The organism is Hydrogenivirga okinawensis (genome assembly GCF_055385515.1).
The window spans coordinates 1,421,341-1,476,784 of record NZ_AP042386.1 but is presented as its reverse complement, the minus strand read 5'-3'; the positions used below and the strand labels follow the sequence as shown (position 1 = coordinate 1,476,784).

General features: G+C 49.0%; 60 protein-coding genes and 1 pseudogene (2 of these 61 running past the window's edge). 46 read left to right on the top strand and 15 right to left on the bottom strand.

Annotated features, from left to right (window positions below):
- The 5 genes and pseudogenes from ACZ483_RS08450 to ACZ483_RS08430 all read left to right on the top strand — a co-directional run.
- Nucleotides 1-494, top strand: partial view of a pyridoxal-phosphate-dependent aminotransferase family protein gene (locus tag ACZ483_RS08450; RefSeq protein ID WP_464323735.1) — the 3' portion only. The gene continues 637 nt to the left of window position 1, outside the view; only the last 494 of its 1,131 coding nucleotides appear in the window; the start codon falls outside the window, past its left edge; the stop codon is at nucleotides 492-494.
- Complete coding sequence (locus tag ACZ483_RS08445; protein ID WP_464323734.1) at nucleotides 491-1,279, top strand: glycosyltransferase family 2 protein; 789 nt, start codon at nucleotides 491-493, stop codon at nucleotides 1,277-1,279. Before ACZ483_RS08450 ends, ACZ483_RS08445 begins: the two co-directional genes overlap by 4 nt.
- A 145-nt stretch (nucleotides 1,280-1,424) precedes the next feature.
- Nucleotides 1,425-2,262 (top strand): annotated as a pseudogene (locus ACZ483_RS08440) (IS5 family transposase).
- Between the two features lie 3 nt (nucleotides 2,263-2,265).
- Entirely contained in the window at nucleotides 2,266-2,895 is a 630-nt protein-coding gene (gene galE, locus ACZ483_RS08435; protein ID WP_464323733.1) for a UDP-glucose 4-epimerase GalE, read from the top strand.
- The gene (locus ACZ483_RS08430; RefSeq protein WP_464325144.1) at nucleotides 2,873-3,067 is read left to right on the top strand and encodes a GDP-mannose 4,6-dehydratase; all 195 of its coding nucleotides are present in this window, start codon (nucleotides 2,873-2,875) and stop codon (nucleotides 3,065-3,067) included. Before galE ends, ACZ483_RS08430 begins: the two co-directional genes overlap by 23 nt.
- On the opposite strand, the gene ACZ483_RS08425 is transcribed toward ACZ483_RS08430, so the two are convergent.
- Entirely contained in the window at nucleotides 3,056-4,165 is a 1,110-nt protein-coding gene (locus tag ACZ483_RS08425; RefSeq protein WP_464323732.1) for a glycosyltransferase family 4 protein, read from the bottom strand. The two genes, ACZ483_RS08430 and ACZ483_RS08425, sit on opposite strands and share 12 nt — an antisense overlap.
- Before the next feature lie 344 nt (nucleotides 4,166-4,509).
- Nucleotides 4,510-5,022 carry a DDE-type integrase/transposase/recombinase gene (locus tag ACZ483_RS08420; RefSeq protein WP_464323731.1) on the bottom strand — a complete coding sequence of 171 codons (513 nt, stop codon included), beginning with the start codon at nucleotides 5,020-5,022 and terminating at the stop codon, nucleotides 4,510-4,512.
- A gap of 239 nt (nucleotides 5,023-5,261) precedes the next feature.
- On the opposite strand from ACZ483_RS08420, the gene ACZ483_RS08415 reads away from it, so the two are divergent.
- From ACZ483_RS08415 to ACZ483_RS08295, 25 genes are all read left to right on the top strand, one after another.
- A complete protein-coding gene (locus ACZ483_RS08415) occupies nucleotides 5,262-6,653 on the top strand; it encodes a phosphoglucomutase/phosphomannomutase family protein (RefSeq protein ID WP_464323730.1) in 1,392 nt (463 codons plus the stop codon).
- A gap of 30 nt (nucleotides 6,654-6,683) precedes the next feature.
- Nucleotides 6,684-7,886 carry a methionine adenosyltransferase gene (locus tag ACZ483_RS08410; RefSeq protein WP_464323729.1) on the top strand — a complete coding sequence of 401 codons (1,203 nt, stop codon included), beginning with the start codon at nucleotides 6,684-6,686 and terminating at the stop codon, nucleotides 7,884-7,886.
- A gap of 51 nt (nucleotides 7,887-7,937) precedes the next feature.
- On the top strand, nucleotides 7,938-8,297 hold the full coding sequence (locus ACZ483_RS08405) for an NADH-quinone oxidoreductase subunit A (RefSeq protein WP_464323728.1): 360 nt from the start codon (nucleotides 7,938-7,940) through the stop codon (nucleotides 8,295-8,297).
- Between the two features lie 15 nt (nucleotides 8,298-8,312).
- Complete coding sequence (locus ACZ483_RS08400; protein WP_464323727.1) at nucleotides 8,313-8,852, top strand: NuoB/complex I 20 kDa subunit family protein; 540 nt, start codon at nucleotides 8,313-8,315, stop codon at nucleotides 8,850-8,852.
- Between the two features lie 11 nt (nucleotides 8,853-8,863).
- A complete protein-coding gene (gene nuoD / locus ACZ483_RS08395; protein WP_464323726.1) occupies nucleotides 8,864-10,624 on the top strand; it encodes an NADH dehydrogenase (quinone) subunit D in 1,761 nt (586 codons plus the stop codon).
- Entirely contained in the window at nucleotides 10,621-10,767 is a 147-nt protein-coding gene (locus ACZ483_RS08390) for a hypothetical protein (RefSeq protein WP_464323725.1), read from the top strand. The genes nuoD and ACZ483_RS08390 overlap by 4 nt, the downstream gene beginning before the upstream one ends.
- Nucleotides 10,760-11,779, top strand: a complete 1,020-nt coding sequence (gene nuoH / locus ACZ483_RS08385) for an NADH-quinone oxidoreductase subunit NuoH (protein WP_464323724.1) — start codon at nucleotides 10,760-10,762, stop codon at nucleotides 11,777-11,779. Before ACZ483_RS08390 ends, nuoH (ACZ483_RS08385) begins: the two co-directional genes overlap by 8 nt.
- Nucleotide 11,780: 1 nt before the next feature.
- Nucleotides 11,781-12,386: a NuoI/complex I 23 kDa subunit family protein gene (locus tag ACZ483_RS08380; RefSeq protein WP_464323723.1), complete on the top strand. Its 606-nt coding sequence runs from the start codon at nucleotides 11,781-11,783 to the stop codon at nucleotides 12,384-12,386.
- Complete coding sequence (locus tag ACZ483_RS08375; RefSeq protein ID WP_464323722.1) at nucleotides 12,374-12,862, top strand: NADH-quinone oxidoreductase subunit J family protein; 489 nt, start codon at nucleotides 12,374-12,376, stop codon at nucleotides 12,860-12,862. Before ACZ483_RS08380 ends, ACZ483_RS08375 begins: the two co-directional genes overlap by 13 nt.
- Nucleotides 12,859-13,161, top strand: a complete 303-nt coding sequence (gene nuoK, locus ACZ483_RS08370; RefSeq protein WP_464323721.1) for an NADH-quinone oxidoreductase subunit NuoK — start codon at nucleotides 12,859-12,861, stop codon at nucleotides 13,159-13,161. Before ACZ483_RS08375 ends, nuoK (ACZ483_RS08370) begins: the two co-directional genes overlap by 4 nt.
- 3 nt (nucleotides 13,162-13,164) lie before the next feature.
- On the top strand, nucleotides 13,165-15,093 hold the full coding sequence (gene nuoL / locus ACZ483_RS08365) for an NADH-quinone oxidoreductase subunit L (RefSeq protein ID WP_464323720.1): 1,929 nt from the start codon (nucleotides 13,165-13,167) through the stop codon (nucleotides 15,091-15,093).
- 4 nt (nucleotides 15,094-15,097) lie between these two features.
- Complete coding sequence (locus ACZ483_RS08360; protein WP_464323719.1) at nucleotides 15,098-16,600, top strand: complex I subunit 4 family protein; 1,503 nt, start codon at nucleotides 15,098-15,100, stop codon at nucleotides 16,598-16,600.
- A gap of 1 nt (nucleotide 16,601) precedes the next feature.
- Nucleotides 16,602-18,068 (top strand): NADH-quinone oxidoreductase subunit N, encoded by a 1,467-nt coding sequence (locus ACZ483_RS08355; RefSeq protein WP_464323718.1) that lies wholly within the window; start codon nucleotides 16,602-16,604, stop codon nucleotides 18,066-18,068.
- Between the two features lie 5 nt (nucleotides 18,069-18,073).
- On the top strand, nucleotides 18,074-18,445 hold the full coding sequence (locus tag ACZ483_RS08350; RefSeq protein ID WP_464323717.1) for an NADH-quinone oxidoreductase subunit A: 372 nt from the start codon (nucleotides 18,074-18,076) through the stop codon (nucleotides 18,443-18,445).
- Nucleotides 18,442-18,687, top strand: coding sequence for a hypothetical protein (locus tag ACZ483_RS08345; RefSeq protein ID WP_464323716.1), 246 nt, complete (start codon nucleotides 18,442-18,444; stop codon nucleotides 18,685-18,687). Before ACZ483_RS08350 ends, ACZ483_RS08345 begins: the two co-directional genes overlap by 4 nt.
- Nucleotides 18,688-18,797: 110 nt before the next feature.
- Nucleotides 18,798-20,582, top strand: coding sequence for an NADH-quinone oxidoreductase subunit D (locus ACZ483_RS08340; protein ID WP_464323715.1), 1,785 nt, complete (start codon nucleotides 18,798-18,800; stop codon nucleotides 20,580-20,582).
- Nucleotides 20,579-21,106: a Uma2 family endonuclease gene (locus tag ACZ483_RS08335; protein ID WP_464323714.1), complete on the top strand. Its 528-nt coding sequence runs from the start codon at nucleotides 20,579-20,581 to the stop codon at nucleotides 21,104-21,106. Before ACZ483_RS08340 ends, ACZ483_RS08335 begins: the two co-directional genes overlap by 4 nt.
- 10 nt (nucleotides 21,107-21,116) lie before the next feature.
- Entirely contained in the window at nucleotides 21,117-22,166 is a 1,050-nt protein-coding gene (gene nuoH / locus ACZ483_RS08330; RefSeq protein ID WP_464323713.1) for an NADH-quinone oxidoreductase subunit NuoH, read from the top strand.
- Between the two features lie 4 nt (nucleotides 22,167-22,170).
- Nucleotides 22,171-22,809 (top strand): NuoI/complex I 23 kDa subunit family protein, encoded by a 639-nt coding sequence (locus ACZ483_RS08325; RefSeq protein ID WP_464323712.1) that lies wholly within the window; start codon nucleotides 22,171-22,173, stop codon nucleotides 22,807-22,809.
- The gene (locus ACZ483_RS08320) at nucleotides 22,806-23,339 is read left to right on the top strand and encodes an NADH-quinone oxidoreductase subunit J family protein (RefSeq protein WP_464323711.1); all 534 of its coding nucleotides are present in this window, start codon (nucleotides 22,806-22,808) and stop codon (nucleotides 23,337-23,339) included. Before ACZ483_RS08325 ends, ACZ483_RS08320 begins: the two co-directional genes overlap by 4 nt.
- Nucleotides 23,320-23,628, top strand: a complete 309-nt coding sequence (nuoK, locus tag ACZ483_RS08315) for an NADH-quinone oxidoreductase subunit NuoK (protein WP_464323710.1) — start codon at nucleotides 23,320-23,322, stop codon at nucleotides 23,626-23,628. The genes ACZ483_RS08320 and nuoK (ACZ483_RS08315) overlap by 20 nt, the downstream gene beginning before the upstream one ends.
- Nucleotides 23,629-23,631: 3 nt before the next feature.
- Nucleotides 23,632-25,479: an NADH-quinone oxidoreductase subunit L gene (nuoL, locus tag ACZ483_RS08310; RefSeq protein ID WP_464323709.1), complete on the top strand. Its 1,848-nt coding sequence runs from the start codon at nucleotides 23,632-23,634 to the stop codon at nucleotides 25,477-25,479.
- The gene (locus tag ACZ483_RS08305) at nucleotides 25,479-26,954 is read left to right on the top strand and encodes a complex I subunit 4 family protein (protein WP_464323708.1); all 1,476 of its coding nucleotides are present in this window, start codon (nucleotides 25,479-25,481) and stop codon (nucleotides 26,952-26,954) included. The genes nuoL (ACZ483_RS08310) and ACZ483_RS08305 overlap by 1 nt, the downstream gene beginning before the upstream one ends.
- Before the next feature lie 3 nt (nucleotides 26,955-26,957).
- Nucleotides 26,958-28,349 (top strand): NADH-quinone oxidoreductase subunit N, encoded by a 1,392-nt coding sequence (locus ACZ483_RS08300; protein WP_464323707.1) that lies wholly within the window; start codon nucleotides 26,958-26,960, stop codon nucleotides 28,347-28,349.
- A gap of 4 nt (nucleotides 28,350-28,353) precedes the next feature.
- Complete coding sequence (locus ACZ483_RS08295) at nucleotides 28,354-29,733, top strand: S8 family peptidase (protein WP_464323706.1); 1,380 nt, start codon at nucleotides 28,354-28,356, stop codon at nucleotides 29,731-29,733.
- Here ACZ483_RS08295 and ACZ483_RS08290 read toward each other — a convergent pair.
- Nucleotides 29,710-29,907, bottom strand: a complete 198-nt coding sequence (locus ACZ483_RS08290) for a hypothetical protein (protein ID WP_464323705.1) — start codon at nucleotides 29,905-29,907, stop codon at nucleotides 29,710-29,712. The genes ACZ483_RS08295 and ACZ483_RS08290 overlap by 24 nt on opposite strands.
- 22 nt (nucleotides 29,908-29,929) lie before the next feature.
- Here ACZ483_RS08290 and dxr point away from each other — a divergent pair, with 22 nt between their 5' ends.
- Nucleotides 29,930-31,075, top strand: coding sequence for a 1-deoxy-D-xylulose-5-phosphate reductoisomerase (gene dxr, locus ACZ483_RS08285; protein ID WP_464323704.1), 1,146 nt, complete (start codon nucleotides 29,930-29,932; stop codon nucleotides 31,073-31,075).
- Here dxr and ACZ483_RS08280 read toward each other — a convergent pair.
- From ACZ483_RS08280 to ACZ483_RS08230, 11 genes are all read right to left on the bottom strand, one after another.
- Nucleotides 31,035-31,907, bottom strand: a complete 873-nt coding sequence (locus ACZ483_RS08280) for a flippase-like domain-containing protein (protein WP_464323703.1) — start codon at nucleotides 31,905-31,907, stop codon at nucleotides 31,035-31,037. The genes dxr and ACZ483_RS08280 overlap by 41 nt on opposite strands.
- Nucleotides 31,904-32,512, bottom strand: a complete 609-nt coding sequence (locus tag ACZ483_RS08275; protein ID WP_464323702.1) for an FAD-dependent oxidoreductase — start codon at nucleotides 32,510-32,512, stop codon at nucleotides 31,904-31,906. The genes ACZ483_RS08280 and ACZ483_RS08275 overlap by 4 nt, the downstream gene beginning before the upstream one ends.
- A 29-nt stretch (nucleotides 32,513-32,541) precedes the next feature.
- A complete protein-coding gene (sbcD, locus tag ACZ483_RS08270; RefSeq protein WP_464323701.1) occupies nucleotides 32,542-33,672 on the bottom strand; it encodes an exonuclease subunit SbcD in 1,131 nt (376 codons plus the stop codon).
- Nucleotides 33,650-34,408, bottom strand: a complete 759-nt coding sequence (locus ACZ483_RS08265; protein WP_464323700.1) for an LOG family protein — start codon at nucleotides 34,406-34,408, stop codon at nucleotides 33,650-33,652. The genes sbcD and ACZ483_RS08265 overlap by 23 nt, the downstream gene beginning before the upstream one ends.
- On the bottom strand, nucleotides 34,401-34,607 hold the full coding sequence (locus ACZ483_RS08260; protein ID WP_464323699.1) for a hypothetical protein: 207 nt from the start codon (nucleotides 34,605-34,607) through the stop codon (nucleotides 34,401-34,403). Before ACZ483_RS08260 ends, ACZ483_RS08265 begins: the two co-directional genes overlap by 8 nt.
- An 8-nt stretch (nucleotides 34,608-34,615) precedes the next feature.
- Nucleotides 34,616-35,707 carry a DNA polymerase III subunit beta gene (gene dnaN, locus ACZ483_RS08255; protein ID WP_464323698.1) on the bottom strand — a complete coding sequence of 364 codons (1,092 nt, stop codon included), beginning with the start codon at nucleotides 35,705-35,707 and terminating at the stop codon, nucleotides 34,616-34,618.
- A 65-nt stretch (nucleotides 35,708-35,772) separates the two neighbouring features.
- Nucleotides 35,773-36,777, bottom strand: coding sequence for a biotin synthase BioB (gene bioB, locus ACZ483_RS08250; RefSeq protein ID WP_464323697.1), 1,005 nt, complete (start codon nucleotides 36,775-36,777; stop codon nucleotides 35,773-35,775).
- Nucleotides 36,778-36,805: 28 nt separating this feature from the next.
- Entirely contained in the window at nucleotides 36,806-38,935 is a 2,130-nt protein-coding gene (locus ACZ483_RS08245) for a DEAD/DEAH box helicase family protein (RefSeq protein ID WP_464323696.1), read from the bottom strand.
- A gap of 2 nt (nucleotides 38,936-38,937) precedes the next feature.
- Nucleotides 38,938-39,774, bottom strand: coding sequence for a hypothetical protein (locus tag ACZ483_RS08240; protein ID WP_464323695.1), 837 nt, complete (start codon nucleotides 39,772-39,774; stop codon nucleotides 38,938-38,940).
- Nucleotides 39,771-42,386, bottom strand: a complete 2,616-nt coding sequence (locus ACZ483_RS08235; protein WP_464323694.1) for a DNA methyltransferase — start codon at nucleotides 42,384-42,386, stop codon at nucleotides 39,771-39,773. Before ACZ483_RS08235 ends, ACZ483_RS08240 begins: the two co-directional genes overlap by 4 nt.
- A 27-nt stretch (nucleotides 42,387-42,413) precedes the next feature.
- On the bottom strand, nucleotides 42,414-43,043 hold the full coding sequence (locus ACZ483_RS08230) for a TrmH family RNA methyltransferase (RefSeq protein ID WP_464323693.1): 630 nt from the start codon (nucleotides 43,041-43,043) through the stop codon (nucleotides 42,414-42,416).
- Nucleotides 43,044-43,064: 21 nt separating this feature from the next.
- Between ACZ483_RS08230 and trpD the strand changes: the two genes are divergently transcribed.
- The 5 genes from trpD (at nucleotide 43,065) to ACZ483_RS08205 (ending at nucleotide 47,814) form a co-directional block, all read left to right on the top strand.
- A complete protein-coding gene (gene trpD / locus ACZ483_RS08225; RefSeq protein ID WP_464325143.1) occupies nucleotides 43,065-44,078 on the top strand; it encodes an anthranilate phosphoribosyltransferase in 1,014 nt (337 codons plus the stop codon).
- Nucleotides 44,079-44,149: 71 nt separating this feature from the next.
- A complete protein-coding gene (locus tag ACZ483_RS08220; RefSeq protein ID WP_464323692.1) occupies nucleotides 44,150-44,851 on the top strand; it encodes a succinate dehydrogenase/fumarate reductase iron-sulfur subunit in 702 nt (233 codons plus the stop codon).
- 9 nt (nucleotides 44,852-44,860) lie between these two features.
- A complete protein-coding gene (gene fliG / locus ACZ483_RS08215) occupies nucleotides 44,861-45,868 on the top strand; it encodes a flagellar motor switch protein FliG (RefSeq protein ID WP_464323691.1) in 1,008 nt (335 codons plus the stop codon).
- A complete protein-coding gene (locus ACZ483_RS08210) occupies nucleotides 45,861-46,541 on the top strand; it encodes a FliH/SctL family protein (RefSeq protein WP_464323690.1) in 681 nt (226 codons plus the stop codon). Before fliG ends, ACZ483_RS08210 begins: the two co-directional genes overlap by 8 nt.
- Nucleotides 46,528-47,814: a FliI/YscN family ATPase gene (locus ACZ483_RS08205; protein WP_464323689.1), complete on the top strand. Its 1,287-nt coding sequence runs from the start codon at nucleotides 46,528-46,530 to the stop codon at nucleotides 47,812-47,814. Before ACZ483_RS08210 ends, ACZ483_RS08205 begins: the two co-directional genes overlap by 14 nt.
- On the opposite strand, the gene ACZ483_RS08200 is transcribed toward ACZ483_RS08205, so the two are convergent.
- Nucleotides 47,795-48,190: a PIN domain-containing protein gene (locus tag ACZ483_RS08200; RefSeq protein ID WP_464323688.1), complete on the bottom strand. Its 396-nt coding sequence runs from the start codon at nucleotides 48,188-48,190 to the stop codon at nucleotides 47,795-47,797. The genes ACZ483_RS08205 and ACZ483_RS08200 overlap by 20 nt on opposite strands.
- A 96-nt stretch (nucleotides 48,191-48,286) precedes the next feature.
- Here ACZ483_RS08200 and ACZ483_RS08195 point away from each other — a divergent pair, with 96 nt between their 5' ends.
- The 10 genes from ACZ483_RS08195 to ACZ483_RS08150 all read left to right on the top strand — a co-directional run.
- Nucleotides 48,287-48,538 (top strand): AbrB/MazE/SpoVT family DNA-binding domain-containing protein, encoded by a 252-nt coding sequence (locus tag ACZ483_RS08195; RefSeq protein WP_464323687.1) that lies wholly within the window; start codon nucleotides 48,287-48,289, stop codon nucleotides 48,536-48,538.
- A complete protein-coding gene (locus ACZ483_RS08190; RefSeq protein WP_464323686.1) occupies nucleotides 48,535-49,185 on the top strand; it encodes a flagellar hook assembly protein FlgD in 651 nt (216 codons plus the stop codon). Before ACZ483_RS08195 ends, ACZ483_RS08190 begins: the two co-directional genes overlap by 4 nt.
- A 3-nt stretch (nucleotides 49,186-49,188) precedes the next feature.
- A complete protein-coding gene (locus ACZ483_RS08185; RefSeq protein WP_464323685.1) occupies nucleotides 49,189-50,598 on the top strand; it encodes a flagellar hook protein FlgE in 1,410 nt (469 codons plus the stop codon).
- A gap of 8 nt (nucleotides 50,599-50,606) precedes the next feature.
- Complete coding sequence (locus ACZ483_RS08180) at nucleotides 50,607-51,113, top strand: flagellar basal body-associated FliL family protein (protein ID WP_464323684.1); 507 nt, start codon at nucleotides 50,607-50,609, stop codon at nucleotides 51,111-51,113.
- A complete protein-coding gene (locus ACZ483_RS08175) occupies nucleotides 51,113-51,454 on the top strand; it encodes a flagellar biosynthetic protein FliO (protein WP_464323683.1) in 342 nt (113 codons plus the stop codon). The genes ACZ483_RS08180 and ACZ483_RS08175 overlap by 1 nt, the downstream gene beginning before the upstream one ends.
- Complete coding sequence (gene fliP, locus ACZ483_RS08170) at nucleotides 51,363-52,100, top strand: flagellar type III secretion system pore protein FliP (protein ID WP_464323682.1); 738 nt, start codon at nucleotides 51,363-51,365, stop codon at nucleotides 52,098-52,100. Before ACZ483_RS08175 ends, fliP begins: the two co-directional genes overlap by 92 nt.
- A gap of 10 nt (nucleotides 52,101-52,110) precedes the next feature.
- Nucleotides 52,111-52,380 carry a flagellar biosynthesis protein FliQ gene (fliQ, locus tag ACZ483_RS08165; protein ID WP_464323681.1) on the top strand — a complete coding sequence of 90 codons (270 nt, stop codon included), beginning with the start codon at nucleotides 52,111-52,113 and terminating at the stop codon, nucleotides 52,378-52,380.
- Nucleotides 52,377-53,141, top strand: coding sequence for a flagellar biosynthetic protein FliR (gene fliR, locus ACZ483_RS08160; RefSeq protein WP_464323680.1), 765 nt, complete (start codon nucleotides 52,377-52,379; stop codon nucleotides 53,139-53,141). The genes fliQ and fliR overlap by 4 nt, the downstream gene beginning before the upstream one ends.
- 27 nt (nucleotides 53,142-53,168) lie before the next feature.
- The gene (gene flhB / locus ACZ483_RS08155) at nucleotides 53,169-54,224 is read left to right on the top strand and encodes a flagellar biosynthesis protein FlhB (RefSeq protein WP_464323679.1); all 1,056 of its coding nucleotides are present in this window, start codon (nucleotides 53,169-53,171) and stop codon (nucleotides 54,222-54,224) included.
- A gap of 113 nt (nucleotides 54,225-54,337) precedes the next feature.
- Nucleotides 54,338-55,444 carry the start of a ribonucleoside-diphosphate reductase subunit alpha gene (locus ACZ483_RS08150; RefSeq protein WP_464323678.1) on the top strand. 1,197 nt of this gene lie beyond the right edge of the window, so the window shows 1,107 of its 2,304 coding nt (coding positions 1-1,107); its start codon is at nucleotides 54,338-54,340; the stop codon falls past the right edge of the window.

Here is a 55,444-nt window from a genome sequence, read left to right as displayed (position 1 = left end):
TCACCGAGAGAGCCTACTACTTTAACATTAGAGAAGAGCTCAAGAAACAGGTTGAGGGTCAGACAGCTTGGACACCGGCAATCACTCTTACACTTGCACTGAGGGAATCCCTTAGTATGCTTCTTGAAGAGGGAATGGAAAATGTGGAGAAGAGGTACAGAAATATATCGGAAGGAATGAGAAAAGCTATGGAAGCCATCGGTTTGGAAGTTTTCCCTGAAAATCCTTCTATATCACTTACCGCGATACTTCCTCCAGAAGGCTTACCGGCAGATAATATCAGGAAGGGGATGCTCAGGCTCGGAGTTAGGGTGGCCGGCGGGCAGGGGAAATTAAAGGGAAAGATATTCAGAATCTCTCACATGGGAATGGATTTTCTCGATATGACGGTGGCTCTCTCAGCTCTCGAGCTGGCACTTGTAAAGCTAGGTTATAAAATCGATATAGGTAAGGGAATAGGAGAGTATATTAAGAGAGTATCTGAAGAAGTATGAAGGAGAAGCTCCCCCTATCGGTTGCCATAATCACTTACAACGAGGAAGACATCATTGGTAGAACCTTGGAGGCGGTTAAGGATATCGCTTCGGAGATAGTGGTTGTAGATTCGGGGTCAACGGACAGGACGAGGGAGATAGCCGAATCGTACGGGGCTAAGGTCTATGTCGAAGAGTGGAAGGGGCATGTTGCTCAGAAAAATTCTGCATTGCGTAAATGTACACAGGAATGGATATTATGTTTAGATGCGGATGAGGTCGTTTCCGAGGGATTGAAGGAATCTATCCGTAATGCAATTAACAAACCCTTTGCAGAAGGTTATTACATAAACAGAAAAACTTATTACTTAGGGAAACTACTAGAGTACGCGTGGCAACCTGAGTGGAGACTCAGGCTTGTAAAAAGGAGTGCAAGCCCTATATGGAAAGGCATAAACCCTCACGATTACCTAGACATAGAAGGGAGGAAGAAAAAGTTAAAAGGAGATTTATATCATTTTTCATTCAAAGGCTTAGAAGATCATATTAGAAAATCTCTCAAATACGCTAAAATAAGCTCAATTTCTATGTATAAAGACGGGAAACGAACAGGGTTTTTTGATATTGTAGCCAGACCAATTTGGGCTTTTATTAAAATATATCTAATAAAGAAAGGATTTCTTGATGGTTACAGAGGCTTTATAGTTTCAGTGATTGGCTCCTTTTACACATTTATGAAGTATGCCTTTTTATTAGAACTTGACCTGAAAAACACTTACGAAAGTAATATTTGGCTCAGGAAATAAGCTCAAGATAATCTATTATTCTGTTTTCTAAAGAGAAGTAATCGACCATGTCATGCCTTGTCCAAGAATGGGATTTTAGAGAGAATAAATACCTATGAATAAAGACTGAAGTCAGTATAACGAGGAGTTAGCAAAAAGAGGAGAAATCCTTATAGCACCACCGCTTATGAATACTGAAGAGGAAGAGAAAGGTAAGAAAAGAAAGGGCAGACCTCCCACTTACTCTTGGCAACTCATACGGCTACTTTTTTTCATCAAGTTCGCCCTCAAACTCCCCTACAGGCAAACGGAAGGACTTGCAAGAGAGATATTCGGTTCTTTAGGACTAAAGGTGCCTAACTTTGGAACTCTGCACTACAGATTCACAGCCTCTGACTTCAACTTTCCCAGATCCTGAAGAACTACCTGATGACTTTGTAATCATTCTTGACTCTTCTGGAATAAAGGTAACCAATAGAGGGGAATGGCTTAGGAAGAAGCATGGGAAGAAAGCAAGGAAGGGATGGATAAAGCTTCACGTAGCCTTAGACCTGCAGAGGAAAAAGGTAGTAGAGCTTAAGGTAACAGATGAGAGAGTTCATGACTCGCAGAAGGCTAAAGAGCTTATAGAGAAGTCAAAGAAGAAGGCAGAAGAGAAAGGGAAGAAGATCAGCAAGGTTATAGCAGATGCAGGATATGATACTCATGAGTTTTTCAGGTATTTGGGAGAGGAAGGTATAGAGCCTGCGGTGCTTGTAAGGAAGGAAGCCAAGATAAAGGGAAATCCTGCAAGGGATAATGTGATAAGGCAGATAAGGAAAGGGAAGAGGAAATGGAAGGAGATGGTAGAGTATGGTAAGAGGTGGCTTATTGAGAGTTTCTTTTCAGCCTTTAAGCGATGGTTTGGTGAGTATGTAGTGAGCAAGAGGTTTGATAACATAAGGAAGGAGCTTGTGTTTAAGGTTGGGATAATGAACACACTGATGATGGCTGGGATGGTGTAAGAGATGGATATGGTAGGGTTGATGAGGACATGGGGATACTCTGACCAAGGGAACTTTAGTGAATTTCTTGGACAGAGCAAATATTACGAGAACAACGTAATAGGGTCACTCAACTTGATAGAAACGATGTTGGAGTTTAATGTCAATAAAATAGTCTTTTCCTCTACCTGTGCAGTCTACGGAAATCCAGAATACGTCCCTATTGACGAAAAACATCCTACGAACCCCATAAACCCTTACGGAAGGAGCAAACTGGCAGTAGAACACATACTCGAAGATTTTGACCGTGCATATGGTATAAAGTTCGTTTCTCTAAGGTATTTCAACGCTGCAGGTGCGGATCCAGAGCTTGAGATTGGTGAGTGGCACGACCCAGAGCCACATCTTATACCCAACGTTCTTGCAGTGGCTGCCGGTAAGGAAGAATATGTCAGGGTTTACGGAACAGATTATGATACTCCCGACGGAACCTGTATAAGAGACTTCATACATGTCATGGACCTTGCCGAGGCTCACATTAAAGCTCTCAATTTCCTGTTTAATGAAGGTAGGTCTGAGGTATTTAACTTAGGAACTGGGAAGGGACACTCTGTTTTAGAAATTATAAAAGATAGTAGAAAAAGTTACGAGTAAGAAAGTAAACTATCAAGAGTTTCCAAGACGTCCCGGAGACCCTCCTGTTCTAATAGCTGATCCCTCAAAAGTAGAAAAGGTTCTGGGTTGGAAGGCAAGGTTTAATATAGAAGATATAGTGTCTACAGCCTGGGAATGGTATAAGTTTTTATCTTATTCCTTATTCTTCTAAAAGCCTCCTTAGTAAATCTACATACTTATCAACCGTTCGTTCTATAGAGTATTCCTTTGCGGTTAATATAGCTTTCTCCACCATAGCTTTACGCCTCTCCTCGCTCAAGTCTAAAGCTTTTTCTATCTTGGTGGCCATTTCTTCAGGGTTTCCTGCACTAGCCAGAAATCCGTTGTAACCATCTTTTAAGTATTCTGGTATCCCTCCTGCATTTGTGGATACAACTATTCTGCCCGTAGCCATGGCTTGGAGCACAGCTCCTGCGATACCTTCCGAGAAAGAACCGAATAAAAAAATATCTGCAGCCTGCAAAAGTTCATGGACGTCTTCTCTAAAGCCAAGTCCTGTACAGTAGTCTTCTAAGCCGAATTTTTTAAAAGTTTCCATAGCTTCTCTGCTGTCCGTTCCGAGACCAACAAAGAACATCCTAAAGCTTAGGGAAACCCTTTCCCTTAGAATGGAAAGTGCCTTGAGTATGACCTCCTGCCCTTTACGCCATGGCTGCCAATTGGCGACGTTCATGAACACAAGCGCATTCTCATCAACCCCCAATGCTTTTCTAACTTTTACCTTTATTTCAGGTTTCGGATAAAATCTTGAAAGATCTATGCCGCTTTCTATGACTTCTATCCTTTCTGGAAAAAAGGCTCTTTCTTTGAGTATTTCTGCCACATGTTTTGAAACCACCACTATTTTATCTGCTATTGAGTATTTGAATCTTCTTGAAAGCAGGCTCGGAATAAAACCTGACCTTCTTAGCGCTATTATTTTAGGTTTTGATTTTAGAAAGGGATATACTAATCTCACAAGATCAAGGGCATGAGAGGAATGAGCTATCACAACGTCAAATTTTCCTTCACTCATTATTTGCCTAAATCTTATCAAATTCTTTGGATTAAATCTGGATATGCCGCCTTTGTGTATGCCATAAAAGTGTAATTTTACTTTATCTTTCAACCTATTTATCATTTCTTGGTGATTCTCAGCCAAAGCAAGTTCGCTTTCTACTCCTCTTTCCTTAAGTAAGAGTGTTATAAGGTAAGTTTGCTCCTTAGTCCCACACCAACCGGTTCCATCTATTACATTCAGCACTCGCATTGAATATAATTTATCGCTAAATGTTTATACACAGAATGCTTTTGATAGCTTCAATATTAACAGGCTTTTCCTGGAGTATAACAGACAGCTTCACCCTAATTTCGAATATTCTAAACTTATTCCTTTTTATTTGCATACTTATTACAAGCAGGTTAAAGCTTCTCGGTATTGATAGGCGTATAGATATTCCCCTGTTAGGTTTAGTTTTATGGCGTATTATAGATAGCTTTATATTAAAAAAATTTAAATTTCAAGTTTTAACTAAAAATGTGAAGTTTCTTTTCGATATTTCACCGTTATTCATATTTAGAAGTGGTTTATGGAAACCTTATTATCCGAACATGTCAACTTTTAACCTCCAGTAAAGTGTAGAGAGCAATGAAGAAAGCAAGCCAACTCCAAACAGTTTCATACTTCGTGTTCCACGAAAACCTCTTGTAGAACCTCTTGAGCCTGTGCTTTATGGGAAAGAACCACCTCTCTACAACGTTCCTCTTCCCAAAGGTCTCATGAATCCACTCCATCGGAAGCTTTTTAACGGCACTAACATACCAGGGACCTTTATCAGTAGTACATACCTTTGCTCCTGTGCTACTAAGCACTACTTGGACTGTCCAGGAGTCTCTCTTAGCCGTGAGACTTGCATATACAGGATTCACCTTCTCGTCCACTGCAAGCCACAGGTAATAGAACTTCTCTCGTCTCTTTATCTTCGTCTCATCCACATAAATCCATAGTGCATAAGTGTATAGAGCTCTTAGCATCTTGCCTACTGAGTGGAACCACTCCCTAATGGCTTCTATGCTTACTTTGTATCCCTCGTCTGAAAGGTACTTCTGAACACCTCTTAAGGACATGCCTTTGAATTAGAGCAAAACCGCTTTTGCTTTCACACTTGCAGGGACTCTGTGCCAGTGGTAAACTTTATCAAGTTATTCTCTTACAAGTTTTAACGCACTCATATCTCAATTCTACCTTTTCTTCCCGGAGGGGTGCTTTCATACGAAAAAGTTGACATCCTCGTAAAAACTATTGTCATAGTTCCTACTTTTACCCTTGTCGGCATAGCGCTCTCAGCTGTAAAATACCAAGGCAGATGATAAAGAAAACTATAAAGTTCGGTACCGACGGGTGGAGGGCGGTAATAGGGGATACCTTTACTTACGAAAATGTAAGGAAGGTAGCCAAGGCGCACGCTGAAGCTCTCAAGAGGAAAGAACTTAAGAAGGTGGTCATCGGCTACGACTGGAGGTTCTCTTCAGAGTTGTTCGCACGGGAAGTCTATAAAGTTCTCAAAGCGGAAGGCCTGGAAGTAAATCTTGTCCGAGATGCCTGCACCACTCCTATGGTGTCCTTTGCGGTCAAGTATATGGGTTTTGACAACGGGGTTATGATAACAGCATCCCACAACCCTCCCCAGTATAACGGGTACAAGATAAAGGAGAGCTTCGGAGGATCGGCAACGCCGGAGTTTATTAAGAAGGTGGAGAGTTTTATAAGTGAAGCTCCTGTTAATGCCCTTAAAACTGAGGAATGGGAGGAGGTAGAGGTAAGGGGAGAGTATCTTAAAAAGGTAAAGGAGCAGATAGACTTAGAGCTTTTCAGGGAGAAATCCATAAAAGTAATCCATGACGCCATGTACGGGACCTCCTCGGGTCTGGTAGCTGAAGCTCTGAGAGATACGAAGGCGGAGGTTCTGAGTATAAGGAGTTACAGAGATCCCCTCTTCGGAGGGCACGCCCCCGAACCGGTTGAGAAGAATCTAAAGCCCCTTATAGATAAGGTGAGAGCGACGGGAGCGGACATCGGTATAGCGAACGACGGAGACGGAGACAGGGTGGCTCTTGTGGACGAGAGAGGAGAGTTTGTGAACGCTCAGCTTATCTACGTCCTATTGCTCCTCCACCTCATAAAGGACAAAGGGATCAGGGACGGCGTCGTTGTAAAGACCGTCTCGACTACCTACCTCGCTGACAGAATATGCAGGGCTGAGGGGATACCCATTAAAGAGGTTCCGGTAGGCTTTAAGAACATCAACGAGGTGATCCTGAAGGAAAAGGTCATATTTGGAGGGGAGGAGAGCGGAGGTTATGGAATACCCTCTTTCCTGCCGGAGAGAGACGGACTCATGTCTGCGTTGTTCATCTTGGAGATGGTGCTCCTGAGGGAAAAGAATCTCTCCGAACTTATAGAAGAGATATTCAGAGAATACGGGAGCGCTTACTACAAGAGGATAGACTTTCTCGCCGATGAAAGAAAGAAGAAACGCCTGAAGGAACTCGTTGAGAACCCTCCGGAGAGCTTGGGCAAAAGGAAGGTAAAGGAAGCGAAAACTATTGACGGACTCAAGCTTGTCTTTGAAGATGAGAGTTGGCTTCTTTTCAGACCTTCGGGAACTGAACCTCTCATAAGGGTTTACGGGGAGGCTCCCGATCGGGAAGGGCTTGAGAACCTCCTTAGAGATGGCGTTTCCCTGCTGAGTGTATAATTTTTATCCAATTCCTCCGGAGGTGGTAAGTTGGCAAACGTAGTTGTTACCCCCATGACCTTTGAACCCGTTTACTCTCAGGATGCGGAGATAGTGGAGAGGAAAGGGATAGGTCATCCTGATACCATATGCGACTCCATAGCGGAAGAGCTCTCCGTTGAACTTTCCAAGCTTTACCTCGAAGAGTTCGGTGCGATAATGCACCATAACGTTGATAAGGCTCTTCTGGTAGGTGGCGTTGCGGATCCGGTGTTCGGCGGAGGTGAGGTTATATCTCCTATTGAGATATATATCGTAGGAAGGGCTATAAACCAGAAGGGTGAAAAACCTCTGCCTGTGGAAGAGATCGCCATAGAAGTGGCAAGGCGATGGATAAGGGAGAACATAAGGAATTTGGATCCCGACAAGCACACGATAATAAAACCGAGGATAAAGCCGGGAAGTAAAGACCTTGTCGATCTCTTCATGAGGTTCCAGAAAGAAGGTAAGGTCCCCTTAGCCAACGATACATCCTTCGGTGTGGGTTTTGCTCCCTTAGACGATCTTGAGAGGATAGTCTTTGAGGCGGAGCAACTCCTCAACTCTCCAAGTTTTAAGAAGGAACATCCGGAGGTCGGAGAGGACATTAAGGTTATGGGAGTGAGGATAAAGGATGAGATAAGGATTACGATAGCCTGCGCCTTTGTCAGTAGATATGTCAGCAACTTGGAAGACTATCTTCAGAAGAAAAGTCAGATACTTGAGAAGGTGAGAGAGCTCGCCTCCTCGCTGACGGAGAGAAGGGTAGAGGTATTTCTGAACACCGCAGACGACCCAGAAGGTGGTTCGGTATACATCACTGTTACTGGAACCTCGGCGGAGCAAGGGGATGACGGACAGGTGGGAAGGGGAAACAGGGTGAACGGACTGATCACTCCCTACAGACCTATGAGTCTTGAGGCTGCCGCGGGCAAAAATCCCGTTTCCCACATAGGGAAGATATACAACGTGGTGGCGAACCTTATCGCCGACCGGGTTGTGAACGAGATAGAGGAGGTGGAGGAGGCTTACTGCTACATAGTCTCCCAGATAGGAAAACCGATAAACGAGCCTCAGGTCTGCGATGTGAAGGTGAGAACCAAGAGGGATATAAGGGGAATAGAAAAAGAGATAATGCGCATAGCTGAGGAAGAGTTAGAGGAGATGCCGAACACTTGGAAGAAGTTCCTGAACAGGGAGTTCTCCGTTGCTTGACACTCCTATCCTAACGCTGTTATATTTTTGACTACCTTTTTGGAGGACGAGATGGGAGAGTACGGGGCTCTTTTTGTCTTTGCTCTCATAGCGGTAACCGTAGGGCTCGTCTTCGCCTTTCTAAATGACATTATGGGAACAAAGAGAAAGGATCCTCTTGAGGACTACCCTTACGAGTGCGGTGTCCCTCTCTACGACCCGGAGGCAAGGGGAACCTTCAAGCAGGGATACTACCTTTTAGGGCTCTTGCTCATACTCTTTGACATAGAGGCTGCCTATCTTTTCCCTTGGGCGGTGGTCTTCAAGGAGATCGGACTTTACGGCTTGATAGAGGCTGTGCTCTTTATATTTATCCTTACCCTTGGCTTTGTTTATGCCTGGGCTAAGGGTGCGCTCAGGTGGCAGACCTGAAAGGAGGTAATAGCCATGGCTGCTATAAACTCTAACGGCTTTGTAACAACTACGGTGGACGAGCTCCTCAGATGGGGTCGGAGGAACGCTCTCTGGCCTGTCACCATAGGGCTCGCCTGCTGTGCTATAGAGATGATGCACACCGCCGCATCAAGGTTTGACCTCGACAGGCTCGGAGTTATATTCAGAGCCTCGCCCAGACAGGCGGACGTTCTGATAGTTGCAGGAACGGTGGTGAACAAGGTCGCTCCTATGCTAAAGCTCATCTGGGATCAGATGCCCGATCCCAAGTGGTGCATATCTATGGGCGGATGCGCGAGCGCGGGAGGACCCTTCCCTACCTACTCAACCCTTCAGGGTGTGGACAGGATCATCCCTGTGGATGTTTACGTTCCCGGATGTCCCCCAACGCCTCAGGGGCTTATCTACGGAATTCTTCAACTCCAGAGGAAGATAAAGGAGAAGGGAGTAACCAAGTACGACAGAGCCTTTGAGCAGTTCAGGAAGGACGTAGAGAAGGAGGGTCTCTTCGTTCCTCAGGAGATGACCGTATAAGGAGAAGGTCTATGCCTTGGATGAACAGAGCGACCGCGGAGAGGGTAAAGCAGGAGTTCAAGGAGGACGTTTCCGTAAACTTCGGAAAGGATAGCGTTAGCTTGGAGGTTTCCACTCTCAAGCTGAAGGATCTTTTAAAACATCTGAGGGATAAGGAAAGGTTCCTCCACTTCGTGGATATGACCTGTATTGACTTCCCTGAGGACCCGAGGAGGTTCTTGGGGGTTTACATACTCTACAACCCGGATGAGAACGAAAGGGTAATCGTAAAGAGCTGGGCTAACAACGGGAAACTCCCTACAGTTTCCGATCTTTGGGCGGGTGCCAAGTGGGCGGAGAGAGAAGCCTACGATATGTTCGGCGTGGAGTTTGAAGGGCACGAGAACCTCAGAAGGATGTTCATGTGGGAGGGATACGAGCACTTTCCCTTAAGGAAGGACTTTCCGATAGGGGGAATACCTGAGCAGGAGCTACCATCCCTCACAGAGGTTCTCCACGGAAGGACGGATCCACCCTCCCACGACTACGAGGTTCTTCACACAAAAGTTCCCACCTTGGAGGATCTTGAGAGAACGGAAAAAGCGAGGCTCAAGAAGAAGGCTCAACTCGTCCTCAACTGGGGACCTTTGCATCCCGGAACCCACGGGACTATATGGTTCCTCTTCGACCTTGAGGGTGAGTTCGTAACCCAGTGCGATGTGATCTTAGGGCAACTCCACAGGGGAATGGAGAAGATAGCGGAGAACGTCTACTACTTCCAGTTCCTGCCCTACACCGACAGGATGGATTACATCTCCGCCATCTGCAACGAACTCTCCTACGTTACCGCCGTGGAGAAGCTCCTCGGCATAGAGGTTCCCGAAAAGGCTAAGTACATAAGGACTATGTTCGCCGAACTCCAGAGGATAAACTCCCACCTCCTCTGGCTCGGGACGGGCGCCTTAGATCTGGGTGCTCTGACGGTCTTCCTCTACGCCTTCAGGGAGAGGGAGAAGATAATGGACATAATAGAGGGGAACGCGGGCTACAGGCTCACGACCGCCTTTCTCAGGATAGGAGGGGTTCACTACGACCTCGCGGAAGGAACCCTTGACGTTGTAAAAGCTTTTATAAAGGACTTCCCTAAGAGGCTCAAAGAGTACCACATGCTCTTGACAAGGAACAGGATATGGCTCAGAAGAACGAAGGATGTTGGAATAATAACGAGGGAGGACGTCCACAACTACGGGCTCTCAGGTCCCGTGGCGAGAGGATCGGGCGTTCCTTACGACCTGAGGAAGTTAGAACCTTACGCTGCCTACGATGAGGTGGAGTTTGACATTCCCGTGGGTGAAGTGGGGGACGTTTACGACAGGTACCTCGTACGTATGGAGGAGATGGCTCAGAGCGTGAGGATAATAGAGCAGTGCGTGGCAAAGCTTGAGAAAATGCCAAAGGACGCTCCCCACATAAACAAGGAACACCCCGCTGTGATACCTCCCAAGGAAGATGTCTTTATGGCTCTCGAGGATATGGTTCAGTCCTTCAGGATAGTGGTTCACGGAGAGAACGCTCCTCCGGGAGAGGTCTACTCTTCGGCGGAGAACCCGAGGGGAGAGCTGGGCTTCTACATATACTCCAAGGGCGGGAGCAAACCCTACAGGCTAAGGATAAGATCGGGAGCGCTCTACAACCTCTCCATATTCCCGAAGCTAATTGAGGGAAGAACCATAGCGGACGCGATAGCCCTCCTCGGTAGCTTAGATCCTGTAGTTGGGGAGACGGACAGATGAGCGTTGCGGAAAAGCTCCTGACTTACGAGGACATCAAGGATCTTCCCACGGAAGGTTCCTACGAGGATTTCGGTGAGGAGGTGGAGGTTCTCGGCGGTCTTAAGCTTAAACTGAGCGAAATTTTCGGAGGAGAAGATGGGTGAGTTTTTGGTCTCTCTTCTGATAACGCTGATCAAGATAGGTGTTCTGCTGGGTGTTGCTCTCGGTGTGGGGGCTTATCTGACGTGGTTTGAGAGGAAGCTCGCGGGACACATTCAGGCAAGGCTTGGACCCACGGTGGTGGGACCCTTCGGACTCCTGCAACCTCTTGCGGACGGACTGAAGCTCATGACTAAGGAGTCCATAATTCCGAGGGGTGCGGACGTTCCCGTCTATTACCTCGCCATAATGATGGCGGTCGCTCCCGCCATACTTTTGTTCTCCGTAATCCCCTTCGGACCGGAGTTTGAACTCTTCGGATACAAGATAAAGCCGATAATCTCCGACGTGAACATAGGACTATTGGTGGTCTTTGCTATGGGGTCTCTTGCGGTTTACGGGACGATCTTCTCAGGCTGGGCTTCCAACTCCAAGTACGCCTTTATAGGCTCTCTCAGGAAGGCGGCGGTGATAATCGCCTACGAGGTCGTTCTCGGCTTCTCGGTCTTGGGGGTGATACTACTTGCGGGAACCATGAGCACGACGGGTATAGTCGAGGCTCAGATGGAAAGGGGGACATGGTTCATCTTCTACCAACCCGTAGCTTTCATACTCTACCTCTTCTGTATGTTAGCTGAGTCAGGGAGGGTTCCCTTTGACATACAGGAGGCGGAGGCGGAGCTCGTTACTGGCTACAACGTGGAGTACGGAGGGATGAGGTTCGGAGCTTTGCCCTTGGCGGAGTGGTATCTCAATACGATGGCCCTCTCGGCGATAGCGGTGGTTCTCTTCTTCGGCGGGTGGTCGGGTCCCAACATCCTCGGACCTGTATCTCCCTACTTCTGGTTCCTGGCGAAGATGTTCGGGCTGGTCTTCTTCGTTCTCTGGCTCCACTGGACGCTTCCGAGATTTCAGGCTAAGGACGTTACCGAGATAGCGTGGAAGATAATGCTACCTTTAGCCTTAGCCAACGTTGTGATAACCGCCGTCGTCGTGTACATCTTTGGGGGTAAGTGATATGGGAATAAAGAAGCTGAGCAGGAAGGACTATCTGAACCTTGTGGAGGCGATATTCTTCATAGATTTCCTCAAGGGTCTCTCCGTGACGCTCAGAAATTTACTGAGGAAACCAATAACGACGGAGTATCCTACGGAGAAATTAACACCTCCCAAGAGGTTCAGGGGCGCTCACGGACACTTCGTATGGGACGGAACAGAGCCAGATTCGTTGAGAGCTATAGAGAAGTTCATGAGCTACGAGAAGGGTAAGAGCAGGTGCGTCGCCTGCTACATGTGCCAGACCGCTTGTCCGATGCCGACTCTCTTCAGAATAGAGGCTGTCCAGATGCCTGACGGGAGGAAGAAGGTCGTTCGCTTCGACATGAACTTGCTAAACTGCCTCTTCTGCGGTTTGTGCGTTGATGCCTGTCCCGTAGGATGCCTTACGATGACAGATCTATTTGAACTCGCTGGTTACTCAAGGAGGGACGAGGTGCTTAGGATGGACGATCTCGAGAAGTTCGCCGTGGACTTCAAGCAGAGAAGAGGAGAGGAACCTGACAGGATATGGCCGAAGGATGAGGAAAGGGAAAAACTCTGGGGGAAGATACAGTGGAGTGGATAGTGTTCGGAATTCTGGCTTTCTGGTTACTGGCTTCGGTTCTGGGCGCCGTTCTCGTTAAAAACCCTGTTCACTCTATCCTGTTCTTCCTCTCCTCAGTCCTTGCGATGGCGGGGATATTCCTCAGTCTCGGTGCGGAACTACTTGCCGGTCTTCAGATAATCATCTACGCCGTTGCGATCGTCGTTTTCTACGTTCTCGTTATAACAACGATACCGTGGGAGAAGGTGAAGCGCTTTGAGGGTGTGTATAAGAAGGAGCTTCTCTTCGGTCTTCCCGTAGTTCTGATAGTTTTCTTAGCCATGGGATACATGATACTTAAAGGAAATCTCGCCGAACCGGTCGGAGCGGTAGAGGACAACGTCAGAGAGGTGGGAAAACAGCTCTTCACCTCCTATCTCTTTCCCTTTGAGGTCGCTTCAGTTATACTTTTAGTCGCCATGATAGGGGCAATTCTCTTAGGGAGGAAGGAAGAGTGAGCATAGAGAAGGCTTACCTCTTACTCAGTCTGCTCGTTTTCCTCATAGGACTCTTGGGAATAATAGCGAGGAAGAACCTTATAACGATGCTCGTGAGCACCGAGATAATGCTAAACGGAGTGAACCTCACGCTCGTTACGGTGGACAGCTACTTAGGGAAGGTAGACGGACAGATATTCGCCTTCTTTGTGCTCACCGTAGCCGCCGCCGAGGTTGCTGTCGGTCTTGGTCTAATAGTCTCAATATTTAGACTCAGGGGATACGAGGGATCCTCTGAGATAGTTCATCTGAGGGATTGATAGATGGAAGGGATCTTCGTAATCCTGTTGCCGCTTTTTGCCTTCTTGATAACCGCTTTCTTCGGCAGGAGACTGGGAGATCTTACGAGCGGTATAATAGCTGTCCTCGGAGGAGCCTTCTCCTTCCTGTTCTCACTCTACATGGTCTTCAGGTCCCTCCACTCTCCCGTTCAGATAAAACTTTACGAGTTCCTTCCCTTGGAAGGCTACACACTATCTGTTGGCTTCTACTTCGACGCCCTCTCCTCCATCACAGCAGCAGTCGTCACCTTCGTCGCTACACTCATATTCATCTACTCCATAGGCTACATGCAAAGCGAGTTCGGTAAGTGGGTATACAAGTTCTACTCCTACCTCTCCCTCTTCCTCTTCGCCATGCTCCTTATAGTTTTGTCCGACAACCTCCTCGGTATCTTCTTCGGCTGGGAAGGTGTTGGTCTTGCTTCCTACCTTTTGATCGGCTACTACCATAACCAGAAAAAAGCTACAAACGCAGCCTTAGAAGCCTTCGTTATGAACAGAATCGGTGACTGGCTCTTTGTCTTCGGCATCATCGCCACCTTCCTGATCTTCAAAACTCTGGACATTGTCCAGATCTTCGAGCAGGTTCCCCACACTCAGAGCGCTATGATCGGTCTCGCTACTTTGCTCCTCTTCGGTGGTGCTGTGGGAAAGTCGGGTCAGCTACCTCTCCACACGTGGCTCCCCAACGCTATGGCTGGTCCTACTCCGGTCTCTGCTCTCCTTCACGCTGCCACTATGGTCGCCGCAGGTGTCTATATGGTCGCAAGGCTCTATCCTCTCTTCGAAGCGGCTCCCCAGACTCTGAAGGTCATAGCGGTTGTAGGAGGACTTACAGCTCTCTTTGCTGCACTTGCCGCCACCTCCCACACCGACATGAAGAAGATCATCGCCTTCTCCACCATGTCCCAGCTCGGTTATATGTTCCTCGCCCTCGGCGTGGGAGATAAAGGCGGTGCTATGTTCCACCTTACTACTCACGCCTTCTTCAAGGCTCTCCTCTTCTTGGCAGCTGGTAGCGTCATTACCGCCTTCCACCACAGGCTCTACGACATATACAACTTCGGTGGTCTTAAGAAGTACATGCCTGTTACCTATGCGAGCTTTGTGATAGGTGCTCTCGCTCTTGCGGGGATCTTTCCCTTCTCGGGTTTCTGGTCAAAGGACAGGATCATAGGTAGCTACTACGAGGCGAGCTTTGTCTGGGGACTTTTGGGGACTGTTGTGGCTTTCTTGACAGCCTACTACATCTTCAGGGAGGGATTCGTGGTTTTTCACGGTGAGGAGAGGTTCAGGAAGATAGATCCTCACGAGCCCAAGGAAGTGGGGTCTGTTATGACTGTTCCTATGGTAGTTCTTGGGGTTATGGCTATAGTTGCGGGATTCTTTGAGGGCTGGTATATGCACGCTGTGGGAGGGGAGCATAAGGAGATTCATCTGAATGTCGCTCTCACCTCCGTCGGTGTCGGCGTGGCGGGGATATTGATCGCGTATCTCGTGTTCGTCAGGGGGGTTCTCTCTCCGGAAGGAGCCTACTCCATCTTCAAGCCTATTCATACAACCTTCAGAGAGCAGTTCTTTACCGAGAGGTTATACCACAGGGGTCTCGCGAGGGGGTATATGCTATTTTCCAAGGCGGCTTACTACGCGGGAGACAAGTTCGTTATAGACGGATCGATAAATCTCGCCTACAAGACTTTCCTCAGATCTGCCAAGAACCTGTGGAAGCTCTTCGATATTAAGTCCATAGACATCTTTATACACTGGCTCGCCATAAGTATGTTCAGGAGCGGTAGGACTCTGAGGAACCTGCAGACAGGACTTTTAAACAACTACGTTCTCTTCCTTCTCTTAGGCATTATCGTTCTGCTGGGTATAATGCTCTATGCTCTTGACAGGGTAAAGGGGTAGGCGGATGGAAACGATAGCGACGGGTTTCCCTTTTATCGGTTTGTCCATAATCTTACCGGCTGTCTTTGCCCTGCTGGTGGTGCTGAGTCCCGAAAGGCACTCGAAAACTCTGTCTATACTTGGGGCAGGTCTAACCTTCCTTCTCTCTCTTCTGGTACTCTGCTTATTCGACTACTCCAGAGCTTCGGCAGTTCAGTTTTACGAAGAGTACTCGATTCTGAAAGAGTTCAATATAAAACTCTCCTTAGGTCTCGACGGTCTATCTCTGCTCATGTACCTCCTGACAACTCTCATTTCCCTCGTGGCAATTCTGTGGTCTGTCCGGGACAATCAGATAAATTTCAGGCTGAAGGAGTACTTCGTAGCCTTCCTGTTCTCAGAGAGCTTTCTGGTAGGAGTTTTCACGAGCTTCGATCTGATAGTTTTCTACGTCTTTTACGAGCTGACGCTTCTTCCGATGCTCTTCGCTATAGGAATATGGGGTTACAAGCTCAGACTTTACTCTGCCTATAAGTTCTTCATATACATCTTCGTTTCCTCCCTCTTTTTACTCCTCGGTATAGTCTCGGTCGCGGTTCAACACTATCTGAACACCGGTAAGTTCTCCTTCAGCTACTTCGACCTTATAAACAACACTTACACTCCCGGTCTCGAGATATTCCTTTTCCTCCTCTTCTTCATAGCCTTTGCGGTCAAGACACCCCTCGTTCCTTTCCATACATGGCTTCCCGACGCCCACGGAGAGGCTCCTACGGCAGGTTCCGTAGTTCTTGCGGCGATACTCCTCAAGATGGGAACCTACGCTCTCCTGAGGTTCAACGTGGGTCTCTTCCCCGAGGCTTCGGTTAAGCTGATGCCCTTACTTGTAGCCATAGGGATAATTACGATAATCTACGCCTCGTGGATGACGATAGTCCAGAACAACGTCAAGAGGTTCGTTGCCTATTCTTCGGTCTCTCACATGGGTTTCGTGGTTACCGCCATGTTTCTCTTAAACCATGAAGGTCTTAGGGCTTCTGTCATAGAGATGTTCGCCCACGGGATGACGAGCGCCTCTCTCTTCATGATAGCGGGGTTCATTTACAACAGGCTTCACACCTTCAACATGGAGAGCCTGAGGGGTTCGGTCAAGTTCATGCCAGTCTTCGCGGTGATAGTTGCCACAACCGCTTTCGCCGCTATGGGTCTTCCCGGAGGTTCCTCCTTCTGGGGTAAGTTCCTGACTATTCTCTCCGCAAAGGAATATTCCTACGAGCTCGCCCTTCTCGTTCTCGTGGGAGGATTCTTCAGCGCAGCTTACGTTCTCTATATGCTCAAGACGTTGTTCCTTGACGTAAGGGAAGAGAGTATCCTGATACACTTTACGGACATAAGAGGTTTCAAGCTCGCCGCCTTTGTGTTCATTGTAATACCTATACTTCTGATAGGTTTCTTCCCGCACCTTTTTTTCAACATGTTCGACGGCTCGCTGAACTTTATACTCAAGCATCTGGTGGGGTTGAAGTGAGATGAGCATAGAGCAACTGATAGGTACGATAGAGATACCGCGACTGATCCTCTTCCTTCCGGAGCTCGTGGTTCTAATAACCGCCTTCGTTCTCTTCTCCTTGGAGCTTGCCCTCTCCACACCTCTGAAGAAGAGGCTACTTCCAGCCCTCAGCGCGGTAGGTTACGTCATAGCTCTTATGTCGATTGGCATCTCCGCCCAGTTCTTCGGAGATACCTTCTACGGAAGCTTCACCAACGATGCCCTCTCCTCCTTAGTGAAGATCTTTGAGATCGTGATAACCTTAACGGTCTTAGCCTTCGCTTACCGGTACTTCAACGCAAAGAGATCCTTCTACGGAGAGTTCTACTACATGCTCGCCTTTACCCTCTTGGGAGCCATGATCTTGGCTTCCTCCTACAATCTCATCATCATCTACGTGTCCTTGGAACTCGTCTCTATAGGCTTCTACATCCTCACAGCGCTGCTGAGGGGATCCTTCATATCCAAGGAGGGAGCCTTTAAGTATCTGATCCTTGGAGGTCTGAGCATAGCCTTAGCCTCCTACGGGGCTGTCTTCATGTACATATACGCGGGTTCCTTAGATCTCAGGGAGATCTTCACCTATAAGGGAGAGGATTACCACTACCTTATCCTCGGAATAGTCTTCTTCCTTATAGGCTTTGCCATAAAGATAGGTGCGGTGCCCTTCCACTTCTGGCTTCCCGACGCCTATCAGGGTGCTCCGACCCCCGTTACTGCCCTCATGGCTTCGGTAGGTAAGCTCGCCTTCTTCGTTCCCGTGGTCAGGATAATGCCTCTAATACAGGAGAAGTTCTCCTTAGCTTGGATGCTCACGGTGGGAGTCATAGCGGCGGTAACTATGCTCTACGGTAACCTCGTCGCCCTCGTCCAGAGGGATATAAAGAGGCTCTTAGCTTACTCCTCAATAGCACATTCGGGCTATATCCTCGCCGCGGTTGCGGTTACAGAGGTTATCGGATTAAAGGCGGTTATATACTTCCTCGTGGTATATGCGATCATGGCGGCGGGTTCCTTCTTCGTAGTAGCCATGCTTGAGAGGTCGGAGAACTGGAACAACGAGATCTTTGAGTTCTCTGGACTAAGGTTCAACCTACCTTACCTTGCCTTCGCCTTCATGATTTACATGTTCGCTTTATTAGGTATTCCTCCCACGGTAGGCTTTGTAGGTAAGGCTCTCGTCTTCATGGCTCTTTCCTTTGATAAGCTTTGGTGGCTCGCCTTCATCATGATCCTCTCCACCGCCATATCAACGGGTTACTACGTGAGGCTCGTGGTTCTCATGTACATGAAGGATAAGGAGAAGGACGTTTCCGTTCCGAAGGTAGGATTTTCGGAGGTGGTCTCCCTCGTCTTCCTGACTATATTAACTCTTGCCTTAGCGGTCTTCCCGGAGGTTGTCTGGACGCTTATAAAGCCGGCCGCCGAAAATCTATTCGTGAGGTGAGGAGCATGGACTACATAGGGTTTCTCATCTTCTTCGTGATAATGCTCGGCATAGCCCTGGTGATGATCTCTCTAAACTGGCTCTTCGGTCCCAAGACTCCTCAAGAGTACGAGGACTATCCCTACGAGTGCGGAGTTCCCCTCTACGACGAGAACGCCCAGACCACCTTCCATCAGGGTTACTACCTCCTCGGACTGCTCCTCCTACTCTTTGACATAGAAGCCGCCTTCCTATTCCCGTGGACGGTGGTTTACAGGTGGCTCGGTATCTTCGGCTTCATAGAGATGTTCCTCTTCATACTCATACTCACCTACGGACTCCTCTACGCTTGGAGGAAGGGTGCCCTCAACTGGCAGTTTGAGATGGAGGAGGTATGAGTAGAGAGTTGGTATTGAAGAAGATAGACGTTGAGCAGGACAGGTTTAAGGTGGGAGTTTCCTTAGTGGTTCTTGTAGCCTCGGGACTGATAGGACTTGTATTGAAGGAAAAGCTAACGCCGGCGGACTACACGCTTATGGTGGGAGGAATCCTCTTTGATACCATCGGTGTTCTATACGTAGTGAAGACCTACATTAAAGTAAACAGACTTCTTTCAGAACTGGAGGAGGACCATGGTTGATTTTATAGTTGCCCTGCTCGTCTCTTTACTTCTGGTTTACATGATTTACAAGCTCTACACCGCCGAGGACGAGGTTACTACGAAGAAGGCTCAATGATGGAGGAGGTTTGATGCCCTGGGTTAAGAAGGAAGATCTTATAGACCTTAAGGACAGGTTCCCTGAACTTGAGATAGTTGAGCTTAAAAACTCCACCGCGGTTCACGTGAAGAAGGAAAATCTCATAGACCTCCTCAAGGCTCTAAAGAAGGAGAAGGGGTTTAAGCTCTTCTTGGACCACTCGGTCGTTGATCTTAAGGAGATCTTGGAGAAGGAGAAGGACTTCAAAAATGCGGTAAAGGAAAACCTCATAGCCTTCCCCGAAGACAGGCTCTCAAGGTTTCAAGCCTTCTACGTCCTCTACAACGTAGATGAGAGGAAGAGGGTGATCGTCAAGACGAGGACGGAAGGAAAGCTCCCCTCCATAGAGAAGCTCTGGTTTGCGGGGAAGTGGTCGGAGAGGGAATGTTATGACATGTTCGGAATAGAGTACGAGGGACACGAGAACCTCGTGAGAGCCTTTATGTGGGATACCTACCCCTACTTCCCACTGAGGAAGGACTTCCCCCTTGAGGGAATACCGGAGCAGGATCTCCCCTCTCTGAACGAGGTTCTTTACGGAGACAAGCTTGAGGGAACTATGAACTATCAGAGGAAGCACACCATAGTCCCCACCTTAGAGGATCTTGAGATAACGGAGAAGAACAGGCTAAAGAAGAAGGCTCAGATAGTTCTCAACTGGGGACCTCTACATCCAGGAACCCACGGGACTATGTGGTTTCTCTTTGACCTTGAAGGGGAGAGAATAGTTCAGACGGACGTGATCTTAGGTCAGCTTCACAGGGGAGTGGAGAAGCTTGCCGAGAACGAGATGTACAACCAGTTCCTCGTCTATACCGACAGGATGGATTACCTCTCCGCCCTGTGCTCCAATCAGGCTTGGGTCGTTGCAATTGAGAGGATGCTCGGAATTGAGGAGGACGTTCCCGAGAAAGCCAAATACATAAGGACCATGATGTCCGAACTCCAGAGGATAAACTCCCATCTCCTTTGGCTCGGAACCTACGCCCTTGACCTCGGAGCGCTCACCATATTCCTCTACGCCTTCAAGGAGAGGGAGAAGATAATGGACATCCTCGAAGGTATAACGGGGGCTCGGCTCACCATCTCCTACCCGAGGGTGGGCGGGGTGAGGATGGATCTTCCGGAGGGAGCCTTGGAGGTTATCAAGGCTTTCATCAAGAGGTTTCCCAAGGAACTGAGCGATTGGGAGAGAATCCTCACGAGGAACAGGATATGGCTCAGGAGAAACAAGGAGGTCGGTGTAATAGACCCTGAGGTTGCCTACTTTTACGGAGTAACCGGTCCGGTGATAAGGGGATCGGGGATACCTTACGACATAAGGAAGTTTGAGCCTTACGATGCTTATTCAGAGGTAGAGTTTGACATCCCCGTGGGAGAGATAGGGGACTGCTACGACAGGTATCTCGTGCGTGTGGAAGAGATGAGGCAGAGCGTGAGGATAATAGAGCAGTGCGTAGCGAAGCTTGAGAAGATGCCTAAAGATGCTCCCTTCTTTGCAGAGGTTCCCAAGGAGAAGAAGATAAAGCTGACCTTGGACGGCATAGGTCTGAAGGTTCCCACGGGAGAGATCTACTCTTCGGGAGAGAATCCGAGGGGTGAGCTCGGCTTTTACGTCTTCTCCATGGGAGGGGTGAAGCCTTACAGAGTAAAGGTGAGACCTCCCTCTTACTACAACCTTTGCATATACCCGTACCTTATGAAAGACAGAGTGATAGCGGACGCGGTTACCATACTCGCGAGCATAGATCCGGTCGTAGGAGAGACGGACAGATGAGAGCGGTAAGGTATCTACCCCACTACACCGTTGAAGACTACAAAAAGTGGCAGGGGGACTGGGAACTTATAGAGGGTGTCCCTGTGGCTTTAGCTTCTCCCAAGTATATACATCAGCGGATCGTAACACGTCTCGCCTCTATCATTGAACCTCAGCTCGAAGAGTGGGAAGATTGCAACCTCGTCGTAGAACTTGACTACATAATATCTCAGGATACCGTCTTCCGTCCCGATATATCCATCATCTGCGAGGAAGTAGAGGACTACATAAGGAAGGCTCCCCTGATGATAGTTGAGGTAGTTTTAGAATCCTCTGCCGAGAGGGACGAAGGCGTAAAGAGGGACATATACGAGCACGAGGGTGGGGATTACTACATGTTGGTCTATCCTGAACACAGGCTTGCGAAGGTCTATAAAAACTCTGAGAGGGGATACAGGAAGGTAAGGGACTTAAGGGATGAGGTCTTGAAGCTTGATCTAAAGGGATGCGTTTTAGAGATCGACTTTTCCAAGGTATGGCTTTAGGAGGAGGTAGATGGAGAGCGTAGTCGTAGACCTCATAGTGGTGATCGTGAAGATACTCGTGATATTAGGGATAGTCTTAGGAGTCGGTGCCTATCTGACGTGGGTTGAGAGGAAGGTAGCGGCGCACATACAGAGGAGACCGGGACCTATGGTCGTCGGCTGGCACGGACTCCTCCAGCCACTTGCAGACGGACTCAAACTAATAACCAAAGAGGATCTATTTCCGAGATACGGGAACAAGTTCCTCTACAACCTTGCCATCGTCCTCGCCCTCGTTCCCGCGACCCTCGTCTTTGCGGTCGTTCCCTTCGGACCCGAGTTTGAGCTCTTCGGATACAAGATAAAGCCTATCCTAACAGACGTTAACGTGGGTCTTCTCCTCGTCTTCGGTCTCGGATCCCTTGCGGTCTACGCGATAGCCATAGCTGGATGGGCTTCCAACTCCAAGTATCCCCTCATAGGCTCCATGAGGAAGGCGGGGATAATAGTCTCCTACGAGGTGGTGATAACCTTCGCGGTGATGGGTCCCATAATCCTCGCGGGGACACTCTCGACCTACGAGATAGTCCAGAGGCAGATAGATCAAAACCTATGGTACGTCTGGGTTCAGCCGGTTGCCTTCGTCGTCTACATGTTCGCCCTTCTTGCAGAGACGGGGAGGGTTCCCTTTGACATACAGGAGGCGGAGGCGGAGCTCGTTACGGGTTTCACCGTTGAGTACGGGGGTATGAAGTTCGGTCTCTTCCCCCTCGTGGAGTGGTATGTGGAAGTCCTCTCCCTCTCTGCTATAGCGGTGGTTCTATTCTTCGGAGGTTGGTCTCCCATAAACATCCCCTTCGTGGGTTTTGTAGATCCTCTCTTTTTCTTAGGTCCCCTCTCCCCCTACGCGTGGTTTTTGCTCAAGGTTACCGCCCTCTTCCTCTTCATACTCTGGCTACACTGGACCCTTCCCAGATACAGGATAGACCAGATCACGGAAACTGCATGGAAGGTTATGCTCCCGCTCACCTTGATAAACATAGTCTTTACCGCTATAATTGCTCCCGTGGTTTGGAGGTAAAATTATGATCAAGAGGGTAGCCCAGAAGCCCCTGAGCTGGATAGAGAGGATATTCTTCGTAGATTTCATAAAGGGACTTTCGGTAACTATCCGGCACGCCTTCAGCAAAACGATAACCACCCACTATCCTTACGAGAAGCTCACCCCTCCAAAGAGATTCAGGGGTTTCTTCGGACACAAAGTGGTGGACGGGAACGAACCACAGCCCGCCTACGATGAGTGGGTGGAGAGGTTCAAGATAGAGGTTGTACCGGGGAGGAGCAGGTGCGTAGTTTGTATGCTCTGCAAACGTGCCTGTCCAGTCCCCCAGCTCTTCGAGATAGAAGGTAAGAAGTTGGAAAACGGAAAAAGGGTCGTCTCCGTCTTCAACATGAACCTCATGCTCTGCACCTTCTGCGGTTTCTGCGTGGACGCCTGTCCTGTAGATTGCCTCTTCCAGAGCGACATACACGAAACAGCTTCCTACACAAGGAAGGATTCTATACTCGACCTCGAACTCCTGGAGAAGATAGGTAAGGACTGGCAGGCGAGGAGGGAGAACGAACCCGACAGGATATGGATAGACGACTCCCAGAGGGAGAAGCTCTGGTACGAGAACGATCTCGAACTCCCCGAACCCCAGTACAGGGGGAGGCATGAATGACGAAATTCGTTATCTTCTTGATATTCTCTGCCTGGGCTATCATCTCAGGTATAGGTGTGATAACCTTCACAAATCCTATATACGTCATCCTGTGGCTACTCTCGGCCCTCATAGCGGTTGCGGGCATATTCTTTACCGCCGGAGCTGAACTCGTAGGCGCTTTACAACTTCTGATCTACGCTGTCGCCATAGCGGTCTTCTATATCTTCGTTCTTACCGCCGTTCCTTGGGAGAAAGCTATAAAGAAGAGCTCCCATTACAGGATGGAAGGTGTTCTTTCCCTGCCCTTAGTTTTACTCCTCTACGTCGAGATGGTTCTCGTTTTCTTTCTGGGGATAAAGGCTTCTCCTGAAGGAAAGTTCAGAGCCTTTATAGAGAAGTTCGGTAATACAGAGGTGGTAGGTTCTATTCTCTTCTCTAAGTACTTCTTCGCCTTCGAAGTCGTTTCCCTCGTTCTCCTTATCGGTATGATAGGGGCTGTTCTAATAGGAAGGAAGGAGAGTCAGACCTATGAAGACGATACCGGTTGAGGCTTACTTTGTGGTCAGCATGATACTCTTCGGGCTCGGTGTCCTTGGGCTCATAGCTCGGAGGAATCTGGTTACAGTATTGATGAGCCTCGAACTCGCCTTGAACGCTGTGAACGTCGCCTTCGTGGGGGCGGACGCATACATGGGTCTCGTGGAGGGTCAGATATTTGCCCTCTTCATAATAGCCTTAGCCGCCGCGGAGGCAGCGGTGGGTTTGGGTATAATAATCGCCATCTTCAGATCCAGGTTCGTGGAGTCCACGGACGAGATCACCGACATGAGGGGGTAACGGATGGAAGGTCTCATTGTAATACTCGCACCTCTCTTAGCCTTCTTGATAACAGGTTTCTTCGGAAGACAGATAGGGGATAGGGCGAGCGGGATCGTTACGATCCTTGGAGGAGCGATATCCTTTCTCTTCTCGATAATCGTCAGCTTTGAAGCACTGCATTCTCCCGTTCAGATAAAACTCTACGAGTTCCTTCCCTTGGAAGGCTACACACTATCTGTTGGCTTCTACTTCGACGCCCTCTCCTCCATCACAGCAGCAGTCGTCACCTTCGTCGCTACACTCATATTCATCTACTCCATAGGCTACATGCAAAGCGAGTTCGGTAAGTGGGTATACAAGTTCTACTCCTACCTCTCCCTCTTCCTCTTCGCCATGCTCCTTATAGTTTTGTCCGACAACCTCCTCGGTATCTTCTTCGGCTGGGAAGGTGTTGGTCTTGCTTCCTACCTTTTGATCGGCTACTACCATAACCAGAAAAAAGCTACAAACGCAGCCTTAGAAGCCTTCGTTATGAACAGAATCGGTGACTGGCTCTTTGTCTTCGGCATCATCGCCACCTTCCTGATCTTCAAAACTCTGGACATTGTCCAGATCTTCGAGCAGGTTCCCCACACTCAGAGCGCTATGATCGGTCTCGCTACTTTGCTCCTCTTCGGTGGTGCTGTGGGAAAGTCGGGTCAGCTACCTCTCCACACGTGGCTCCCCAACGCTATGGCTGGTCCTACTCCGGTCTCTGCTCTCCTTCACGCTGCCACTATGGTCGCCGCAGGTGTCTATATGGTCGCAAGGCTCTATCCTCTCTTCGAAGCGGCTCCCCAGACTCTGAAGGTCATAGCGGTTGTAGGAGGACTTACAGCTCTCTTTGCTGCACTTGCCGCCACCTCCCACACCGACATGAAGAAGATCATCGCCTTCTCCACCATGTCCCAGCTCGGTTATATGTTCCTCGCCCTCGGCGTGGGAGATAAAGGCGGTGCTATGTTCCACCTTACTACTCACGCCTTCTTCAAGGCTCTCCTCTTCTTGGCAGCTGGTAGCGTCATTACCGCCTTCCACCACAGGCTCTACGACATATACAACTTCGGTGGTCTTAAGAAGTACATGCCTGTTACCTATGCGAGCTTTGTGATAGGTGCTCTCGCTCTTGCGGGGATCTTTCCCTTCTCGGGTTTCTGGTCAAAGGACAGGATCATAGGTAGCTACTACGAGGCGAGCTTTGTCTGGGGACTTTTGGGGACTGTTGTGGCTTTCTTGACAGCCTACTACATCTTCAGGGAGGGATTCGTGGTTTTTCACGGTGAGGAGAGGTTCAGGAAGATAGATCCTCACGAGCCCAAGGAAGTGGGGTCTGTTATGACTGTTCCTATGGTAGTTCTTGGGGTTATGGCTATAGTTGCGGGATTCTTTGAGGGCTGGTATATGCACGCTGTGGGAGGGGAGCATAAGGAGATTCATCTGAATGTCGCTCTCACCTCCGTCGGTGTCGGCGTGGCGGGAATTTTGATCGCTTACGCGGTCTTTGTCAAAAAGTTCTTAGATCCCGAAAGGACCTACGAGTCCCTGAAGGCACTGCACACCACCTTCAGAGAGCAGTTCTTTACCGAGAAGCTCTACCACGGGATCCTGGCTTTTGGATACCTTAGCTACTCCAGGGTTCTCTATGCGGTGGGGGAGAGGCAGTTCATAGACGGGGTGGTGAACGGGGTTGCCTTCGTAGTTCAGTCGGTAGGACAGGGGCTCAGGTTTCTACAGTCGGGTAAGATAAACTGGTACGCCCTTGGTCTGGGAACGGGATTTGCTATACTTGTTCTGCTTCTCTTAGGACTTATATACGGAGGAGGATACTGATGGAGCATCTCCTTAGCCTGATAATATTCCTGCCCCTCCTGACGGCGGGAGCGGTTGCGATAGTTAGAAAGGAGTCCTTTGCAAAGATATCCTCCATAGCAGTCTCGGGAATAGTCTTCCTGCTTTCACTTATTCTATTTCTGAACTTCGACTTTTCTAAGGGGGGCTTCCAGTTCGAGACTAAGATAAACTGGATCCCGACGCTGGGCATCTCCTACCACCTCGGCGTAGATGGGATGGCCATTTCCCTTATACTTATGACCGCCCTCCTTTTCTTCACCGTGTTCGTCTGGTCTATAAGGATAGAGGACCGTCCCGTCCTGTACACAGCCCTCTTTCTGATGCTTGAGACCGCTTGCTTAGGGGTCTTCTCAGCCCTCGACTTCTTCCTCTTTTACATATTCTGGGAGGGGATGCTCATACCGATGTACTTCATAATTGGCTTCTGGGGGCACGAGAGGAAGGTTTATGCGGCGAACAAGTTCTTCATTTACACCTTCTTCGGTAGCCTCTTCCTGCTCTTGGGTCTCGCCTCGGTTATAGTTTACGGATACTTCAGCACAGGACAGATAACCTTCGATTACATAGAGCACACGAAGATGGGTTATCCCCTATGGCTTCAACTGGCTGCTTTCTTACTCTTCGGTATAGGCTTTGCCGTCAAGATACCGATGTTCCCGGTTCACACGTGGCTACCGGACGCCCACGTTGAAGCACCTACTGCCGGATCGGTTATACTTGCCGGTGTTCTCCTGAAGATGGGAACCTACGGCTTCGTCAGGTATTCCCTTCCCCTATTCCCCGACGCCTCGAAGTACTACATACCGCTCATCTTTGGTCTGAGCGTTGTAGCGATCATCTACGCAGCCATGATGGCGATAGCCCAGACCCACATAAAGAGGCTCATCGCCTACTCCTCCATATCCCACATGGGTATAGTTACCCTCGGAACCTTCGCTTTAGACAAGGATGCCCTTAACGGTGCGGTTTACATGATGATAGCTCATGGACTCTCCTCGGCAGCCCTCTTCTTCGCTGCAGGCTTCATATACGACAGGATCCACTCCTACAACATGGACGATCTCGGTGGTCTCGCGAGATACATACCCAACTTCGCGATCTTTTTCATGATAGCTGGTCTTGCCTCCATAGGTCTCCCCGGTCTCGCGGGTTTCATAGCAGAGTTTCTCGTTCTCCTTGGAACCTTTAAGACCCATCCCGTATGGGCGGTTATAGCCGGAACGGGGATGATCTTGGGAGCGGCTTACTTCCTGTACATGTACAAGAGGGTAATGCTTGAGGAGGAGACTATATCGGATCACAGAAGGGAAAAGTGGAAGTCTTTGAAGGATGTAGAACCTCACCATGTTGTTCCTTTCGTTCTTATATTAGCGGTGGCCTTCTTGATGGGTCTCTATCCCGCTCCCTTTGTCAGGATAATGGAGCACACCGCGAGGCTTGTGTTTGGAGGTTAAGAGGTGAACTGGAACGCCCTGCTCCCGGAACTCGTATTAGGCATAGGGATACTTATCATTTTTTCCTTAGAACTCTTCCTTAAGGAGAGATATTACAAAACACTGACCCTTTTGGGGTTTGTCACCATAGTTCTCTCTGCCCTCTCCGTCTTCTTCGTAAACTATCCGGCTTCAACACTCTTTGACGGTTTTTCAGTCTCCGGTTTTAACCTGATTGCCAAGTTCCTACTCCTTGCAGTAACAGGGCTTGTCCTGATAGCCTCTTACGACTTTTTCTCTAAGAAAGGCTCAGTTTACAGCGAGCTCCCATATCTATACCTGATAGCCCTCCTCGGGCTCATGGTTATGATCTCCTCTGAGAACTTGGCAATAATCTTCGTTGGTCTTGAACTCGCCTCGATAACGATGTACATTCTTGTCGGGCTTTTTAGGAGAGAATACTTTTCCAAGGAAGGAGCTTTCAAATATCTCGTTATTGGAACTACGGGAACCTCGATGTACGCTCTCGGTTCAGGACTGGTCTACGGATCTACCGGGAATATCCAGATCGGTTTTCAGAGAGCTGAGGATCCGATCTTTGCCCTCGGTGTGCTTCTAATAATGTCAGCCTTAGCCCTAAAGGTCTCTGCAGTTCCTTTTCACTTCTGGACGCCCGATGCCTATGAAGGAGCACCCACCCCCACGACCTCATTCCTCGCCACCGTTCCCAAGATAGCGATGTACTTCCTTTTCGTAAAGCTCACCCTCTTTCTCTTCTCCGCCCTTCCGGTCTGGGAGTTCCTTATTGGAACCGTCGCGATAGCCTCGATGTTCTACGGAAACTTCATGGCTTACATACAGAGGAGCGTTAAGAGGCTTTTAGCTTACTCCTCAATAGCCCATGCGGGATACTTCACCTTGGCGCTGATTACCGTCGATAAGCTCCTGATGAGTTCCCTCCTCTTCTACGTTTTCGTTTATGCTCTTGCAACCCTGGGAGCTTTTACCGTTCTGTCGGTCTTGGAGAAGAAAGAGGGGTGGACTCATCACTTCCTCGACTTTAAGGGTGTGGCTAAGGAGCATCCCGTTTTAGCCTCGCTCCTTTCCCTCTTTCTCTTTGCCCTGATAGGGATACCGCCGATGGCTATCTTCGTGGGTAAGCTCGGTATATTCATGGGTCTCGTTAAAGGTGAGCTGTTCATCCCAGCGGTCCTCTTTGTTATAGCGAGCATAATATCGGCGGGTTACTACCTGAAGGTCATAGTCTATATGTTCCTTTATGAGAAGGAAAGGGATTGGGGAGAGACAAAGACCTCCGCGGGAGAGTCCTTTGCACTTCTCGTATCGACCTTAGCCGTCCTCTTTTTCGGTATCTTCCCAAACACGTTAATGGATCTGCTTCTTAAGTTTGTTTAAAGATATGACGGGGCTGATAGTTCTACTGCTCTACCTTTCTATCGCCTTTGGAGAGACCTTCATAGTAAAGTTTAAAGAAAGTCCAGACAGAGTAAATCTGGCAGGTGTTAAAGTAATAAAGAAGTTCAAGAATTACGCCTTGGTGGAGGTTCAGGATAACACTTCCCTCGTTAAAGCGCTCTCGGTAGATTCCAAGATAGAGTATATAGTGAGGAACATAAGACTCCGAGCCTTCGCAGTTCCAAACGATCCCAGATATTCTGACCAGTGGGGGTTGAGGATAATAGGGGCGGAGCAGGCATGGGACGTGAGCGCGGATTGCTCTCCTACGGTCGTAGCGATCATAGACAGCGGTGTAGATTACCTCCACGAGGATCTGGCTGGCAATATATGGATCAACGAGGCAGAGGTGAACGGTGTCCAGGGAGAAGACGATGACGGAAACGGTTATGTGGACGATCTTTACGGTTGGGACTTCGTCCAGTCTGACGGTGAGCCTTTGGACGAGAACGGTCATGGAACCCATGTCGCGGGAATAATCGGAGCATCGGGTAATAACTCCGTTGGCATAGCCGGAACCTGTTGGAAAGCAAAATTGATGCCTGTAAGGATCCTCGATGCTTCCGGTATAGGAGATGCATTTAGCTTTCTTGAAGCGGTTTATTATGCAGTCGATAACGGTGCTAAAGTAATAAACACAAGCTTAGGAACCTGCCCCATAGGACATCCAACCTGTGATATATCAGATACCAACGATTCGAGCCTGCAACCCCTCAAGGATGCCATAAAGTACTCTCTTAATCGTGGTGTAGTCATCGTGGCCGCTTCTGGTAACGATGGCGTAAACACAGATACGTACCCTGTCTTTCCAGCTTCTTACTCTAAGGATTATTCGAACGTTATAAGCGTCGCGTCAATCGATTCGGACGGTAAGCTTTCTTCCTTCTCAAACTACGGTGTCGATACGGTCGATGTGGCAGCTCCAGGAGGGAGCGATAGTAACGGCAAGGGGATATTGAGCACGTGGACAGGCAACTCTTACATTTACGCTCTCGGAACTTCCATGGCAACCTCTTTCGTTACAGCTGAGGTCGCTTACCTGCTTTCTTCAAACCCGAATATGACTCCTTCAGAGGTGAAGGAAACGGTTTTATTGGCCGTTCAGAGCAACCAGTATCTTCAGGAAAAAGTTAAAAGCGGAGGGTATGTGAGCTTGCCAACTGCTATATCTGTAGCTATCAACACTTCTCCTCAAATAAATGCAGAACAATCCTACTCCAGCGCTTCAGGGGGAGGTTGCTCTGCCCTTGAGGGAAGCTACGCTTTGTTGTTAGTGCTAATATCCCTCCTTCTAAGGAGATCACTCCTCCCAAAACTCTCTTAGCATCTCCTCCCTTCTCTTCTGTTCCTTCCTGTATTTGAAGTAGGCCATAACACCTATGATAAGCATTATGCCGAGGATAATGGGAAGAACTATGATACCCACGATCAGTGTAAGGGCTGCTATGAAACCGACCACAAAGCCTGCAAGGAACATAAAGAGGCACTGAAGGGTCATCGGAAATAAAATATAACAGGTTATGATAAGGCTTGCCGTTTTAGGTTCCACGGGGTCAATTGGAAGTCAGACCCTCGAGGTGGTAGAGAAGTTCTCCGATGATATAGATGTTGTATCCCTCGTTGCGAGGAGGGCATCCAAGGAGCTTCTCTTTCAGGCTAAGAGGTTCAAACCACAGGTGGTGGTAACTTACGAGGATCCTGCGCAGGAGTGGCTCTCTGAACTTCCCGAGGAAACCGAGCATGTGAAGGGAGATGAAGGCTTAGAAAAAGCCATAGAGATAGCTGACAGGGTCATGAACGCGGTATCTGGTGTTCATGGTATAAAGCCGGCCTACCTTACTCTGAGCAAGGGAAAGGTCCTTCTCGCTTCAAACAAAGAATCCATAATCTGTCTTGGGGAACTGGTCAGGGAGAAGAGGGAAAGGATCGTACCTGTCGATAGCGAGCACAACGCCCTCTTCCAGCTTCTTGAAAAGATAGACAGGGAGGATATAAGGTTTATCTACCTGACAGCCTCCGGAGGTCCTTTCAAGGATTGGACTTTGGAGGAGATGAAGGAAGCGACACCTGAGCAGGCTCTTAGGCACCCTCGGTGGAACATGGGGGCAAAGATAACGGTTGACTCGGCAACCCTTATGAACAAGGGCTTCGAGATGCTCGAGGCTAAAAACCTCTTTGATATAGAGCTCAGCAGAATAAAGGTGGTTATCCACCCCCAGAGTGTAGTTCACGGAGTGGTGGAGCTCAAAGACGGTTCCTTCTTCATGCATGCGAGCAGGACCGACATGAAGATACCCATAATGCACGCTCTCTTCTACCCCGAACGTAGGGAGTATCCATTCGAGAAGGTGTCTCTCCCCTCCTTGTCTCCCGTGAGCTTCGAGGATGTGGATACGGAGAAGTTCAGGGCCCTCTACCTCGCCCGATGGGCTGGTGAGATGGGAGGAGTCTACGTTCCGGTTCTCGTAGGAGCCGACGAGGAGGCTGTCTCTCTGTTCTTAGAGGGGAAGATAGGATTTCTCAATATTGTAGATCTTATAGAAAAAACTCTCTCCGAGGTAAACGTACCAGATCCTAAGAGCGTTGAGGAGATACTCGAGGCGATAGATTGGGCTCGCAGGAAGGTCAGGGAGATTTACGAGAGAGAGTATGCAGGAGCGCTATAGAGAGGACTCCCCAGACAGCGGAGGAAACTACAAGGAAGGTGTGGGCTACGAACCCAGCCTTGAGAGCTTCCTTTAGCTCAACACTGGACAACTTCAGGGGGAGGACGAAACCGGCTTCGTAGGTTCCGTACCCGAAGAAGCTGTGAACGGGCAGGATAGTGGTCAGTTCCCCAGCCGAGAAGGAGAAGCTAAACAGGAAAGGATCTATCTCGAGGAACCTTCTTACGAGAACGTAAACAGATAGAGCCTTCAGGGAGAAGCTCAGAAGGGAAAGGAGGAACAGCCCTAAGGAGAGGAGCGATCCCGTCTCCCTTCTCAGAAAATTTTTCAGCTCCTTCAGCTTTCCGAAACTTGGGATAAGCTCGCGGGAGAGAGGAAGCAGAAGGGCGAATGCCGGCAGGATCGTCAGAGAGAGTAAAAGCAGCTCCTTCCGGTAAACCAACGAGTAGCTGAGGATTAGAAGAGAAAACATACCCAAAAGGTCGTAAATTCTGCCAACGAGAAAGGACCACAGGGAGACCTTTAGCTCAACTCCGAGCCTCTTGGCGTAGTAGAACCAGCTGAGCTCTCCTGTCCTCGCCGGCAGGATGTTGTTAAAAAATATATTGGCGGAGTTTATGAGGAATATGTCTTTGAAAGACAGTCCACGGAGCAGGAGTTTCCAGCGAAGACTCCTTCCCACCTGGCTCAAGGTGTAGAGGAGGAAGGCGAGAGCCGCGTCCGACGGTTTCGTGCTCTTAAAGGTTTTCAGTATATCCTCAAAGCCAATTAGGTAGAAAAGGAGGGCAAGGAAAAGGAGGGTTATACCTGCCGGGAGTAAAGACCTCTTCACCCTTCAGGCGGAACGTCATGGATAACTATCGGTTTACCCGCCCACTCGGAGAGGATGTTTATAGCGACCTGGACACCTGTCCCTGCGGCTGCGGTAAACATAGAACTCGCACCGGCGAGAAGACCGGCAACGTAGAGACCATCCCTTATCCTGTAATCGCCGTCGTGCTTCACCATCACCCTGCCGGGCTTAGGAGACTTGGGGTTGTCCACCACCTCCACCCCCTCACACTCTATATCGAACCTGTGAAATCCACTTGCCAGGACTACGAACTCGGACTGATACTCCTTCCCGCTTTCCGTAAATATCTTGAAGTTTCCCCTTTCTCCCTCCACCCTAACAACCTTATCTTCAAGGAAGTCCACACCTCCGTAAGACTTTATCTGCTCCTTTATCTTATCTATAATTTCCCTTCCGAGGACTCCCTGTGGAACTCCCGGAACGTTGTTGAACAAAGCTCTGTTCATATCGGATCTGCCGGTGTCGAGAACGAGATACCTCCTGTCCTCCGCCCACTCCCAGCCTCTACCTCTGGCTGAAGCTAAGGTTAAGGCGCAGGAGAGTCCGGAAGCGCCTCCTCCAACGATTACAACGTCATACCTCATGGAGGATAATTATAGCCTACTTTTTCTCCTTACATACTCTCCTCTGCCCTTTTCAATAGTTCAAGAAAAGTCCTTTCTAAATCTGAAGGGATCTCCTTGCCGTAAGAGGTTCTGTAGTACTCCCTGTACAACTCTACGGGGTCGAGTTTTGTAGTTGACGGGAGTTCCGATCTCGGCATATCGTCGCTTACCTGCTCTATCTTCAAAAGCCTGTCTCCGAGCTCCTCCCTGAGTCTATCCACGGTCAGGGAGACGTTGCTCCTGTCCTCCACTTTCAGGAAGATCTTCAAGTAGCCACCCCCTCCCTTGAGCTCCGGGAGTTTCCTGTAAACTTCACTCTGTTTCAGATCGAAGACCTTGAGGGGATTCTTAAGGTCGAACTTTATCTTCTCTATCCTCGGGACGTTTCCTTCAAAGATAATGAAGTTGAAAAACTTGTCCTCGCCAGCTTCGGAGAAGTCGAGCTGGTAGGGTGTCCCTGTGTAGTAGGCATAGGTAGAGGCACTCTCTATCCTCTGGTATCTGTGGACGTGTCCGAGGGCAACGTAGTCGAAAAGGTCAGTCAGAGCTGCCGGATGGACGGCGTAGTGCTGGGTTATCGTCGCCTCCTTTTCCGTCCTCGTGTATTTCGAACCGGCTATGAAGAGGTGGGCGAGCAAAATCCTGTATTTAGCCTCCTTAACGTTCTCGGCAAGATAGGCGATAAACCTTGAAACGAGCTGGGCGTAGGTACTTTTAGAGTCTTCCTCGGCGGAGGTTATTACCCTTTCCGAAGGGTAGGGTAGGCAGGCTACCGCGAGGTCTCCTCTTCTGTAAAGAAAGTTTTCTTTACTTGGTCTGTCGAAGATGTGGACGTTTGCGAGTCGGGAGAGTCTGCTTATGCTCTTCATAAAGTCGTAGCTGTCGTGGTTCCCCGCGATAACCACCACCTCTATACCGAGATCCCTCATTTTAAGGAAGAGCTCGTTAAATACCAGCTCCTTAGATTCGTTGTCGGGGTTAGCTTTGTCGAAGACGTCGCCGGCTACAAGGAGCAGATCGGGGGAATTCTCTCTGCAGAAGTAGATAACCTGCTCGAGGGCGTAGTGAAGGTCGGGATTCCGGCTCACCTTACCGAGGGTCTTTCCGGCGTGAAGATCAGCTATGTGCAAGAGCCTCATGATTCTTTAAAATCCTCCTGAGCTTCTCCATAAAGCCCGTTTCCTCCCCGTAATACTCCTCTAAGTAGTGGTACTTCTCTTTGCTCCTCTCGTAAACGAGATCCACAACCTCCTGAGAGGAATCTACCAGACTCATTAGCTCAACGTCGCTCTCGTCTATCGTCCCAAACCTGACCATCACGTTCCTCATGTACTCTAAGAGAGGCTTCCAGTACTCACTTCCAAAGAGTATGAGAGGAAACCTGTAGCTCTTTCCAGTCTGTATCAGGGTGAGGGCTTCGAAGAGCTCATCGAAGGTACCGAAACCTCCGGGAAAAATCACGTAGGCTAAGGAGTACTTTATGAGCATGACCTTCCGGACGAAGAAGTAGTCGAACTTGAGGGAGAGAGTTTGATACCTGTTTGGATGCTGTTCCTTCGGTATTTCTATGTTCAGTCCGACGGAGGTCGTTCCGCTGTCGAAGGCTCCTCTGTTCGCCGCCTCCATTATCCCTGGTCCTCCCCCTGTTATTATCGTGTAACCGAGCTTTCCCAAGTTGAAGGCCGTCTCGTAGGCTAATCTGTAGTACTTGTCGTCCTCAGTACTCCTCGAACTGCCGAAGAAGGTAACGGCAGGTCCTACGTCGGCGAGCTCGTCAAAACCCCTCACGAACTCGCTCATTATCTTCAAAACGCGCCACGTATCACCCTGCTTTAGCTTAAGCTCCTCTATGATCTTAAGGCTGTCCTTATTCATAGATGTCCTTCAACATATCCTTGAGCTTCAACTTCTCTCCGCTCACCGAGGTGTTTACCCTGACCGGATAGCGGACGTATCTCTTCTTCTTTTTCTTGTAGGTTATGGATTTTTTGGACTTGGCAACATAAACCTTTTCCTTCCCCCACGCCGGGAACAGAAGAAGAAGAAAGATTATCAAAATACCGGCAACCTTCATCGTTCTTCCTACACGCGCATCGGCATAATTATACATCTGTAAGGATCCCTTTCGAAATCGTCGGACTCCAAGAGCGCCGCCGTATCAGGCGTAGTGAACTTAAACCACACCTTCTCCGAATCGAAGGCGTCTAGCGCCTCGAGTATGTACTTCCCGTTGAAGCCTATCTCGAAGGCTTCTCCCACGTAGTCAACGTCGAGTTCTTCCCTCCCCTCTCCGAACTCTGGATCCATAAACTCTAAGACAGCTAAGTTATCGCTCAGGGTTATCTTCACCGGAAACATCTTCCCTTCAGAAAGACCTGAGAGTCTCCTCAGGGCTCTCTTCGCCTCTTCAACATCGAAGAGGACCTCCGCGGAGAACTCGGTGGGGATGACGGCTAGGTAGTCTGGGTACTCACCTTCGAGGAGGCGGACTATGAGCTTCCAGTCCTCTGCAGTGAAGTAGGCAAAGCTCCCGTCCTCGCTCTTGGCAACCTTGACCTCCTCTATCCCTGTCAGCAACCTCTGGAGAACTTTCAGGCTCTTCCTCGGTATCAGAAGCTCGTGGGAGAAGGATCCTTCCGGTTCGAAGAGGGCGAGCCTGTGTCCGTCCGAACCCACAAAGTGAACTCTCCCGTCGTGTCCACGCATGTACATACCTTGAAGGGCTATCCTCGTCTCCTCCTTCGCTATCGCATACTCCGTCTTATCTATTCCTTGAAGTATCAGGTTCCCGCTCACGCTCTCCTCCCCCTCGATGACCTCGGGAAACTCAGGAAAGTCTTCGGGCGGAACGGTGGGGAGCTTGAACCTGCTCCTGCCTCCGGATATGACAAGCCTGTCCCCCTCGTTCTCTATGTAAACCACCGCGGAGTTCAGGTTCCTAACTATGTCGGACAAACTTCTCGAGCTCACACAGACGGAGCCCTTCTCATCGACGTCAGCCTTTACGCTCAGAACGAGGTAGTTCTCTAAATCGGTGGCTTTTAAAACTAGCTTTCCGTCCTCCGTAGTTAGTAAGAAGTTGGTAAGTATCGGTAGGGCAGACTTCTTTTCTGTAGCTTCCTTAGCCTTTTTGAGAGCCTCCTCGAACTCCTCCCTATCGATCTGGAGTTTCATATTCTTCCCTCCGTCGGATTTGAAGTATTTTAACCTATTATCCTAACGCTACTGTAAGTCTTAGGCTAACTCAAAATCTCTTCCTTACGCTTAGCCCTCAGATCCTCGAGGAGCTGGTAGTCCTTCCTTATATCCCTTCCCGCTCTCGTTAAGTAACCACCTACCATCATAGCGTTGGTCATCAGGACCGCCATTCCGTGGAAGTCCCTTAGATTCTGTTCTCTTCCTCCGCAGAGTCTGAGCTCCGCCTTAGGGTTCGTGAACCTGAACATGGCTATAATCTTGAGGGCTTCCAAAGGAGCCACTCCCGGGGCATTCTCCAAAGGCGTTCCCGGAATGGGCATCAGGAAGTTAAGGGGTATGGAGTCCACCTCGAGCTCCCTGTAGGTCAGGGCGAGATCCACCCTGTCCTCGTCCGGCTCTCCCATCCCAAAGATCCCTCCGCAGCAGGTGGAGAGTCCGACCCTCTTTATCCTCTTTATAGTCTCGTACCTGTCCTCCCACTTGTGAGTGGTAACTATCTTTGGGAAGAAGTTCCTGCTTGCCTCGAGATTATGGTTTATCCTCTTCACCCCCGCCTCTTTCAGCTTCCTCAAGCTCTCCTCGTCCATAGTCCCCGCGGAAACGCAGACGTTTATGGGGATCTTCTCAACCTCCTTCACCTCCCTCACAGCCTCCGCTATCCTGTCCACCTCCTCGGGGGTAGCCTGCTTCCCTGCAAGGACAACGCAGTACCTGTTAGCTCCGAACTCCACACCCCTTTCCGCCCCCTCGACTATCTCCTCCTTGGGAACGAGGTTGTAAACGTTTATGGGCGTCCTGTAGAACTTCGACTGGGCACAGAACTTGCAATCCTCTGAGCAGGCTCCGCTCTTAGCGTTTATGATCGAACAGAACTCCAGTTCGTTCTCGGGAAAGAACTGTTTCTTGAGCTTCTGGGCGAAGTGGGTTAAGAAGGCAACGTAATCGTCGGGAATGTGAAGCAGGGAGAGAGCCTCTTCCTTTGTAAGAGGTTCGTACTTAGAAGCCTTTTCGTAAAGATCTATGATCAAGCTCTCATACCTATCCATACTCACCACCTCCGAAATGACCTTAATTTTAACTTCTGCCCTCGGGATTGCAAGGTGAAGAGCCGGGAACTCTCCTCACATAGTCTAACAGCATCCCCAAGAGTCTGTCGAGATTTCTGAAATGTTTGTGATCGTCTATCTCTATGTGGTTGTCCTTACCTTTTAAAAGCTCCTTGATCCTTTCGAGCTCCGATGGAAGGCAGTTCCTCTCAAGCAAAAACCTTTCTACAGGGACCAGGTCTAAGTAAAGCTTCAGGAGCTGGTAGTTTCTCTCGCTCATCCTGAGCTTCGAGGCACGCTGGAATCTCGAGGTATCTTTGCTCTTCCGTGTAAAATTACCCACTCCTTCCTTCACGAACTCGAGCTCTTTTAGAACCGTTTCCATTGCTCTTCTGTTCGTAGCGAATATAAAGAGGCTCTCGAGGGCTTTCACTTCAGGTGTGCCCACATGGTTTATAAAACTTTTATCTGCCTTCAGCAGGAGGTCCAGCCTGAGCCTCTTATCCTTCAAGGGTTCTATTCTTACGCCCCTTCCAGTTGCCTGAAGCACGAACTTCCTCGCCTCGATCTGGGTGCCGAGATTCACAAAGGTTATCAGGTTGGGCCTGGGACTGTCCCAGCCTTCGTAGAAGGCTCTCGAACCTATGAGCAGGTTTATAGGGCTGTCCGCTTCGTTGAGCCTATCGAAGTACCTTGGATCTTCGTGAACCTTAGTCTCTCTGTAATTCCAGAGAAAGTTCTTCTGAATCTCAGAAACCCTGCCTATCTTTATGAGCGCGAAAGGAACTCCTCTCGAGGACGTAAGACTTAAGGCTACCTCCCTATCGTTCTCCTCCGAGTAAACGTACTCTATCTCACCCGGTCCGTAAGCGTTGAAGACCTCCCTGTAGAGATTTTCCGGCTGCAGGTCTTCCAATATATCCTTCATGAAGTCCAGCTTTCCCGAACCGATGGTGTACTCTGACCCATCGAACTCCTTCAGGAGTTCCACCTTCACTCTATGAAAGAGGTCGGTATCGATCCGTCTGCCCACGTTCAACAGCTCCTCAAAGAGGAGCCTCAGATCGGAGTCTTCCTTATTTACAGAGTTGACGAGGTATAGAGCCATTGGACTGTGGTAAAGTCCCGGCAGACGAGCCTTTGCCCTCTTAAGACCCGTCAGCAGGAGTAGGGTCTTCAGAATGAGCTTTCTCTTCTCCTCCGAGGTAAACTCCCTCTTCTCCCCCCTATCGAAGCCTCTCACCTCGGTACGGAACAGGAATATCTGCTTTCCGTATCCTTGTGAGATCAGTGTGTGCAGGTTAAAGTTGTAAACCGTCGTGGCTATATCTATCGGATCCGTAAAGGTTGCAGAGAAGTTGAAGAGAAAGCCATCCTTGGCAAGGGCACTGACGATGAACTGCCTTTTACTTTCGTTTTTGTCCCCCTTATGTGCTTCGTCTAAGATCACGTACCAGTTTCCGAGGATGTTCCCTTCCCTGTCTCTGTCCAAGAAAGCCCTGAAGTCTAAGGTTTTCTCCCCCCTCTCATCGGAGAGGAGATCGTATCGGTAGTAAAAGATCTTTCTGAACAGATCATCCCGAACCTTGTACCTTTCGTAGTCCCTCAGACTAAATGGGCGCATGCGCTCTTCAGAGTTGGCTTTGTTAAACTCTTCTAAATATTCCAAGAAGGCTCCTACGAGATCTTCCCGGGCGGTCAGGAAGAGAATGGGTTTCACGGGAAGGAGCGATTCCTCCATTAATCTGAAGAGTAGGTAGGCGAGCTTTACTATTATCAACGTCTTTCCGGAACCGGTTGCCATCCAGAAACCCATCCTGTTGGCTATTTCCTTGAAAGGCAGGACGCCCCTCTCGAGCTCGAAGAACTCCGAAAGCAACCCGGCGAGCTTAGAGTTTTTTATCCTCGGGCTTAGTTCGTTGTAGTAATCAGTGTACAGCCGGGCAAACTCCTCCTTACTGGCTCGACAGTCCCCGTAGTAGAGGTGTAGGATCTTAAGGGCATTTTCTAAGGCTTCGTACTGGTAGGGGAACAGAACTTTGTTCGGGGAAAATCTTCTATCGAGAATACGCCACGCCTCCGGCAGTTCAAGCTGGTTCGCTATCCCTTCGAGTACTGGTTTTACACCTCCTCTTTTAGCCTCCTCCTTACTTCCCATACTCATGTACCCCTGTAAATTTTGATCCTGTCGCTCTCAAGATTAAGCAGATCCTTCAGCTTCTCCTCGCTCACACGTATATCGTTCAGATATATACTCCCAGCCCCAGCTGGCGACCTTCCTCCACCGAAGTTTATTCTGTAAAGTCCGAGGTAGCGATAGAGCGCCCCGCTCTTCGGATTACGGATCCGTTTTCTCTCCCTGTTCTTCTCATCCCAAAAGTGGAAAAGGTTATCAATCCACTTGAGAAGGCTTTTATTTCCACCCACCTTGTTATCAGCTTCCTCCTTAACCAATATGTAGAACCCGGAGCAGTAGTTCAGAAATATCCAGAGTCCCTTTTCGACAGGCTTCAGCTCTATTCCCCTTATCCTTCCGATAATAGATCCCCTGTAATTGCTCCTCTCCCTCCTCGTTCCACTTCCCTTGGGGACTCCTTTACAATCCCAGAGGCGCTCTTCGAGCTTAGGATCTATTCCTGTGAACTTCCTCACGCTCAGTTGTTCACCTCGCCTGCAGTACCCTTTAGTCTTAGCCTTTCTCAGGGCACCCAAGAGATCGCTAAGTCTGACCTCCTCACTCGTTATCCTCACAAGAAAGGCACCGGCATACACCTTGTCCACGGCGTTTTTGCTGAGCCTCTCGAACATATCGAACACAACCTGTTGCACCGGTGCAAAACCCGCCTGTCTCGTCAGGTTCTTCTCTTCCAATACGAACAGCTCACCATCTATCGGAAGCATAAAATCTATATCCTGAGCGATAAGCCCAGCCCACGAGCTCTTAAGCTTACTCCTTATCCACCAAGAAAAGGTCCTTTCGAACCTTCCATCACTCATACCAGCAGCAGCGTCCTCAGGACGGAAGATCCTTCGGACTTGAGCTTCTCCTTTGCGGACCTGTAGCTCAAGCCGAGAGCGTTAACCAGGCTTTCCACGATGTCCACCTCCCTTTCCGGATACAGCTTGCCCAGATCTATGTTCCATCTGCCCTCATCGATCTCTACAGCCTTCGCGAGCTTTCTGTCGAAAAGGAAGGGACTAACACGGGAAAAGCTGAGCTCTTTATCGTTCTCGAGGAGCTTTTCGTAGAACTCCTTTGCCTCCACGTCCGTGTACTCCACGCTCCTGAGTATATCCTCGAACTGCTCAAGCTCGTAGTACTTGAAAAAGCCTCCCGCCCTCTTCTCGTTGTATATCTCCCTAACGTCCTTCTCCTTAGAAACCCCCGTCCCATCGTAGGCGAGAACCCTCTTCATCCTCGGAAGGATTACGGTGTGGAAGTGCTCCCCCATCTCTATGCCTATCCATCTCCTCCTCAGCTTATGGGCTACCGCGATCGTAGTTCCTGAACCGAGGAAGAAGTCCAGAACCCAGTCTCCCTCGTTAGAGGTGCTCTCTAAAACCCTCTTCAGCAGTATCTCCGAGTTCTCGGTTTTAAAGCCCCACTTGTCCGAGTAAGAGGGGATATCCTTCCAGTTGTCCGTTATCTTCTCCTCGTCCGAGGTCAGGTATTCCACTTTCCAGTTGTCCGCCCCACAGCTCAAACACCTGTCCAACCGCTTAACGCCGTAAACCTTGGTGTCTACGGACAGATCGAAGAACTTAAACCTCTCCTTAGACTTGAACACGTAATCCACAAAGCCTTCACCCCTCTCCTCCTCGTCCCAGTAGTAAATTGCTTTACACTCCCTGCATCTGAGTCTTATATAGTGCTCTCTCAGCAGTTTATCCACCTTGTCCTGAACGAGGGCGAAGTGCTGTCCCGGCGGTGGGAGGAGAACCTTACCAAAGAACACCCTCTCGGGAGGGTTCCTCTCCTCCTGCTTTAGAAAACCTGTCCACTTCAGATTAGCCACACTCCTACGCCTGTAAAGGTCCCGCCTGAAGAACCTCTCGCTTTGGGAGAAAAGGTACAGGTACTCGCTCTCCGTTTCGAACTTGCCGGGAGTGCCGATGGCCTGACGCTTTCTGTTTATAAGTATCTCGTTCCTGAAGTTCTCCTCTCCGAAGATCTCATTCATCAGCGCTCTAACTATCCAGTTTCCGTTGTAGTCGCATCTCACAAAGATGCTACCCTCTTCTTTTAAAAACTCCTTAGCCACGCTCAGTCTGTTTTCGAGCATAGTAGCCCAGGTGGCATCCTTGTAATCAACCTCGTAGAAGTAATCTGCACTCTCACCCTTGTTGAAAGGCGGATCTATGTAAACAGTCTGAACCTTTCCCCTAAACCTCGGGAGTAAGGTGTTGAGCGCCTGCCAGTTCTCACTCTTTATCAGAAGACCGTCGAGCTCCTCGTCGAGATCGAAGAGCTCTACTATCTCTGCCTCCATATCTTTAAAGTGCTTTGTATCTATGGGCAGGAACCGATACTTCGGGTTCAGCTCCTTTCCGTGCAAGGACTCTACGAGTATATCCTCCCTACCGATGTTCTCCTTCAATATCCCGAGATCTCTCCACTCCCTAAGCTGGTCCTGAAAGTTGGGATGGTCGATGATCCTCTCGATAAGCTCTATACCTCCCCTCTTTTCTGCTATCCTGTCGAGGCTTACCACGTAGTTGGAGTTGAATGTGAACCTTGGCTTTTCCCAGAGCCTCTTTATCTCTTCCTCGAAGCCCGCTACCATTTCTATGACCCTGTAAGCTATATCCTTCAGAGCCATAAGTTGATTTATCCTCTCCGGAGGTAGAGTTTCCTCTTCCCCAGCGATAAAGTACTGGAATAGCCACAGGTTGAACTGCTCCTTTAGAAACCTCTCTGGATCCTTGTGGATAAAGTAGTCCGCCTTTGTCTGCCTTTCGAAGGTTTTCATCGCTCTGTTCAGGTGTTCGCTACTGAAGTTCTCCGCTAAAGCCTTAAGCCCCCTCTCCTTAAAGCTTCTCTTTACTGCCTTTATTATGGTTTCCTCCTTAGTTTCTCTTCCCCTTTCCGAGTACTCGACCTTAAGGAGTATCCTACCCTTATCGTCTAAACCCTGGAAAGAGTAAATCAGCTTTCTCTTTTCGTTGCTCTTCTTGTGCTCTATCTCCGATGCGTCGAAGTAGAAGGTGTAATCCTCATCGAGCCTTATCTCCATCGACTTAACTATCAGATCGGACTTCAGGTAGTAAAGATCCTTGGTTTTCCAGAAGAGCTTTATATCTTCCTTACCGTAGATCCGCTCGTACTGTCTGTAGTAGACATAGGACTTGACAAAGAATACAGAACCAGTCTCCGAGAAGTAGGGCTCAAAGAAGGTGTAGAGTTTACGGTAAAGCTCCTCTTTAAACTCTGGAAACGGTGACAGCCTCTTATCTATGTACTCTCTGAGCTTGGGTTTTAGGAAGTTGGCAAAGAACCTCCTCTTCTGTCTTATCAGGTTCACATATCCGCTCTTTCCCTCGGGCTCCGCACCGGCGTATAGGTTTTCCAGCACTCTCCAGAACTTCTCTTCCGAGCTGGACTTCGTCATCTGGACTTAGTATACTAAACACCGGTTCTATCCCCTATCCCTTAGCCTGTCCCTTATCACATCCTTGTAAGCCCACTTCTCTATAATCTTCTCCATCTCCTCTTCGCTAAGGCTCGCTCTCTTGTACATCCCCCTATCCCACCTCTGCCTCTGGGCTTCGTACAGTATAATCGCGGTTGCCACCGAAACGTTCAGGCTCCTGACCATCCCCATCATAGGTATCTCCACCCTCACATCGGCGAGCCGAACAACCTCCTCCGATACGCCCTTGAGCTCATTTCCTACCACTAAAACCGTTGGTTTTGTATAGTCCACTTCCCTGAAGTCAACACTTCCCTCGCCGAGCCACGTCGCCACTATCTGAAAGCCTTCCTCCTTCAGCTCCCTTATCTTTTGGGGAGCACTTCCCACCCTTTCGATGAGGAGCCACCTGTGGGCGCCTATGGTTATCCCTTCGTTTATTGACACATCCTTCTTGCCTTCGTAGTAATAGTAAACTTTCAGGATGCCAACGGCGTCGCAGGTTCTCAGGATAGCGGAAAAGTTGTGCTCGTTCTTTACGTTGTCCACAAAGAGGATAAGATCCCTCTGCCTCCTCTCCAAAACCTCTCTAAACCTCTCCAATCTCCGGTCGAGAACGAGGTACTTCTTCATCATGATAAAATTTAGCCCATGGACATGAGGGAGATACTCCACAGGATCTCGGAAGGGGAAAACCTTTCGGCGGAAGAGGTTTACAAAGCCCTCGAGGAAATAGTGGACGGAGGAGCGACCGATGCCCAGATAGGTGCCTTCATAATGGGGACCAAAATGAAGGGCGAGACTGTGGAGGAGATAGAGGGTGCGGGAAGGTTCTTCAGGGAGAGGACGACCAAGGTGGAGGTTTCAAATCCCGAGGACCTCGTTGATACCTGTGGAACCGGCGGGGACAGATCTGGAACCTTCAACATATCGACGGTTACCGCATTCGTCCTTGCTGGAGCAGGTGTCAGGGTAGCAAAGCACGGGAACAGATCCGTATCCTCGAAGTGCGGTAGCGCGGACTTCTTGGAACAGGCGGGGGCGAAGATAGACCTTCCGGCGGACAAGGTGGCTAAGATGATAGAGGAGATAGGTATAGGCTTCATGTTTGCACCCCTCTTTCACCCCGCTATGAAGAGGGTCATAGGTCCGAGAAGGGAGGTAGGCGTTCGCTCGATTTTCAACCTTGTCGGACCCCTTTCGAACCCGGCGGGGGCTAAGAGGCAGCTCTTGGGAGTTTTCTCCGACAAGCTCGTGGACAGATTGGCTCACGTTCTAAACAGGCTCGGCATAATAAAGGCTTTTGTCGTCCACGGTAAGGACGGCATAGACGAGATCTCCCTGTCGGACACCACACTGATCGGGGAGGTCTCTGGTGGAGAGGTCAAGCTTTACGAGTTCATTCCCGAGGAACTCGGCTTCGAGAGGAGAAAGCTCGATCAGGTGTGTGCAGCCTCCCCCGAAGAGAGCTACCGTATGGGCTTCTCCGTTTTAGAGGGCGAGGAAGGTCCCCACAGGGACATAGTTCTCCTGAACGCCACCTTTGGAATACTTGTCTCAGGGAAGACCGAAGATAGAAAGGTAGCCCTCGAGATGGCGAGGGAGTCGATAGACAGCGGAAAGGCTAAGAAGAAGCTCGAGGAGTTTGTAGAGCTGTCGAACAAACTCTGACAGGAGCACGAATAATATCAAAAGTTCTCCGGAATGGAAACTAAGGTTCCTAAAGCGTATCTTTAATCTCCATGAGGGTGAAAGTACGCAGGTTTGTAGGAGGGGAGTACAAGCTGGAGGAGTTCGAGGTTCCCGCCGAGGACAACCCTACCGTCCTTGAACTTCTCTACCGAATCAGGGAGAACTTCGATCCGACGTTATCTTTCAGGGCCATGTGCAGAGCTTCGATATGTGGAACCTGCGCTGTAAAGGTGAACGGGGAGCACAGACTCGCCTGCAACACGAGGGTAAGCGGGGATGAGGTGTTAATAGAGCCCGTCGACAACTCAGCACCCGTGAAGGACCTCGTCGTATCCCACGATCCTCTCGTGGACAGGTTGAAAAGGGGAAGGGCGTGGCTAATTCCCAAGGAGAAAAGTACTGCTGTGAAACCCGGGGACGTCAGGAAGCTCTCTAAGGCATGGGACTGCATCCTCTGCGATATATGCAACAACGTTTGTCCTCCCCTTGCAGAGGGAAAGGACTTCGGTGGTCCCATGCTTCTGACAAGACTGTACAGGATAGTGGAGGACGTAAGGGACGGCGAAGGGGAAAAGAGGTTGGAAGAGATAAACAGTTTGAACCTACAGCTATGCGTTCACTGTAGCAACTGTAATATTTACTGCCCCAAAGGGTGCATACCCGAGAGATGGATAACGGTATTAGAGGGTAAGCTCGTCCAGAAGGGTTATATTCAAAAGAAGACCGAGGACTTTGGATTTTTGGGGTTTTAATAATAGAGTATGGCAGAGGCTACGGGGAAAGAGCTTTCTAAGGTAGAAAAGGCAGCGGTCTTACTGATGTCAATGCCTCCCGACGTTGCCGCGAAGATACTCAAAGAGCTTTCTGAAGAGGACATTCAGAAGATATTTCTAACCGCTTCAAGACTGAAAGACCTCAGTCCCAGCGATATAGAAGCGGCGGTGAGGGAGTTTCTTCAGGATTACAGCTACGTCGCTACCCAGTACTCTAACCTTGAAACGCTGCTTGAACAGCTTCAGAGTGTCCTCCCCCCGGAGGTATATGAGAGGATAAAGAACCTGCTGGGTACCGCCGGTGTAGCGGAGGGAATAGAACAGCTCGAGAAGATAGATACGAGGGTTCTCGTAGGCTTAATAAAGAACGAGCATCCTCAGACCATAGCCGTCCTGCTCTCCCAGCTCACTCCGAGGAAGGCGGCGGAGGTTATCCAGTGGCTCCCCGAAAACCTCAGGTTCGAGGTGGTAAAGAGGATAGCCACCCTCGAAAACATCTCTCCCCAGTTCCTCAGACAGCTTATAGAGACGATCACGGAGGAGATAAAGGCTCTCGGGATAACGGGAGGTCTGAAGAAGCAGGAGGGGGTAGCAATAGCCGCGGAACTCATGAACATGTTAGACAAGGAAACGGCGGAGAATCTTCTGAGGAGGATAGGGGAAGAGGACCCCACCCTGGAAGAGAGGATAAGAGAGAAAATGTTTACCTTCGAGGATATCCGGAAGCTCGACAACAGGGCGATAATAGAGGTGCTGAAGGCTGTGGACAAGAACACCCTGATAATAGCCCTAAAGGGTGCACCAGAAGACATAAAGGAAAAGTTCTTCTCCAATATGTCTAAGAGAGCGGCGAGGATAATGCAGGAGGACATGGAAGCCCTCGGTCCTGTCAAGAAGTCGGAGGTGGAAAAGGCTCAGAAGCAGGTCGTTGCGGTGATAAGGAAGCTCATAGACGAAGGGAAGATAGAGCTCGGAGGAGAAGAAGCCTATGTCTAAAGATTTCAAGCCCCTCTTCGGTACCGGTTTGGGGGAGAGCCTTAAGTTCAGGGACGAGGTTCAGAGACTAAGGGAGGAGAAGAGGATAGCGGAGGAGAGGCTGAGGGAGCTGGAGGAACAGTTAGAGAGACTCGAGAGGGAGAACAGGGAGCTTTTGGAAGAGGTAAAGAGGCTCAGACAGGAGGTGGAGGAGAGAGACAGGAAGCTCGAGGAGATATCCGAGAGGTTAAAAAACCTTGAGATAGAGAGGGAGATAGCGGAGAAAGTGGCCGAGAAGATAGAAGAGAGTCTTTCAAAGACAAAAGAAGAACTAAGGAACGGCTTCATAAATCTCTCAAAAGAGGTTCTCAGGGAGTTTCTCATGACGGACGTTCTTCCGAGGGAGGAGCTCCTACTCAAGATACTCGATGAGGTCTTCGAGAAGTTCGTCGATCTTAAAGGCAGCGTCAGGGTGGTTCTCAATCCAGCCGATATGGGAAGCGTTTTAGAGTTCATAGGAGGTATAAAAGAAAAGCTGGGAGAGAAGGTAGATATAGAGGTGGTCTCGAGCGAAGAGATAAAACCCGGAGAGGTCAGGATAGAAACACCCAAGTTCATCATCGAGAGAAAGCACGAAGAAGCCCTCGAGGAAGTCTTCAGGGAGGCGGTAAGGCGTGTCCTTGAAGGGAGTTAAGATTTACGGAAAGGTTGTAAAGGTAAGCGGGATTTACCTTGAGGCTTACAATCCGGGAAGCGCGACGGGAGATCTCGTGGAGATATACCCTTCGGGTGGGAAGAGGATATACGGCGAGGTTATAGGCTTCAACGAGGACAGATGTATCGTCATGCCCTATGGGAGGCTCTCCGGCATAAAGCCGGGGGACAGGGTCCTCATAAGGAGCGAGAGGGTCTCGACCCAAACTGGAGAACCCCTCTTAGGGAAGGTTGTAAACCCCTTCGGTGAGTCCTTGGACGGAAAAACTATTTATACCGCCGAGAGACTTCCGATAGAGCTCTCGAATATAAATCCCTTAGAGAGAGCAAGGATAGGCGAGATATTCGATACGGGGGTGAGATCGATAAACGCCCTCTTTACTCTTGGAAAGGGTCAGAAGGTCGGTATTTTCGCCGGTGCCGGCGTTGGGAAGAGTACACTGCTGGGGATGATAACCAACTACAGCGATGCGGACGTTGTTGTCCTTGCACTCATAGGAGAGAGGGGAAGGGAGGTAAGGGAGTTCATAGAGGACATCTTGGGCGAAGGTCTCAAAAAGAGCGTGGTCGTTGTATCAACCGCTGACGAGCCGCCCGTAGTCAAGGTTAAGGGAGCTCTAAGCGCGATAGTTCACGCAAGGCACTTCGCCTCCAGAGGAGCGGACGTCCTGCTTGTGATGGACTCGATCACGAGGTTCGCTATGGCTCAGAGGGAGATAGGCCTCGCGGCGGGGGAGCCTCCCACCCTCAAGGGCTACACCCCCTCCGTCTTCCACATGATGACCAACATAGTCGAGAGCTGCGGGAACTTCAGGAGCGGCGGGAGCATAACAGGTATATTCAGCGTCCTCGTGGAAGGTGACGACATCACTTTAGATCCCGTGGCGGACGCCTTGGTGGGGGTCTTCGACGGTCACATAGTCCTATCGAGGAAGAGGGCAAACGCCGGACTCTTCCCAGCAGTTGATCCCGTAAAGAGCCTCTCGAGGCTTATGCCGAAGCTCGTCTCCGAAGAGCACATGAGGATGGCGATGTATATAAGGGAGCTCCTCAGTTCCTTCGAATCGATGGAAGACCTCGTCAACCTTGGCCTTTACAAAAGAGGATCCAATCCAGCGGTGGACAAGGTCTTGGAGCACAAGGAGCTTATAGACTCCTTCTTCCGTCAGGATTACAGGAAGGGTGTCTCCTTTGAGGACAGTCTCAGATCTTTAAGTGAGCTTTACTCCGTGCTCAGGGGAGAAGAGGCTTGACGCCAGTTTTTTCAAACCTCTTGTTGAAGGTAATAACTTCTTTTATCTTTCTCCTCTTCGCCTTAGCCGCCTTCAGGCAGTCTATAAAGCCGAGCTTGGTTTTGGTGTAGATCTTGACCGCTTCGTGGATGGCTTCCCTGTTCTCAACGCTGAAGAGGCTGTCGAGCATGACGGTGTTGACCACATCCGCAACCACCTCCCTCTCCCATCCGTAGACCTGATCGAGGAAGTAAACGAGCTCCACTATCACCTCTTCGGTTACCAAGAGCTTCTCCTTCTGCCTCTCAAGCTCCCTGAAGAGCGTATCTATCCTGTCCACCTCCTCCTCGGAGCCGGAAAAGAACTCTAAGAGAACAGAAGTGTCCAAGAGCTTCATGAAAAGGGATTTTATCAAACCTTCCGTATCGTCATGACATTTTTGCTAATTTGACCCTAAAAAATTTTTGACAGGTTCCGATATCAATATACAGCCATGGATGAGATCGTTAAGGTTATGGCGAGAGGCTTGATAGCTCTGCCGAGCGATGTAAGGAAGAAGCTCGGAGTGAAGGAAGGAGACATCCTGAAGGTGGAGGTGAAGGACAAGGAGGTCGTTCTCAAAAAGGAAAAGAGGATTTACGATCTGAAGGGAGCCCTCGCAGGAAAGAAGCCTAAGACAGAAGCTAAGAGCTTCGGAGAGATATTGGCTCAGGAGCTTAAGAGAAAGCAGGGGGAAATGAAATGAGCGTGGACGGAATCAGCAGAACCAACCCCTACGAGGTAAAACCTAAAGAGCCGAAGATAGTTGGTCCCGATTACGTCCAGTCCTTCGACACCATGTCGGCTGAGGATTTCATGAAGATATACCTCGAGACCCTGAAGTTTCAGGATCCCTTCAATCAACAGGATCTTTCTAAATCCTTAGAAGATATGGTGAGGCTTAACCAGATCAGATTTTACACTGATATGAAGTTCTTTATGGAAAACTTCAAAGCGTGGATGAACCAGATAACCTTCATGCAGACAATAAACCTGATCGGCAAGGAGTTTGTCTTTGCTACAGATACTATTGATACGATAAAAGGCGGAGAGTACTACGTTCTTTCTGGTGAGAGAATTCAAAATGTAAAGGTAGAAATATACGACGGCGACGAATTAGTAAAGAGGATAGAGATGGATATAGAGAAGGGGTTAAACAGTATTGATATATCCGATCTTCCCAAAGGGCAATACACCGTCAAGTTCGTCAAAGGGGACTATGAAGTTCCCGGACTTCAACTTGGCTTCAAGGACTCGGTTAAATCGGCGGGTGTTATAAACGGGGACCTCATGTTGGATCTCCTCTCTGGGAGGCAGGCGTCTGCCTCTCAGATAATTTATACAGGAGGTTAAGAGATGATTAGGGGGTTTTTTAATGCAGTAACCGGAATGGATTCTTCCCGCTTTTGGATCGATGTAACCTCTGATAATTTGGCGAACGTTAATACTATAGGCTTCAAAGCTCAAAGACCCCTTTTTCAAGATGTGATTTCATCCGTGACCGTTGGTCTAAATACGGTAACCGGAACTCTTAAGTCAACCACCTACGGAGCTGGTTCAGTAGTTGATAGCACGCAGAAGATATGGACTATAGGTAACTTTAAACAAACGGGAATAAATACAGATCTTGCCATTCAGGGGAGAGGTTTGTTTATACTGGATGATCCTGTAACTCAAAACAGGTATTACACACGTGATGGTCAGTTCAGAATAAGCAGGGACGGCTTCATGGTCAACTCTGCAGGACTCAAACTACAGGGCTTTAGGGTGGACGAGCAAGGCAATACAATAGGGACAAGCCCTGAAGATATTAAAATTGAAACACAACTCCCACCGCAAGCTACTAACGAAATAAGATTCCTTCAGCCTACAAATCTGAATGCGGATGCACAAACCAAGACGGCATACACACCTGGAACTGATAGTAATAGTAACGGGATAGAAGATATATACGAAAATCCGGATATATATAATTACAGATATACCGTTACAATATATGACTCTCTTGGACAAGAATATGCAGGTGACTTCTTCTTTATAAAGACTAATACCAATGAATGGCAAATCCTCTTTCTTGCTGATATAGACGGGGATGGAGTTAGTGATATACAAGGTAATTGGACAGTAACTTTTGATCCTGCTGGGAGCCCTATAGATGATTCTGGAGATGATGTTCTTTCAGAAACGGTAGGTAACAAGCTTATGTTTTATTTGGATCCTAGCAAGCTAACACAACCATACAGCGGGGGAACAACTACCCCCGGTGGGGGAGAATTTCCTTCAGCTTCGGATTGGCGGATATACATAGGAGAGGCTGACACTAGCTTTGCTACAGATAACGGTGACCCTATAACTAATTCATATCTTAATCAATATTCCGGAGATTTCGTAGTTACTATGGAACAAAATGGTTACACCAAGGGCGATCTAATAGATGTGTTCGTATTATCTGAAGATGGAGCGGTCGTTGGAGTGTACTCTAACGGTAAATCAAAACCTTTATATAGAGTTGCTATTGCCCTATTCACAGATACAGAAGAGTTAATCAAGAAAGGAGCTAACTTATATACATCTATAACTACACCTACCATATTAGTCCCTGGAGGATCGGAAAAGATAAGATCGGGAATGCTCGAGATGTCCAACGTGGACATAGCGAAGGAGTTTATAAACCTAATAACTGCTCAGAGAGCCTACCAGGCGAACGCAAGGGTGATAACTACGGCAAATACCATACTTGACGAGACGGTCAATCTTGTTAGATAATCAGAGCCATGGCTGAAGAGGAGAGGGAGGCACAGCAGGCGGAGGAGAAGACCGGCGGAGGCAAGGGCAAGCTCCTCCTCGCGGTCCTCCTTCTCCTCATCCTTTTAATCGCAGGTGGAGGGGGAGCTTACTACTTTCTTTTTATGAAGAAAGAAGAGCAGAAAAAGGAGGAGGTTCCAAAGCCTCAGGTCTCTCCAGAGGCTGTCGGGGTGATGTATAAGTTGGAACCCGCCTTCATAGTCAACCTTGCCGATCCCGAACTTACGATGTACGCGAGGGTGTCTATAACCTTAGAACTTTCGTCCCCTGAAGTTGTCTTAGAGGTTCAGAAGAGGGAGCCAATAATAAGGGATGCAATAATAGAAATACTATCAAACAAAACTTCGAGGGAACTCCGATCTCCAGAAGGGAGGGAACAGCTCAAGCTGGAGATCATAAAGAGGATAAACACTATCCTTGTTCAAGGAGGGGTTAGGAACGTCTATTTCACCGAGTTCGTTGTTCAAGCTGAGTGATGGACTTTACGGAGTACCTGATAAAGGTTTTTCTTTCCCTGCTCGTTGTTCTGGCGCTTCTGGTTATTATCCTCCCTTATGTCCTAAGAAGGTTTGTAGGACTTAGAGGTTTTGGAGGGAAGGGAAGTTTTGAAATAAAGAAGGTCTCTCCTATAACTAAGAACGTCTTCATAGTAGAACTGGAGATAAAAGGGAAAACCTATGTGCTTGCTGTGGGAGAGAAGGGAGCTGAGGTAATATATAGGGAAGATGATAAGGATTCTGACACCTCTCCTGATACTCGCTTCTACAGCTCTGGCTCAGGAGAGAGTAATCCCCCCGATAGAGCTGAGAATAGGTGAGGGGAACTTAGACACCTCCATAAGGCTACTGATCTTACTGACAATTCTCGCCCTTGCTCCCTCCATACTTATAATGACCACGTCTTTTATAAGGATTGTGGTTGTTCTCTCTGTTCTAAGACAGGCTCTCGGGATACCGCAGGTTCCTCCCAATCAGGTAATAATCTCCCTCGCCCTTTTCCTTACCTTCTTCATAATGAAACCCGTATTCGAGGACATAAATACAAATGCCCTCCAGCCCTACGTAAAGGAGCAGATCAGTGATCAGGAGTTCTTCGACAGGGTTTCGGGCTCCATCAAAAATTTTATGATCAAGCAGACGAGGAAGGACACCGTGGAGGTCTTTCTCGAGGTAGCCGATCTCAAAAAGGAAGAGAGGGAGAATATGAGGTCTCCAGAGGATATACCCCTATCTATACTGATTCCAGCCTTCATGGTGAGTGAGCTAACGACCGCCTTCGAGATAGTGTTCCTTCTCTACATCCCCTTTCTGATAGTGGATCTCGTTGTGGCTTCTATTCTGATCTCGATGGGAATAATAATGATACCTCCTCAGATAATATCCCTCCCCTTTAAGATAATGCTCTTCGTTCTTGCCAATGGGTGGGAGCTTGTGGTTCTATCCCTTGTGAGGAGTTATCAGTAGGAGGTCGGTGATGAGCTCGGATTTGATTCTCTCCTTGGGTCAGAAGGCTTTGGAGATGGCTATCCTTTTGGCCATGCCGGTTCTCCTTGCTACCTTCCTCGTAGGTCTCGTGGTAAGCGTATTCCAGGCTGCCACTCAGATACAGGAGATGACCTTAGCTTACATTCCCAAGATAGTTGCCGCGATGCTAACCATATTCCTCCTCGGCGGTTGGATGATAGGTAAGCTCGTGGACTTTACGAAGGAGATTCTCGTGAATATACCTCTCTGGATAAGATGATAGTCTTGGATACTAACAGCTTACTAACCATTCTCCTCCTTTTCCTGAGGGTCTTCTCCTTCGTATTTATGGTTCCCCTCTTTGGGACCTTCTTCCTTCCTACATTCGTGAGAGCCTACCTCGCTTTCGCCTTGGCGGTCTCCCTCCTTTACTTCTCAGACATAAAGCCCTTAGAGATAGACTCCTCACTAACCCTACTCAGGCTCGCCCTGTCGGAAGTGATCTTCGGATTCCTCGCCGGTTTCTTCTTAAGGCTCCTGTTCGATGCTTTCTTTGTGGCGGGGGAGGTTATAGCGGTCAGCTCCGGTCTCGGGTTTCTGACCATGTTCCTCCCTCAACAACCGCAGACTACGGTCTTGGCGGGCCTCTCGACACTCCTTGCTTCTACCTTGTTCCTATCCCTCGGGGGAGCGGAAGCTATCTACATGGGTCTTGCTGGTAGCCTGAAGAGCGTTCCTATAGGTTCCTTCGACATTTACTCCTTAAACGGGAAGGTTATGTTAGAACTTTTCTACAAGAGCTTCGCCTTCGGTGTGAAGATGGCACTGCCGGTTCTGGTAGCGGCACTTCTGACCAACGTTATCCTCGCGGTGATAAACAGGTTTATCCCCCAGATAAACGTCTTCATGGTCGGGCTCCCCCTTCAGGTGGCAGTAGGGCTTATAGTTTTCATGCTCTCTATCCCCGTCCTCGGTATAGTTCTGGTAGCCCACATGAGGGAATATATGCTCGACTTCCTAAGGTTTGTTAGTTCAGGATAGGAGCATATATTTAAAGGCTCTGGGGAGATGGCACAGGAGAACAAGACGGAGAAGGCTACTCCTTACAGGAGGAGGAAGCTAAGGCAGGAGGGAAACGTAGCTAAAAGTGTAGAAATAGCCTCCTCCCTAACCGTTCTCATCTCCTCCTTGGTGATCTTCTTCAGCGGAGCACTCATTTTTCGTGAGATAGTCAGTTTCCTCCTCGCCATCTCTGGGATAAAGCCGGCGGAGTTCAACATACTCTCGGGGACTGTTATAAAGGAGTCCTTCACAAACGTGGTGAAGCTCCTCGTTCCCTTCTTCGTAATAACGGTAATCCTCGTCATTGGCGCCCATGTAGCCCAGTTCGGCTTTATCTTTACGCTAAAACCCTTGCAGTTCAAGTGGGAAAGGCTAAATCCCATCGAAGGTTTCAAGAGGATGCTCTCCCTCACCACTCTATTCGAGCTATCTAAAAACTCTCTTAAAGCTCTCCTGCTTTTCGGTATAGCCCTATTCGTTCTTAAGGGAAGTCTCGGACTTATCTTGGGCTCCTCCCAGATGCCCCTCGTGGAAGGACTTAGGTTTTTAATAGACCTCCTACTTAAGGTTGTTCTCATCCTCGGAGTCGTAGCTTTCTTCATAGCCCTTTTGGACTTTGCTTATAAGAAATGGGAGTACGAGAGGAAGATCAGGATGTCAAGGCAAGAGGTCAAGGAAGAGTTTAAACAGCTCGAAGGTCATCCGGAAATAAAAGCTAAGGTAAAGTCCCGCATGAGGGAGATGGCAAGAGGCAGGATGATGGCTGAAGTTCCGAAGGCAAGCGTCGTGATAACAAACCCGACCCACATAGCGATAGCCCTGAGGTACGATGCTGAAAAGGATAAAGCTCCGGTGGTCGTTGCCAAGGGCAAGGGTACAGTGGCGGAGAGAATCGTAAGAATAGCTGAGGAGAATGAGGTTCCAGTTGTAAGAAAGCCTGAGCTCGCAAGAGCCATGTACCCCGCCGTAGACATAGGGGACGAGATCCCTCAAGAGTTTTACAGGGCGGTGGCGGAGATAATAGCCTTCCTGATGTTCAGGAAAAGAAAGACCTATGTGTGATAGAATTATCAATCACTTTCGCTACTGGATAAATTTTTGAGCTGAGCCAACGATATAGGGTCATACGGAGGTTTCCTGCCGACCTCTAAAATACCCTCATGGAGGGGACAGTCATGGAAGTTGTAAAGAGAAGTGGAAGAAGGGAGAAGCTTGATATAAACAAGATCAGGATAGCCTTGGAGTTTGCCTTCAAGGGGCTTAACGTAGATCCCCTTGAGCTCGAGACGGACGCTCAGATCCAGTTCAGGGACGGGATAACAACCGAGGAGATACAGGCGGTTCTTATTAGAACAGCGGCGGAAAAGGTCTCTCCCGAAACTCCCGACTGGCAGTACGCGGCAGCGAGACTTCTGCTCTACGACCTTTACAAGAAGGTAGCCCACATAAGAGGGTACGAGGTCAGGGACGAGCTCTCGAAGGAGTATAAACCCTACGACATGGAAGGATTCTACGATTTTCTGAAGGAGTATGCGAAGAAGGGAATTTACGGGAAGTATCTGATAGAGGAGTACACCGAGGAGGAGATAAGAGAGCTGGCACGTTATATAAAGCCGGAGAGGGATCTTTACTTCAACTACACAGGGATAAAGATACTCGCCGACAGGTATTTGGCGAGGGACGAGGAAGGGAGGGTAATAGAGCTCCCTCAGGAGATGTATCTCCTCATAGCGATGACCCTCGCCCTTCCCGAGAAAAAGGAGGAGAGGGTAAGGTGGGCTAAGGAGTTCTACGATCTTCTTTCCGAACACCTCGTAACGGTTGCCACGCCCACTCTCATGAACGCAAGGCGTCCCATAACCCAGCTATCCTCCTGCTTTATCTTAACGGTGGACGATGATCTCTACGACATATTTGACAACGTCCAGAAGGCCGCCCAGATCTCAAAGCATGCGGGAGGACTGGGGATTTACATAGGAAAGCTTAGAGCTACGGGAGCCCCCATAAGGAAGTTCAAAGGCGCGAGCTCAGGAGTAATCCCCGTTGTGAAGGTGATAAACGATGTTATGACTTACGTAGATCAGCTCGGCATGAGAAAAGGTTCAGCCTCGATAACCCTCGATATATGGCACAAGGACATCCTCGATTTTCTGGAGGTTAAGACCAACGCAGGAGACGAGAGGAAGAAGGCCCACGACATACATCCTGCCGTCTCAATCCCCGACATATTTATGAGGAGGGTCAAGAACCGGGAGAAGTGGACCCTGATGGATCCTTACTAC

Excerpts from the sequence above, each read along its gene's own strand:
- ACZ483_RS08445 (WP_464323734.1), top strand. The coding sequence starts at position 491 with ATGAAGGAGAAGCTCCCCCTATCGGTTGCCATAATCACTTACAACGAG.
- galE (WP_464323733.1), top strand. The coding sequence starts at position 2,266 with ATGGATATGGTAGGGTTGATGAGGACATGGGGATACTCTGACCAAGGG.
- ACZ483_RS08425 (WP_464323732.1), bottom strand. The coding sequence starts at position 4,165 with ATGCGAGTGCTGAATGTAATAGATGGAACCGGTTGGTGTGGGACTAAG.
- ACZ483_RS08420 (WP_464323731.1), bottom strand. The coding sequence starts at position 5,022 with ATGTCCTTAAGAGGTGTTCAGAAGTACCTTTCAGACGAGGGATACAAA.
- ACZ483_RS08415 (WP_464323730.1), top strand. The coding sequence starts at position 5,262 with ATGATAAAGAAAACTATAAAGTTCGGTACCGACGGGTGGAGGGCGGTA.
- ACZ483_RS08405 (WP_464323728.1), top strand. The coding sequence starts at position 7,938 with ATGGGAGAGTACGGGGCTCTTTTTGTCTTTGCTCTCATAGCGGTAACC.
- ACZ483_RS08400 (WP_464323727.1), top strand. The coding sequence starts at position 8,313 with ATGGCTGCTATAAACTCTAACGGCTTTGTAACAACTACGGTGGACGAG.
- nuoD (WP_464323726.1), top strand. The coding sequence starts at position 8,864 with ATGCCTTGGATGAACAGAGCGACCGCGGAGAGGGTAAAGCAGGAGTTC.
- ACZ483_RS08390 (WP_464323725.1), top strand. The coding sequence starts at position 10,621 with ATGAGCGTTGCGGAAAAGCTCCTGACTTACGAGGACATCAAGGATCTT.
- nuoH (WP_464323724.1), top strand. The coding sequence starts at position 10,760 with ATGGGTGAGTTTTTGGTCTCTCTTCTGATAACGCTGATCAAGATAGGT.
- ACZ483_RS08380 (WP_464323723.1), top strand. The coding sequence starts at position 11,781 with ATGGGAATAAAGAAGCTGAGCAGGAAGGACTATCTGAACCTTGTGGAG.
- nuoL (WP_464323720.1), top strand. The coding sequence starts at position 13,165 with ATGGAAGGGATCTTCGTAATCCTGTTGCCGCTTTTTGCCTTCTTGATA.
- ACZ483_RS08360 (WP_464323719.1), top strand. The coding sequence starts at position 15,098 with ATGGAAACGATAGCGACGGGTTTCCCTTTTATCGGTTTGTCCATAATC.
- ACZ483_RS08355 (WP_464323718.1), top strand. The coding sequence starts at position 16,602 with ATGAGCATAGAGCAACTGATAGGTACGATAGAGATACCGCGACTGATC.
- ACZ483_RS08350 (WP_464323717.1), top strand. The coding sequence starts at position 18,074 with ATGGACTACATAGGGTTTCTCATCTTCTTCGTGATAATGCTCGGCATA.
- ACZ483_RS08345 (WP_464323716.1), top strand. The coding sequence starts at position 18,442 with ATGAGTAGAGAGTTGGTATTGAAGAAGATAGACGTTGAGCAGGACAGG.
- ACZ483_RS08340 (WP_464323715.1), top strand. The coding sequence starts at position 18,798 with ATGCCCTGGGTTAAGAAGGAAGATCTTATAGACCTTAAGGACAGGTTC.
- ACZ483_RS08335 (WP_464323714.1), top strand. The coding sequence starts at position 20,579 with ATGAGAGCGGTAAGGTATCTACCCCACTACACCGTTGAAGACTACAAA.
- nuoH (WP_464323713.1), top strand. The coding sequence starts at position 21,117 with ATGGAGAGCGTAGTCGTAGACCTCATAGTGGTGATCGTGAAGATACTC.
- ACZ483_RS08325 (WP_464323712.1), top strand. The coding sequence starts at position 22,171 with ATGATCAAGAGGGTAGCCCAGAAGCCCCTGAGCTGGATAGAGAGGATA.
- ACZ483_RS08320 (WP_464323711.1), top strand. The coding sequence starts at position 22,806 with ATGACGAAATTCGTTATCTTCTTGATATTCTCTGCCTGGGCTATCATC.
- nuoK (WP_464323710.1), top strand. The coding sequence starts at position 23,320 with ATGAAGACGATACCGGTTGAGGCTTACTTTGTGGTCAGCATGATACTC.
- nuoL (WP_464323709.1), top strand. The coding sequence starts at position 23,632 with ATGGAAGGTCTCATTGTAATACTCGCACCTCTCTTAGCCTTCTTGATA.
- ACZ483_RS08305 (WP_464323708.1), top strand. The coding sequence starts at position 25,479 with ATGGAGCATCTCCTTAGCCTGATAATATTCCTGCCCCTCCTGACGGCG.
- ACZ483_RS08295 (WP_464323706.1), top strand. The coding sequence starts at position 28,354 with ATGACGGGGCTGATAGTTCTACTGCTCTACCTTTCTATCGCCTTTGGA.
- ACZ483_RS08290 (WP_464323705.1), bottom strand. The coding sequence starts at position 29,907 with ATGACCCTTCAGTGCCTCTTTATGTTCCTTGCAGGCTTTGTGGTCGGT.
- dxr (WP_464323704.1), top strand. The coding sequence starts at position 29,930 with ATGATAAGGCTTGCCGTTTTAGGTTCCACGGGGTCAATTGGAAGTCAG.
- ACZ483_RS08275 (WP_464323702.1), bottom strand. The coding sequence starts at position 32,512 with ATGAGGTATGACGTTGTAATCGTTGGAGGAGGCGCTTCCGGACTCTCC.
- sbcD (WP_464323701.1), bottom strand. The coding sequence starts at position 33,672 with ATGAGGCTCTTGCACATAGCTGATCTTCACGCCGGAAAGACCCTCGGT.
- ACZ483_RS08265 (WP_464323700.1), bottom strand. The coding sequence starts at position 34,408 with ATGAATAAGGACAGCCTTAAGATCATAGAGGAGCTTAAGCTAAAGCAG.
- ACZ483_RS08260 (WP_464323699.1), bottom strand. The coding sequence starts at position 34,607 with ATGAAGGTTGCCGGTATTTTGATAATCTTTCTTCTTCTTCTGTTCCCG.
- dnaN (WP_464323698.1), bottom strand. The coding sequence starts at position 35,707 with ATGAAACTCCAGATCGATAGGGAGGAGTTCGAGGAGGCTCTCAAAAAG.
- bioB (WP_464323697.1), bottom strand. The coding sequence starts at position 36,777 with ATGGATAGGTATGAGAGCTTGATCATAGATCTTTACGAAAAGGCTTCT.
- ACZ483_RS08245 (WP_464323696.1), bottom strand. The coding sequence starts at position 38,935 with ATGGGAAGTAAGGAGGAGGCTAAAAGAGGAGGTGTAAAACCAGTACTC.
- ACZ483_RS08240 (WP_464323695.1), bottom strand. The coding sequence starts at position 39,774 with ATGAGTGATGGAAGGTTCGAAAGGACCTTTTCTTGGTGGATAAGGAGT.
- ACZ483_RS08235 (WP_464323694.1), bottom strand. The coding sequence starts at position 42,386 with ATGACGAAGTCCAGCTCGGAAGAGAAGTTCTGGAGAGTGCTGGAAAAC.
- ACZ483_RS08230 (WP_464323693.1), bottom strand. The coding sequence starts at position 43,043 with ATGATGAAGAAGTACCTCGTTCTCGACCGGAGATTGGAGAGGTTTAGA.
- trpD (WP_464325143.1), top strand. The coding sequence starts at position 43,065 with ATGAGGGAGATACTCCACAGGATCTCGGAAGGGGAAAACCTTTCGGCG.
- ACZ483_RS08220 (WP_464323692.1), top strand. The coding sequence starts at position 44,150 with ATGAGGGTGAAAGTACGCAGGTTTGTAGGAGGGGAGTACAAGCTGGAG.
- fliG (WP_464323691.1), top strand. The coding sequence starts at position 44,861 with ATGGCAGAGGCTACGGGGAAAGAGCTTTCTAAGGTAGAAAAGGCAGCG.
- ACZ483_RS08210 (WP_464323690.1), top strand. The coding sequence starts at position 45,861 with ATGTCTAAAGATTTCAAGCCCCTCTTCGGTACCGGTTTGGGGGAGAGC.
- ACZ483_RS08200 (WP_464323688.1), bottom strand. The coding sequence starts at position 48,190 with ATGAAGCTCTTGGACACTTCTGTTCTCTTAGAGTTCTTTTCCGGCTCC.
- ACZ483_RS08195 (WP_464323687.1), top strand. The coding sequence starts at position 48,287 with ATGGATGAGATCGTTAAGGTTATGGCGAGAGGCTTGATAGCTCTGCCG.
- ACZ483_RS08190 (WP_464323686.1), top strand. The coding sequence starts at position 48,535 with ATGAGCGTGGACGGAATCAGCAGAACCAACCCCTACGAGGTAAAACCT.
- ACZ483_RS08185 (WP_464323685.1), top strand. The coding sequence starts at position 49,189 with ATGATTAGGGGGTTTTTTAATGCAGTAACCGGAATGGATTCTTCCCGC.
- ACZ483_RS08180 (WP_464323684.1), top strand. The coding sequence starts at position 50,607 with ATGGCTGAAGAGGAGAGGGAGGCACAGCAGGCGGAGGAGAAGACCGGC.
- ACZ483_RS08175 (WP_464323683.1), top strand. The coding sequence starts at position 51,113 with ATGGACTTTACGGAGTACCTGATAAAGGTTTTTCTTTCCCTGCTCGTT.
- fliP (WP_464323682.1), top strand. The coding sequence starts at position 51,363 with ATGATAAGGATTCTGACACCTCTCCTGATACTCGCTTCTACAGCTCTG.
- fliQ (WP_464323681.1), top strand. The coding sequence starts at position 52,111 with ATGAGCTCGGATTTGATTCTCTCCTTGGGTCAGAAGGCTTTGGAGATG.
- fliR (WP_464323680.1), top strand. The coding sequence starts at position 52,377 with ATGATAGTCTTGGATACTAACAGCTTACTAACCATTCTCCTCCTTTTC.
- flhB (WP_464323679.1), top strand. The coding sequence starts at position 53,169 with ATGGCACAGGAGAACAAGACGGAGAAGGCTACTCCTTACAGGAGGAGG.